General features: G+C 70.8%; 51 protein-coding genes and 2 pseudogenes (1 of these 53 only partly in view). 25 read left to right on the top strand and 28 right to left on the bottom strand.

Annotation, left to right across the window (positions count from 1 at the left end):
- Positions 1-10 precede the first annotated feature (10 nt).
- Both ACFU53_RS10035 and ACFU53_RS10040 read right to left on the bottom strand, forming a co-directional pair.
- The gene (locus ACFU53_RS10035) at positions 11-1963 is read right to left on the bottom strand and encodes a SulP family inorganic anion transporter (protein WP_383988502.1); all 1953 of its coding nucleotides are present in this window, start codon (positions 1961-1963) and stop codon (positions 11-13) included.
- Between the two features lie 65 nt (positions 1964-2028).
- Positions 2029-2703, bottom strand: a complete 675-nt coding sequence (locus tag ACFU53_RS10040) for a carbonic anhydrase (protein ID WP_383988505.1) — start codon at positions 2701-2703, stop codon at positions 2029-2031.
- A gap of 274 nt (positions 2704-2977) precedes the next feature.
- Here ACFU53_RS10040 and ACFU53_RS10045 point away from each other — a divergent pair, with 274 nt between their 5' ends.
- The 3 genes from ACFU53_RS10045 (at position 2978) to ACFU53_RS10055 (ending at position 7826) form a co-directional block, all read left to right on the top strand.
- Entirely contained in the window at positions 2978-4696 is a 1719-nt protein-coding gene (locus ACFU53_RS10045) for a winged helix-turn-helix domain-containing protein (RefSeq protein WP_383988508.1), read from the top strand.
- Positions 4693-6294, top strand: coding sequence for an ATP-binding protein (locus ACFU53_RS10050; protein ID WP_383988511.1), 1602 nt, complete (start codon positions 4693-4695; stop codon positions 6292-6294). Before ACFU53_RS10045 ends, ACFU53_RS10050 begins: the two co-directional genes overlap by 4 nt.
- 374 nt (positions 6295-6668) lie before the next feature.
- Positions 6669-7826 carry an alkaline phosphatase PhoX gene (locus tag ACFU53_RS10055; protein WP_383988514.1) on the top strand — a complete coding sequence of 386 codons (1158 nt, stop codon included), beginning with the start codon at positions 6669-6671 and terminating at the stop codon, positions 7824-7826.
- A 118-nt stretch (positions 7827-7944) separates the two neighbouring features.
- On the opposite strand, the gene ACFU53_RS10060 is transcribed toward ACFU53_RS10055, so the two are convergent.
- The 5 genes from ACFU53_RS10060 to ACFU53_RS10080 form a co-directional block, all read right to left on the bottom strand.
- On the bottom strand, positions 7945-10245 hold the full coding sequence (locus ACFU53_RS10060) for an FtsX-like permease family protein (RefSeq protein ID WP_383988517.1): 2301 nt from the start codon (positions 10243-10245) through the stop codon (positions 7945-7947).
- Positions 10242-10928, bottom strand: coding sequence for an ABC transporter ATP-binding protein (locus ACFU53_RS10065; protein ID WP_383988664.1), 687 nt, complete (start codon positions 10926-10928; stop codon positions 10242-10244). The genes ACFU53_RS10060 and ACFU53_RS10065 overlap by 4 nt, the downstream gene beginning before the upstream one ends.
- A 64-nt stretch (positions 10929-10992) precedes the next feature.
- Complete coding sequence (locus ACFU53_RS10070; protein ID WP_383988520.1) at positions 10993-11412, bottom strand: hypothetical protein; 420 nt, start codon at positions 11410-11412, stop codon at positions 10993-10995.
- Positions 11413-11753: 341 nt separating this feature from the next.
- Complete coding sequence (gene ppdK / locus ACFU53_RS10075; protein WP_383988524.1) at positions 11754-14501, bottom strand: pyruvate, phosphate dikinase; 2748 nt, start codon at positions 14499-14501, stop codon at positions 11754-11756.
- A 448-nt stretch (positions 14502-14949) separates the two neighbouring features.
- Positions 14950-16170 (bottom strand): ROK family protein, encoded by a 1221-nt coding sequence (locus ACFU53_RS10080; RefSeq protein WP_383988527.1) that lies wholly within the window; start codon positions 16168-16170, stop codon positions 14950-14952.
- Positions 16171-16325: 155 nt separating this feature from the next.
- On the opposite strand from ACFU53_RS10080, the gene ACFU53_RS10085 reads away from it, so the two are divergent.
- Complete coding sequence (locus ACFU53_RS10085; protein ID WP_383988530.1) at positions 16326-17870, top strand: hypothetical protein; 1545 nt, start codon at positions 16326-16328, stop codon at positions 17868-17870.
- Positions 17867-19807 carry a glycogen debranching N-terminal domain-containing protein gene (locus ACFU53_RS10090; RefSeq protein WP_383988533.1) on the top strand — a complete coding sequence of 647 codons (1941 nt, stop codon included), beginning with the start codon at positions 17867-17869 and terminating at the stop codon, positions 19805-19807. Before ACFU53_RS10085 ends, ACFU53_RS10090 begins: the two co-directional genes overlap by 4 nt.
- A gap of 478 nt (positions 19808-20285) precedes the next feature.
- Here ACFU53_RS10090 and dusB read toward each other — a convergent pair whose 3' ends face one another.
- Positions 20286-21428: a tRNA dihydrouridine synthase DusB gene (gene dusB, locus ACFU53_RS10095; RefSeq protein WP_383988536.1), complete on the bottom strand. Its 1143-nt coding sequence runs from the start codon at positions 21426-21428 to the stop codon at positions 20286-20288.
- 81 nt (positions 21429-21509) lie between these two features.
- On the opposite strand from dusB, the gene ACFU53_RS10100 reads away from it, so the two are divergent.
- Positions 21510-22976: an MFS transporter gene (locus ACFU53_RS10100; RefSeq protein ID WP_383988539.1), complete on the top strand. Its 1467-nt coding sequence runs from the start codon at positions 21510-21512 to the stop codon at positions 22974-22976.
- Between the two features lie 48 nt (positions 22977-23024).
- Here ACFU53_RS10100 and ACFU53_RS10105 read toward each other — a convergent pair.
- Positions 23025-23198 (bottom strand): annotated as a pseudogene (locus ACFU53_RS10105) (XRE family transcriptional regulator); the annotation flags it as partial.
- A 16-nt stretch (positions 23199-23214) separates the two neighbouring features.
- On the opposite strand from ACFU53_RS10105, the pseudogene ACFU53_RS10110 reads away from it, so the two are divergent.
- Both ACFU53_RS10110 and ACFU53_RS10115 read left to right on the top strand, forming a co-directional pair.
- Positions 23215-23752 (top strand): annotated as a pseudogene (locus ACFU53_RS10110) (MFS transporter); the annotation flags it as partial.
- 109 nt (positions 23753-23861) lie between these two features.
- Entirely contained in the window at positions 23862-24068 is a 207-nt protein-coding gene (locus ACFU53_RS10115; protein WP_200302358.1) for a hypothetical protein, read from the top strand.
- Positions 24069-24080: 12 nt separating this feature from the next.
- Here ACFU53_RS10115 and ACFU53_RS10120 read toward each other — a convergent pair whose 3' ends face one another.
- Both ACFU53_RS10120 and ACFU53_RS10125 read right to left on the bottom strand, forming a co-directional pair.
- On the bottom strand, positions 24081-24485 hold the full coding sequence (locus ACFU53_RS10120) for an SRPBCC domain-containing protein (RefSeq protein ID WP_383988542.1): 405 nt from the start codon (positions 24483-24485) through the stop codon (positions 24081-24083).
- 5 nt (positions 24486-24490) lie between these two features.
- Positions 24491-25195: a CGNR zinc finger domain-containing protein gene (locus tag ACFU53_RS10125; RefSeq protein WP_383988545.1), complete on the bottom strand. Its 705-nt coding sequence runs from the start codon at positions 25193-25195 to the stop codon at positions 24491-24493.
- A 21-nt stretch (positions 25196-25216) separates the two neighbouring features.
- On the opposite strand from ACFU53_RS10125, the gene ACFU53_RS10130 reads away from it, so the two are divergent.
- Positions 25217-25681, top strand: a complete 465-nt coding sequence (locus ACFU53_RS10130) for a VOC family protein (RefSeq protein WP_383988548.1) — start codon at positions 25217-25219, stop codon at positions 25679-25681.
- A gap of 38 nt (positions 25682-25719) precedes the next feature.
- On the opposite strand, the gene ACFU53_RS10135 is transcribed toward ACFU53_RS10130, so the two are convergent.
- The 3 genes from ACFU53_RS10135 to ACFU53_RS10145 form a co-directional block, all read right to left on the bottom strand.
- Positions 25720-26307 carry a nucleotidyltransferase domain-containing protein gene (locus tag ACFU53_RS10135; RefSeq protein WP_383988551.1) on the bottom strand — a complete coding sequence of 196 codons (588 nt, stop codon included), beginning with the start codon at positions 26305-26307 and terminating at the stop codon, positions 25720-25722.
- Positions 26304-26702, bottom strand: coding sequence for a GNAT family N-acetyltransferase (locus tag ACFU53_RS10140; protein ID WP_383988554.1), 399 nt, complete (start codon positions 26700-26702; stop codon positions 26304-26306). Before ACFU53_RS10140 ends, ACFU53_RS10135 begins: the two co-directional genes overlap by 4 nt.
- Before the next feature lie 154 nt (positions 26703-26856).
- The gene (locus tag ACFU53_RS10145; protein ID WP_383988557.1) at positions 26857-27837 is read right to left on the bottom strand and encodes a DUF4394 domain-containing protein; all 981 of its coding nucleotides are present in this window, start codon (positions 27835-27837) and stop codon (positions 26857-26859) included.
- Between the two features lie 219 nt (positions 27838-28056).
- Between ACFU53_RS10145 and ACFU53_RS10150 the strand changes: the two genes are divergently transcribed.
- The gene (locus tag ACFU53_RS10150) at positions 28057-29172 is read left to right on the top strand and encodes an endonuclease/exonuclease/phosphatase family protein (RefSeq protein WP_383988560.1); all 1116 of its coding nucleotides are present in this window, start codon (positions 28057-28059) and stop codon (positions 29170-29172) included.
- 113 nt (positions 29173-29285) lie between these two features.
- Here the strand turns inward: ACFU53_RS10150 and ACFU53_RS10155 are convergent, their stop codons facing one another.
- Positions 29286-30668, bottom strand: a complete 1383-nt coding sequence (locus ACFU53_RS10155; protein WP_383988563.1) for a glycine--tRNA ligase — start codon at positions 30666-30668, stop codon at positions 29286-29288.
- A 217-nt stretch (positions 30669-30885) separates the two neighbouring features.
- Here ACFU53_RS10155 and ACFU53_RS10160 point away from each other — a divergent pair, with 217 nt between their 5' ends.
- The 4 genes from ACFU53_RS10160 to ACFU53_RS10175 all read left to right on the top strand — a co-directional run bounded on the left by ACFU53_RS10160 (position 30886) and on the right by ACFU53_RS10175 (position 34097).
- A complete protein-coding gene (locus tag ACFU53_RS10160) occupies positions 30886-31848 on the top strand; it encodes a metal ABC transporter substrate-binding protein (protein ID WP_383988566.1) in 963 nt (320 codons plus the stop codon).
- Positions 31849-31876: 28 nt separating this feature from the next.
- Positions 31877-32644: a metal ABC transporter ATP-binding protein gene (locus tag ACFU53_RS10165; RefSeq protein WP_383988571.1), complete on the top strand. Its 768-nt coding sequence runs from the start codon at positions 31877-31879 to the stop codon at positions 32642-32644.
- A gap of 13 nt (positions 32645-32657) precedes the next feature.
- Positions 32658-33602 (top strand): metal ABC transporter permease, encoded by a 945-nt coding sequence (locus ACFU53_RS10170; protein ID WP_383988574.1) that lies wholly within the window; start codon positions 32658-32660, stop codon positions 33600-33602.
- An 81-nt stretch (positions 33603-33683) separates the two neighbouring features.
- Entirely contained in the window at positions 33684-34097 is a 414-nt protein-coding gene (locus tag ACFU53_RS10175) for a Fur family transcriptional regulator (protein WP_383988577.1), read from the top strand.
- Positions 34098-34367: 270 nt separating this feature from the next.
- Here the strand turns inward: ACFU53_RS10175 and ACFU53_RS10180 are convergent, their stop codons facing one another.
- The 5 genes from ACFU53_RS10180 to ACFU53_RS10200 all read right to left on the bottom strand — a co-directional run bounded on the left by ACFU53_RS10180 (position 34368) and on the right by ACFU53_RS10200 (position 36967).
- Positions 34368-34922 carry a YcxB family protein gene (locus ACFU53_RS10180; protein WP_383988580.1) on the bottom strand — a complete coding sequence of 185 codons (555 nt, stop codon included), beginning with the start codon at positions 34920-34922 and terminating at the stop codon, positions 34368-34370.
- A 3-nt stretch (positions 34923-34925) separates the two neighbouring features.
- Complete coding sequence (locus ACFU53_RS10185) at positions 34926-35762, bottom strand: isoprenyl transferase (protein WP_383988584.1); 837 nt, start codon at positions 35760-35762, stop codon at positions 34926-34928.
- 67 nt (positions 35763-35829) lie between these two features.
- The gene (gene recO / locus ACFU53_RS10190) at positions 35830-36579 is read right to left on the bottom strand and encodes a DNA repair protein RecO (RefSeq protein ID WP_383988587.1); all 750 of its coding nucleotides are present in this window, start codon (positions 36577-36579) and stop codon (positions 35830-35832) included.
- Entirely contained in the window at positions 36576-36707 is a 132-nt protein-coding gene (locus tag ACFU53_RS10195) for a hypothetical protein (protein WP_383988589.1), read from the bottom strand. Before ACFU53_RS10195 ends, recO begins: the two co-directional genes overlap by 4 nt.
- 29 nt (positions 36708-36736) lie before the next feature.
- Positions 36737-36967, bottom strand: a complete 231-nt coding sequence (locus ACFU53_RS10200; protein WP_383988675.1) for a hypothetical protein — start codon at positions 36965-36967, stop codon at positions 36737-36739.
- Positions 36968-37306: 339 nt separating this feature from the next.
- On the opposite strand from ACFU53_RS10200, the gene ACFU53_RS10205 reads away from it, so the two are divergent.
- From ACFU53_RS10205 to ACFU53_RS10220, 4 genes are read left to right on the top strand one after another with little or no spacing between them, the layout of a single operon-like run.
- A complete protein-coding gene (locus ACFU53_RS10205) occupies positions 37307-38140 on the top strand; it encodes a Scr1 family TA system antitoxin-like transcriptional regulator (protein WP_383988592.1) in 834 nt (277 codons plus the stop codon).
- Positions 38122-38394 (top strand): DUF397 domain-containing protein, encoded by a 273-nt coding sequence (locus ACFU53_RS10210; protein ID WP_383988595.1) that lies wholly within the window; start codon positions 38122-38124, stop codon positions 38392-38394. Before ACFU53_RS10205 ends, ACFU53_RS10210 begins: the two co-directional genes overlap by 19 nt.
- Before the next feature lie 59 nt (positions 38395-38453).
- Positions 38454-39005 (top strand): antibiotic biosynthesis monooxygenase, encoded by a 552-nt coding sequence (locus ACFU53_RS10215; protein WP_383988598.1) that lies wholly within the window; start codon positions 38454-38456, stop codon positions 39003-39005.
- A gap of 20 nt (positions 39006-39025) precedes the next feature.
- A complete protein-coding gene (locus tag ACFU53_RS10220; RefSeq protein WP_383988601.1) occupies positions 39026-39610 on the top strand; it encodes an HD domain-containing protein in 585 nt (194 codons plus the stop codon).
- A 44-nt stretch (positions 39611-39654) separates the two neighbouring features.
- On the opposite strand, the gene ACFU53_RS10225 is transcribed toward ACFU53_RS10220, so the two are convergent.
- Both ACFU53_RS10225 and ACFU53_RS10230 read right to left on the bottom strand, forming a co-directional pair.
- A complete protein-coding gene (locus tag ACFU53_RS10225) occupies positions 39655-39978 on the bottom strand; it encodes a helix-turn-helix domain-containing protein (protein WP_383988604.1) in 324 nt (107 codons plus the stop codon).
- Positions 39975-40355 carry a type II toxin-antitoxin system RelE/ParE family toxin gene (locus ACFU53_RS10230; protein WP_383988607.1) on the bottom strand — a complete coding sequence of 127 codons (381 nt, stop codon included), beginning with the start codon at positions 40353-40355 and terminating at the stop codon, positions 39975-39977. Before ACFU53_RS10230 ends, ACFU53_RS10225 begins: the two co-directional genes overlap by 4 nt.
- A 355-nt stretch (positions 40356-40710) precedes the next feature.
- Between ACFU53_RS10230 and ACFU53_RS10235 the strand changes: the two genes are divergently transcribed.
- Positions 40711-43812: a BTAD domain-containing putative transcriptional regulator gene (locus ACFU53_RS10235; RefSeq protein WP_383988609.1), complete on the top strand. Its 3102-nt coding sequence runs from the start codon at positions 40711-40713 to the stop codon at positions 43810-43812.
- Here the strand turns inward: ACFU53_RS10235 and ACFU53_RS10240 are convergent.
- On the bottom strand, positions 43763-44656 hold the full coding sequence (locus tag ACFU53_RS10240; RefSeq protein WP_383988611.1) for a hypothetical protein: 894 nt from the start codon (positions 44654-44656) through the stop codon (positions 43763-43765). The genes ACFU53_RS10235 and ACFU53_RS10240 overlap by 50 nt on opposite strands.
- Positions 44657-45068: 412 nt before the next feature.
- On the opposite strand from ACFU53_RS10240, the gene ACFU53_RS10245 reads away from it, so the two are divergent.
- Positions 45069-45725, top strand: a complete 657-nt coding sequence (locus ACFU53_RS10245; RefSeq protein WP_383988614.1) for a M15 family metallopeptidase — start codon at positions 45069-45071, stop codon at positions 45723-45725.
- A gap of 436 nt (positions 45726-46161) precedes the next feature.
- On the opposite strand, the gene ACFU53_RS10250 is transcribed toward ACFU53_RS10245, so the two are convergent.
- Entirely contained in the window at positions 46162-46605 is a 444-nt protein-coding gene (locus ACFU53_RS10250; RefSeq protein WP_383988617.1) for a protein phosphatase, read from the bottom strand.
- A gap of 3 nt (positions 46606-46608) precedes the next feature.
- Complete coding sequence (locus ACFU53_RS10255) at positions 46609-47349, bottom strand: FadR/GntR family transcriptional regulator (protein ID WP_383988669.1); 741 nt, start codon at positions 47347-47349, stop codon at positions 46609-46611.
- Positions 47350-47658: 309 nt separating this feature from the next.
- Here ACFU53_RS10255 and ACFU53_RS10260 point away from each other — a divergent pair, with 309 nt between their 5' ends.
- From ACFU53_RS10260 to ACFU53_RS10280, 5 genes are all read left to right on the top strand, one after another.
- Positions 47659-49287 carry an ABC transporter substrate-binding protein gene (locus ACFU53_RS10260; protein ID WP_383988620.1) on the top strand — a complete coding sequence of 543 codons (1629 nt, stop codon included), beginning with the start codon at positions 47659-47661 and terminating at the stop codon, positions 49285-49287.
- Between the two features lie 125 nt (positions 49288-49412).
- On the top strand, positions 49413-50372 hold the full coding sequence (locus tag ACFU53_RS10265; RefSeq protein WP_383988623.1) for an ABC transporter permease: 960 nt from the start codon (positions 49413-49415) through the stop codon (positions 50370-50372).
- Positions 50373-50450: 78 nt separating this feature from the next.
- Complete coding sequence (locus ACFU53_RS10270; protein WP_383988625.1) at positions 50451-52439, top strand: dipeptide/oligopeptide/nickel ABC transporter permease/ATP-binding protein; 1989 nt, start codon at positions 50451-50453, stop codon at positions 52437-52439.
- The gene (locus ACFU53_RS10275; RefSeq protein WP_383988628.1) at positions 52436-53473 is read left to right on the top strand and encodes an oligopeptide/dipeptide ABC transporter ATP-binding protein; all 1038 of its coding nucleotides are present in this window, start codon (positions 52436-52438) and stop codon (positions 53471-53473) included. The genes ACFU53_RS10270 and ACFU53_RS10275 overlap by 4 nt, the downstream gene beginning before the upstream one ends.
- A 16-nt stretch (positions 53474-53489) precedes the next feature.
- Positions 53490-54425 carry a dihydrodipicolinate synthase family protein gene (locus tag ACFU53_RS10280; RefSeq protein ID WP_383988631.1) on the top strand — a complete coding sequence of 312 codons (936 nt, stop codon included), beginning with the start codon at positions 53490-53492 and terminating at the stop codon, positions 54423-54425.
- Positions 54426-54633: 208 nt separating this feature from the next.
- Here ACFU53_RS10280 and ACFU53_RS10285 read toward each other — a convergent pair whose 3' ends face one another.
- The 3 genes from ACFU53_RS10285 to ACFU53_RS10295 all read right to left on the bottom strand — a co-directional run.
- The gene (locus ACFU53_RS10285; protein ID WP_383988634.1) at positions 54634-55860 is read right to left on the bottom strand and encodes an exo-alpha-sialidase; all 1227 of its coding nucleotides are present in this window, start codon (positions 55858-55860) and stop codon (positions 54634-54636) included.
- A gap of 117 nt (positions 55861-55977) precedes the next feature.
- Positions 55978-56658: a response regulator gene (locus ACFU53_RS10290; RefSeq protein ID WP_383988637.1), complete on the bottom strand. Its 681-nt coding sequence runs from the start codon at positions 56656-56658 to the stop codon at positions 55978-55980.
- Positions 56655-57291 carry the 3' end of a sensor histidine kinase gene (locus tag ACFU53_RS10295; protein WP_383988640.1) on the bottom strand. Its footprint extends 743 nt past the window's final position, so only the last 637 of its 1380 coding nucleotides appear in the window; its start codon lies off the right edge, out of view; it ends in the stop codon at positions 56655-56657. The genes ACFU53_RS10290 and ACFU53_RS10295 overlap by 4 nt, the downstream gene beginning before the upstream one ends.

Here is a 57291-nt window from a genome sequence, read left to right on the forward strand (position 1 = left end):
ACCAATCCGGCTACTCCGACCAATCGCGCCCCCGGCGCAACAGCGGCGGCCGGGACTCGGGCACACCCGGCATGGGCCGAGTGTCGAGATAGAACCACTCGGCGGTGGGCCCGGGCCCAGGCCCGGACCCGGACGGCATCTGTCCCATTCCCCCCACCGCCGCCGTACCGACGGTCGCGTAGTCCCACACCTCCGCCGGATCCAGCTCGACATCCGGCACCGATGCCCCCGTGAACGCCGGCTCCTCGTCAAGCCCCACCGGCTTGGCCGCCGCAGGCACCTTGGTGCCCGTGTCCGTCAGATCCGGCATCAGCAGCTCCACCCGCAGCCCGGCCCCCCGCTGCTGCGCCACGAACTCCTCGACCTGGCTGCGGCAGGCATGGTCGAGGTGGGTCACCCCGAGCAGGTCGAGGCGGATGCGCGGCTTGCCGGAGGCGGCCGCGTTCTCCAGCGCGTCGATCAGCTTCGGCAGCCGCAGGAACGTGGCGTTGCCCGCCATCACGACCTTCGCCGTGTCGTCCTCGATGTGCTGCCGGATGACGGTCTGCGACATGCGCAGCGCGGCCAGCACCACACCCGCGGCCAGCCCGAACAGCACCCCTTCGAGCAGCGCGGTCGCCGTGATGACCAACGTCGTCAGCGTCATGACCGCGAACTCGCCCCGGTCCTGCCGCCACATCTTCGGGAACTCGTCCGGCGCGAACAGCTTCCACCCGCTGTGCACGAGGACACCCGCGAGCACCGAGATCGGGATCAGCGCCAGCACCTGCGGCAGGAGCAGCGCGAAGGCGAGCAGCCAGAGGCCGTGCAGCGTACGGGAGAGGCGGGTCTTGGCGCCGGCCTGGACGTTCGCCGAGCTGCGCGCGACGACCGCCGTGATGGGCAGCGCGCCGAGGACACCGGCGATCGTGTTGCCCGCGCCCTGGGCGATGAGCTCGGTGTTGTAGCGGGTGCGCGGGCCGCTGTGCATCCGGTCCACGGCGGCGGCGGTGAACAGGCTCTCCGCCGACGCGATCACGGTGAACGTGAGGATCGCCGTGATGATGCCGGCGTCGGCCAGCCCGGACAGTTGCTCCGGCCCGGGCATGTCCACGGACGCCAGCAGATTGCCGACCTGGAGCGTCTTCACCTCGACGCCCGGCAACGAGGCGACCGCGATTCCGATCCCGACGGCCACGAGCGCGGCCGGGACCTTCTTGACCGGCCCCGGCGCCTTCTTCCACAGAAAGCTCAGCACGATCGTGACGACCCCGAGCCCGGCGGCGATGAGCGCCTGCGGGTTGGTCGCGGTGTCGGCTATCAGCCCGGGGACGCCCGCCATGTTCTCCAAGGGGGTGCCCGGCGCCTTGGAGTCGGACATCGGGTACAGCTGGCTGAACATCAGCGGCAGTCCGATGCCCGCGAGCATGCCCTGGACGACGGCGAGGGAGATCGCCTGGAACATCCGGCCCAGTTTCACCAGGCCCAGCACGATCTGGAGGATGCCGGAGAAGAGGACGATCACGCCGAGCATCGCGACGCCGAACTCCATGACCGTCTCCGCGACGAGCGCCGCGAGGCCGGCCGCCGGTCCGCTGACCTGGAGCGTGCTGCCACGCGCCGCGCCGACCACCAGACCGCCGATCACCCCGGAGATGATGCCCAGCTCGGCCGGCACTCCGGAGGCCACAGCCACGCCGATACAGAGGGGCAGCGCGACCAGGAAGACGACGAGGGACGCGGTGATCTCGGTAGCGAAGTCGATACGGCCGCGTGGGGCTCCGCCGCGAGGGCCCTTGGAACCGGGGGCCGACCGGTCTGGGCCTGAGCCTGGGCCTGGGCCTGGATCCTCGGTCGCGTTCGGGCCCGGCGAACCGCGGCTGTACTCGGGCGTGTTGGGGAAGAACCCGGCGGGCTCGGTGGGGGCGTACCCGGGTGCGTCGGGGGCGTACCCGGCGGGCGCGTCGGGGGCGTACCCGGGCATGCCGGTCTGGCTGTTCCTGGCTGCCCTGCGGGCACCCCCCGCATGTCGTCGTCCGTGTGCGCCGCTCATGAGCCGTGCACCTGGAAGCCCCCGTCCGCGTCCAGTTCGTGAACCTTGCCGGTGTCGATCTCGTAGTACCAGCCGTGCAACCGGAGCCGTCCGGCGTCGAGTTGCCGCCGGGCGACGGGGTAGTCGCCCAGGACGGCGAGCTGGTTGCGGATGTTGAGCTGGACGACCTCGCGCAGGGCGGGGTCCTCGGACGACGACGTGGCGTCACGGCCGGCGCCGCCGCCGTCGGTGCCGCTGTCGACATCGGTACCGCCGCCGTTGTCCCCCAGGACCGGTTCGAGCGCGGGCCGGGCGTAGTCGAGCCACGCGTCCACCCTGGGCAGGCCGGACAGGTCGGCGCCGTACTTCAGCGCGCCCATCGCGCCGCAGTGGGAATGACCACACACCACGATGTCCTGAACGCCGAGCACCTCCAGCGCGTACTCGATGGTGGCGGCCTCACCGGAGGCGGCCCCGTACGCGTCGTGCGGCGGCACGATGTTGCCCGCATTTCGCAGCTCGAATATCTCGCCGGGGCGCGCCCCGGTGATCAGGGCGGGAATCACCCGCGAGTCCGAGCAGGTAATGAACAGCGCCTCGGGAAATTGTCCGACGGCGAGTTTCCGGTATTCATCGCTCTCGAAGTCGACCCGTCGCTTGAACGACCGGGCGCGATCCAGCAACGCCTTCATCCTGCCTCCCTGAAGTGGTTCCGACCAGCTGTTACGACCGTAGGGCGGCGATGACCAGAGGAAGGTTAAGCGAACACTAAAGCGGCACCAGGTTTTCCATAGATTTCGGCCGGACACCCCTTCGCCGCAGGTCGGGCGACCGAATACAAGCGGTTTCTGAGGGTCATTTCACACTGCTTCGGATTCCCTGCACGTTCCTGTTCGGTCTCTTGTAGCGTGGCGCCCCACAGCACGGGTCTCGTGTTGTCCCGACTTCTTGGAGAGACAGGCGGCCATGGGCGTACGAGTGCTGCTCATCGAGGACGACGAGACGATCGCCGAACCGCTCGCCGACGGGCTGCGGCACTTCGGCCTGACGGTCCACCATGTGGCCACCGGCGCCGACGGGTTGAGAGGTCCGCACGGCGATGTCGTCCTGCTGGATCTCGGCCTGCCCGACATGGACGGCATCGACGTCTGCCGCGGGATCCGCCGGACCTCCGACGTCCCCATCATCATCCTCAGCGCGCGCGGCGAGGAGGCCGACCGCGTGCTGGGCCTGGAACTCGGCGCCGACGACTATCTGGCGAAACCATTCAGCATCCGCGAACTGGTCGCCCGGATACGGGCGGTGTCGCGACGTCATCTGCGGCCGGGGGGCGGGGTCGTGCCTGGGGTGGTGGCTGGGGTTGTGGTGGCTGAGGCGGGGGTGGGGAGGGGGACCGTGGCCGACGTCGAGGCCAGGGCCGGTGTCGAGGCCGGTGCTGGGATCGAGACCGGGGCCGGGGCCCGGGCCGGGGCCTGGGCCGGGGCCTGGGCCGGGAGTGAGGCGTTCACCCAACAGGTGCCGTCTGCCCAGGAGTTGGCGGCTCATCGGGAGTCGACCACCGGGGGCGAGGGCGGTGTCGGAGGCCGGTCCGGGATTGGTTTCGGGGCTGGGAGCGACTTCGCGGCCGCGAGCGATTTCGGGTCCGGGAACGATTTCGGGGCCGGGAACCATCTCAGGGCCGGGAACCATCTCGGGGCCGAGGGCTCGAGCCGCGTCGGAGACGAGGGCTCCGGTCGCACCGGCCTCGGGGACGCGGGCCGTGGGACCGGCCTCGGGGACGCGGGCCGTGGGACCGGTGTCGGCGCCGGGGACACGGGCGACCGTAGGGCCGGCTTCGGCGCGGGGGCCGACGGGGCCCAGTACGACTGGTCGGCCGCGTACGAGACGCCGGCCCAGGGAACACCGGCGCACGGGACCCAGGGAGCGTCGACCCGTGGGGCACGGACGCAGGGACCCCCCGCGCAGGGAGCACCGATGCGGGGAACGCCGTTCGACGGCACCCCCGCGCACGGAACCCCGGCCGTCCCCGGCAACCCGGCCTTCGGGAACCCGCTGTTCGGCGGCGCCGCCGCGCAGGGCACTCCCCCGCACGGCTCGCCGATGTACGGGGCCCCGGCGCACGGCACGCCCGCTTTCGGGAGCCCGGCGTACGAAGCCCCCGTCTACGAGCCCCCCATGTACGAACAGGTCCCGCCCGGGCCTCGTGACTCCTCCGGCCCGGCGACGGCCGACGACGGTTCGGCTCCACCGCCGCCCGGCCCGCTGGTCGTGGACCGGCGGACCCGCCAGGTGTGGGTGGGCGAGGTGCCGGTCGCGCTGACGCCGAAGGAGTTCGAACTGCTGGCGCTGCTCACCGAGGACCCCGGCGCGGTCTACTCCCGGCAGCAGATCCTCAACCGCGTCTGGGACGACCACTACCAGGGCCCGACCAAGACACTGGACGTCCATGTCGCCACCCTGCGCCGCAAGCTGGGCGACCCGGCGTGGATCCAGACCCTGCGCGGTGTCGGCTTCCGCCTGGCCGTACGCGCCCCCGGGCAGACGCCGGGACCGGGCCAGGGCCAGGGCCAGGGCCAGGGCCAGGGCCAGCCCCAGAGTCACGGACGGGGACAGGGGCCGGGGCATGGCCGTGGGCGTGGCCCTGGGCCCGGGAGGCATCGCACACCCGAGGCCAGGGCGTCATGACCCGACGCCTGCTGCTGAGTTACCTCAGCCTCGCCGCCCTGGTTCTGCTCGGCCTGGAGATCCCCTTGGGCTTCGTCTACTCGCGGGCCGAACGCGAGCGGATCGTCAACTCGGCCAACGACGAGGCCGAGTCGGTGGCCGCGTACGCCGCGTTGTCCCTCGCCGCCAGCCGCCAGGACGAACTCGTCGAACGGGCCAGGCACTGCGCCGAACGCATCGGCGGAAAGGTCGTCATCGTCGACGCGGACGGCAAACTGCTGGCCTCCTCGCACTCTCTGTCCGACGACGAGGAACAGACCCTCCCGTCCCAACCCGAGATCTCCGCCGCGCTCCGAGGCCGCGCCACCAACGACGTACGTACGACGACGACGGGCGGCGTTCACTACCTGTCCGTGGCGGCTCCGGTCGGCCACGCGACGGCGGCTACCGGCACCGACTCGGGCGCGGGCACCGACTCGATCACCAGCACAAGCGCAGCCGCAGCCGCAGGGACGGCAACGGGGACAGCAACGGGGACGGGCTCAGACTCGGGTGCACTGACGCAGGGCGCCGTACGCATCACGCTCCCGACGACCATGGTGCACGCCCGGGTGTTCGCGGTCTGGCTGGTGCTGGCGCTGGCCGGACTCGCGGTGCTCACCGGGGTGGCCGCGGTGGCGTTCGCGTTCGCGCGCTGGACGGGCCGACCCATCCGGCAGTTGGAGGAGGCCACGCACCGGCTGGCCGAGGGCGGTGCGGCCACCAGTGTGGTGGTCACCTCGGGCCCGCCGGAGGTACGGAGTCTCGCGGCGGCCTTCAACACGACCGCCGCCCGCCTCGAACATCTGTTGGCCTCCCAGCGGGCCTTCGCCGGTGAGGCCTCGCACCAGCTGAAGACCCCGTTGGCGGCGCTGCGGCTACGGCTGGAGAACCTGGAGCCGGACATCGCCCGGCGCGCCCGGCCAAGTCTCGACGCGGCCGTCACCGAGACGGACCGGCTGGCCCGGATGGTCGAGGGTCTGCTGGCGATGGCCCGTCTGGAGGAGGCGGCGGCCATCCCGGCCCAGGTCGACCTGGGCGCGATCTGCGTGGAACGGCACCGTACCTGGGGGCCGTTGTTCGAACGCGAGGGGGTCTCACTGGTCCTCTTCGCCGGCGTGGTCGGCCCGGTGACGGCCGTCCCCGGAGCGGTGGAGCAGATCCTCGACAACCTCCTCTCCAACGCGCTGCGCGCCTCCTCCGCCCACAGCACGGTCACCATGGAGCTACGGCTCCTCGTCCCCGCCCGCCGGGCGCTGCGCGACGCCCGGCCCAGCTGGGTCGACCTCCACGTCACCGATGAAGGCCCCGGTATGACGCCCGACCAACGCGCCCGCGCCTTCGACCGCTTCTGGCGCGCACCCGGCGCCCCCAAGGGCGGCACCGGCCTCGGACTCTCCCTCGTCCAGCGCCTCGCCCACGCCAGCGGCGGCGAGGTGGCGCTCCGCGAGGCCGCCACGGGTGGGTTGGACGCCGTGGTCCGCCTTCCGTCGGCGGAACCGCCGGTACACCCACACGGTCACGGCTTCGGAGGGCGCCCGGGTCAGCGCCGCCGCGAGGCTCCACGGCTGCCGGCTTGAGCGGACAGCCGCGTGTGGCTCCGCATGAGCACGCCGCCGCCGCCAATGACTGGGGGCGATACGTCGTACGGCGACTGCGGGTAGGTAGTGCGTGGCTGATGTAGTACATGGCTGTTGTAGTACATGGCTGTTGTAGTACGTGGCTGTTGTAGTACGTGGCTGTTGTAGTACGTGGCTGATCGCGCAGTTTTGCGCGGCCCTTTCGGGCCTTCGGCCCGCCCATCCCTGTGCGCCACCCATGTGTCATCCGTGAACGCCGCCGTAGAGTCATGGGCTGTCCATGCCCCGTCAATCACGCTCCCCTAAGTTCCATCAGCGCGCGACCCCGCCGCCGACCGGCAGGCGGGCCGGTCAAGGCACTTCTTGGAGCGACAGTGGAACGTCGTACTCTCCTGCGCGCGGCCGTACTCGGCGGCACATCGACCGCCTTCGGCGGAACCCTGTGGCGCGGCGCCGCATACGCCGCGCCCGCTCAGCCCGGCGCCGGCCCGTACGGGGCACTCGGCTCGCCGAACGCCAACGGCATCAGGCTCCCGAGCGGCTTCACCAGCCGGGTGATCGCCCGCTCCGGCCAGACGGTCACCGGGACTTCGTACACCTGGCACAACGCCCCCGACGGCGGCGCCTGTTACGCGGACGGCACCGGCTGGATCTATGTCTCCAACTCGGAGATCAATCCGTCCGGCGGCGCGAGCGCGGTGCGGTTCTCGTCGACGGGCGCGGTCACGTCCGCGTACCGCATCCTGTCCGGCACCCGCCAGAACTGCGCCGGCGGCAAGACCCCGTGGAACACCTGGCTGTCCTGCGAGGAGGTGGACCGAGGCTACGTCTACGAGACCGACCCGTGGGGCGCGAAGGCGGCGGTCCGCCGGGACGCGATGGGCCGTTTCAAGCACGAGGCGGCGGCGGCCGACCCCACCCGGGGTGTCATCTACATGACGGAGGACGTCACCGACGGCTGCTTCTACCGCTTCCGGCCGACGACCTGGGGCGACCTGTCCTCGGGCACCCTCGAGGTCCTGGTGGCCGGCACCGCCACCAGCGGCCCGGTGACCTGGTCCCGGGTCCCGGACCCGACCGGCGCCACCGCCACCCGCAACCAGGTCTCCGGCGCCAAGCGCTTCAACGGCGGCGAGGGCTGCTACTACGCCGACAACACCTGCTGGTTCACGACGAAGGGCGACAACCGCGTCTGGCAGTACAACGCGGCAGCCCAGACCATCGAACTCGCCTACGACGACTCCCTGGTCACCGGCGGCACGGCCCCCCTCACCGGCGTCGACAACGTCACGGGCACCTCCTCCGGCGACCTCTTCGTCGCGGAGGACGGCGGCAACATGGAGATCTGCCTCATCACCCCGAACGACACCATCGCCCCCTTCCTCCGCATCGACGGCCAGTCCTCCTCCGAGATCACCGGCCCCGCCTTCTCCCCCGACGGCCGCCGCCTCTACTTCTCCAGCCAACGCGGCACGAGCGGCAGTTCATCGGGCGGCATCACCTACGAGGTGACGGGCCCGTTCCGAAGCTGACGGCCGTGGAGCCGGACGGGGCGCTCTCCTCGCGCGAGCGCCCCGCCACCCGGCAGAAACGATGGACACATCGAATACCCGGCCCACTCCGCCCTCTCGCATCTCCCACCGCCATCGCTCAGTCCCGCCGGATCAACTCCGGATCGATCCGCCGCCCGACGAGTGGCAGCGCACCGACCGCGGCCACAGCCACCGCACCGACCGCGCAGGCCAGCAGGAGTGGAACCCCGGCGCCGTCCCAGTAGATGGCGCCGCCCCCGGTCACGAGGTAGCTGGACTCGGCCAACTTGCCCGTCACCACGGCCAGGGCGAGACCTACGGCCAACGGTACGACCACCTGGGCGACCTGCACGGTCCGCAGGGTGCGGGGGCGGGCGCCGAGCAGGGACAGGGCGGTGACCTGGGGCTTCCGCTCCACGGCACGGTCCGTGGCGGCCACCAGGTAGGAGGCCACGCCGATGATCAACCCCAGGACCATGCCGATGCCCAGGAGACTCTTCACCACGGTGATCTGCTGGAGGGAGGTGACGACCACGCCCGGTGTGTCGACCTCCGTGGTGGGGTCCACACCGCCGATGCCGTCGAGAACCGCCCGGACGGTTTCGGGGGCCGAACTGCTGAGGAGGGTGAGGGTGGCGTCGTCGGGGCGATGCTCAGCGGGGACCGCCGAGGGAGGAAGCAGTACGGCGCCGCTGTGGAAGACCGGGAGTTCGATGTCGTCGCTGTACCGAAGAACTTCTCCAGGCACCTTCACCTGCATGACACGCCGATGCCCTTCGTGCCACAGGTCGAAGGGGAAGCGTGCCCCTGGCTTGTCGGCCTCTTCCTGCACCTGGTCCGGATCCCACAGCCTCATGGGGCGGCCGTCCACGCATCCGTCGGCCATCGTCACCATCCTGCGCAGTTGATCGCATGTGGCGACCACCGCTTCGAGACTCGGAGCCCATCGGCCGACGCCGGAATTCGACCGTGACTTCATGATGACCGCATGCCCGCGGACACCTTCCACCTCCTCCCATGCCCGCTGCCGGTCTGCCGTGGTCCCCGAGAGGGAGATGTTGTACGTCTGGACAGGGGACGTGTTCTTGGAGACCTGATCCAGTTCGATCAGCACGCCCTGCACCAACGACGCCGCGAAGACCAGAATCACCAGCCCGGTCGCCACCCGCAGCGCGCCTCCGGGTTCGGTCTCGTTGCGTCGCATGGCGAGGCTGATGGAGACCGAGCGGGTGGAGCGGGCGACCCTCTGTGCCAGGGTCCGGGAACAGACCGGCAGCAGCATCACGAGCCCGACACCGACCAGCACCACGGCGAGCGGCATCAGGACCGACGACAGTGCGGTGTCCCTGGGTGGGTGGCCTGTCGCACCTGCCACGCAGTACCCGGCCACGATGCCCATTCCCGGGACGAGTGGCAGCAGCCCCCACTTGCCCGGTGGCTTCTCCACGGCGCTGCGCCGCACGGCCAGCGGATTCGCCGCGGCTTTCCCGGCACTGGCGCGGCCCACGAACCACGCGAGTGCCGGGCAGCCGACGCCGCAGACCAGAACCGTGGACAGGGTCAGCTCCCCGTCGGGGGGATACCACCTGAAGCCGGGCAGGCCGATCCGCGAGACGAGCTGGTTGGCGATCCAGTAGAAGCCCAGTCCGAGCACGGCACCGAACAACGCGGCCGCGACGGTCTCGGCGGCGTTGACTCGCTGGGTGCCCTTCCTGCTCAGGCCCAACAGACGCAGCGCGGCCAGTCGTCGGGCGCGGGCGGCCGCGGAGAGCCTGGCGCACACGGAGAGGAACACTGCCAGGGGGAGCAGTACGACGCCGGCGAGAGTGAAGCGGACGATGTCGAGCGTTGAGGGTTCCAGGGTGGGATCGTCGGTGTAGCTCTTGCCGAAGGTCGTCACACGGTCGCCGCCGCCTTCGAGTTCGTCCCGGCCGACACCCACGTACGCGTACAACTCGTCGGGATGAGCCAGCCCCTGGGCGCCGATGGTCCCCTTGTCCTCACCTGGCAGAAGCTGGACCAGGGCGGGTTCCCGCTGGAGCGCCTTGCGCAACCGGGGGGAGACGAACAACTCGCCCGGGGCAGGTAGTTGCCTCAAGCCCGGTGGAGGCTCGATACGCCTGCTGCCCCGGGCCAGAAAGACCCGGGTGAGCGGTTCCGAGCCGTAGGGGTCCGTTCTGGTCAGTTCGTAGGGGTCACCTTCGGACGCGACGCAATTCACCCCGTTCATCTCCCGGATGCAGTCCGGGACACGTGCCGCCTTGCGCCCGTCCTGTGCATCCAGAATCCCGGGAATCGCGAGGACAACAGCCAAGCAGCACACACCGATCGCGCTGCCCGCGACCATGAGCAGGAAGCGCACACGGCTCCCGCGTCCGGCACCCAGCAACAGCCGGAGCCCCAGGAGGAGTTCCTTCACGACACCTTCCGTACCTCGGCCGAGAGGATGCCGTCGCACATCGTGAAGCGGCTGTCCGCGCGGGCCGCCACCTGGGAGTCGTGCGTCACCAGCACCACGGCCGTCCCCTGGGAGCGGGCGAGGGTCAGGAACTCCTCCAGTACGGCCGTCGCGTTGGAGCTGTCGAGCGATCCGGTCGGCTCGTCGGCAAAGACGACCGCAGGCCGGTGCACCAACGCACGAGCCACCGCGACACGTTGGCTCTGACCGCCGGACACCTGTGAGGGGCGTCGCTCACACAAGTCCGCGAGACCGAGCCGCCCCAGCACCTCTCCGGCTGCCGCGAGCGCCTCCTTCTTCCGTTGCCCGGCGAGCCGCAGCGGAAGCGCGGTGTTCTCCTCCACCGTCAACTCGGGCAGGAGTTCTCCGTACTGGAAGACGAACCCGAACCGTTCTCTGCGCAGCTCGCTGAGTTCCTCGTCGTCGAGTTCCGCGAGCCGCCGTCCTTCGAAGCGGACTTCACCGCGAGCCACCGGCAGTACCCCGGCCAGGCAGTACAGCAGGGACGACTTCCCGGAACCACTCTGCCCGGTGATCGCCACGACCTCGCCCCGGCGCAGGGCGATCTCCGCGTTCCTGACCGCGGGAGTCTCGCCGTAGAGAAGGTCGACCCCCCTGGCGGAAAGGACTTCTGATGTATTGATCTCGTTCCCCTAGGAAGAGCACGAGCCCAGGCGAGACCGCCTGGGCTGTGGATGCGGGAAGGGCTCAGTCGCGGCGGTACGCGAAGCTCTGGGCCGGCGAGCAGTTGTCCGGGCGCAGAGAACCACGGTCACGGCACACTCGGATGCTCGCGTCGTCCGTATACCGCTGCGCTCCGCTCCAGTCGGAGTGGTGCACGCGCACCGCCCTCCGCTGCTTCCCGTAATACCGCGCCCAACCATGCCCCTCGACCCTGACCTGCACATACACGTTGTGACCGTCACCGGCGTTGACGTCCCGGAGCAACCCGGACCACTCGAAGGACCCGTGGTTGGTCCCCGGAGGGTTGAACTTGTAGTGCCCGTCCGTGAATTCGACGCCCCTTGTTTCGAGCTTCGGGATGCTCCCCTGCTGTACCGCGAGCGCGGCTCCCGCACCCGTAAGGACCAGCCCGGCAGCCACGATCCCGATCGTCGCCCTCTTCATACGCACCTCCGCATCGACCGGCAGCCCCAACAACCACCGGGAATTACGGACTGTAATGGCGCAAGCACGCAAAGAAACGATCGGTCAGCCCAATCACCACCGAATCGGGTGATCCTGAAGCACGGGAGGCACAGGAGGCACGAGAGACGCGAGAGGCACGAGAGACCCAAACCCACCCAAAGCCGTGAGGGCGGCACCCCCCGCACGGGGTGCCGCCCTCTCTTCGTGATCCGGAACCGCCGCCCATCGGTGAGGGTCGGTCGGGGACAAGCGGCGATTCCGGGGTTCGGGTCGCGAGGCGGAGCCTCGCGATGGCCCGTGTGGTTCAGCGGTTCAGCAGTTCAGCGGTGGTCGCTTCCCGTCGACTGGGAGGCCGCGCGGCCCGCCTCCAGGCGGGCGACCGGGATGCGGAACGGAGAGCAGGAGACGTAGTCGAGGCCCACCTCGTGGAAGAAGTGGACGGACTCCGGGTCGCCGCCGTGTTCGCCGCAGACGCCGAGCTTGAGGTCGGGGCGGGTGGCGCGGCCGGCCTCCGCGGCCAGCTTCACCAGCGAACCCACGCCGTCCCTGTCGATCGTCTCGAAGGGGGAGACTCCGAAGATGCCCTTCTCCAGGTAGGCCGTGAAGAAGGAGGCCTCGACGTCGTCGCGGCTGAAGCCCCAAACCGTCTGGGTCAGGTCGTTCGTGCCGAAGGAGAAGAACTCCGCCGCCTCCGCGATCTGGCCGGCGGTCAGCGCGGCCCGCGGCAGCTCGATCATCGTGCCGATCGACAGCTTCAGCGCCACCCCCGTCGCCGCCTCGACCTCCGCGATGACCTGGTCGGCCTCCTCCCGGACGATCTCCAGCTCCTGGACCGTGCCGACGAGCGGGATCATGATCTCGGCGCGCGGGTCGCCCTTGGCGTTCTTCCGCTCGGCCGCCGCCTCGGCGATCGCCCGTACCTGCATCGTGAAGAGACCGGGGATCACCAGGCCCAACCGCACACCCCGCAGGCCCAGCATCGGGTTCTGCTCGTGGAGGCGGTGGACTGCCTGGAGGAGGCGGAGTTCGTTCTCGTGGGGCTCCTGACGGGACTCCGCGAGGGCCACTCGGACCGACAGTTCCGTGATGTCCGGGAGGAACTCGTGCAGCGGCGGGTCGAGGAGACGGACCGTCACCGGGAGGCCGTCCATCGCCGAGAACAGCTCCACGAAGTCCTGCTTCTGGAGGGGGAGCAGGGCCTTCAGGGAATCCTCGCGCTCGGCCCCCGTGTCGGCCAGGATGAGCCGCTCGACCAGCTCGCGGCGGTCGCCGAGGAACATGTGCTCCGTACGGCACAGGCCGATGCCCTGGGCGCCGAAGCGGCGGGCGCGCAGCGCGTCCTCGGCATTGTCCGCGTTGGCGCGGACACGGAGACGGCGCTTGCGGTCCGCGAAGGCCATGATCCGGTGGACCGCCTCGACCAGTTCGTCGGCGTCGTTGGCGCCCGCGTGCATCCGGCCCTCGAAGTACTCCACGACGGGGGACGGGACCACCGGGACCTCGCCCAGGTAGACCTTGCCGCTCGACCCGTCGATGGAGATCAGGTCGCCTTCCTCCACCACGTGGCCGCCGGGGACCGTCATGCGGCGGCGCTTGGTGTCGACTTCCAGTTCCTCCGCGCCGCACACGCACGTCTTGCCCATGCCGCGCGCCACGACGGCCGCGTGCGACGTCTTGCCGCCGCGCGAGGTCAGGATGCCCTCGGCCGCGATCATGCCGTCGAGGTCGTCGGGGTTCGTCTCCCGGCGGACCAGGATGACCTTCTCGCCCGAGCGCGACCACTTCACGGCTGTGTACGAGTCGAAGACCGCCTTGCCGACCGCCGCGCCCGGTGAGGCGGCGATGCCGCGGCCGACCTGCGCGACCTTCGCGTCCTCGTCGAAACGGGGGAACATGAGCTGCGCGAGCTGGGCGCCCGTCACCCGCTGGAGGGCTTCCGCCTCGTCGATCAGGCCCTGGTCCACCAGCTGCGTCGCGATGCGGAAGGCCGCGCCCGCGGTGCGCTTGCCGACGCGGGTCTGGAGCATCCACAGCTGGCCGCGCTCGATGGTGAACTCGATGTCGCAGAGATCCTTGTAGTGGTTCTCCAGGGTCTCCATGATCTGCATCAGCTGGTCGTACGACTTCTTGTCGATCGACTCCAGCTCCGCGAGGGGGACGGTGTTGCGGATGCCCGCGACGACGTCCTCGCCCTGCGCGTTCTGGAGGTAGTCGCCGTACACACCCTGGTGGCCGGAGGCGGGGTCGCGGGTGAACGCGACGCCGGTGCCGGAGTCGGGGCCCAGGTTGCCGAAGACCATCGAACAGACGTTGACGGCCGTACCGAGGTCGCCTGGGATGCGCTCCTGGCGGCGGTAGAGCTTGGCGCGGTCGGTGTTCCAGGAGTCGAAGACCGCGTGGATGGCGAGGTCCATCTGCTCGCGCGGATCCTGCGGGAAGTCCCGGCCGGCCTCGGTCTTGACGATCTTCTTGAACTTGGTGACGAGCTTCTTGAGGTCGGCGGCCTCCAGCTCGGTGTCGACGACGACCTTCTTGGCCGTCTTCGCCGCCTCCAGCGCCTCCTCGAAGAGGTCGCCGTCGACGCCGAGGACCGTCTTGCCGAACATCTGGATGAGCCGACGGTAGGAGTCCCAGGCGAAGCGGTCGTCGCCGGCCTGCTTGGCGAGGCCCTGCACCGACTTGTCCGACAGGCCGATGTTCAGAACGGTGTCCATCATGCCCGGCATCGAGAACTTCGCGCCGGAGCGGACCGAGACGAGGAGCGGGTCGTCGGCCTGGCCGAGCTTCTTGCCCATCTTCTCTTCGAGGGCCGCGAGGTGGGCGGTGACCTCGTCACGGAGTGCCGCGGGCTCGTCGCCGCTGTCGAGGTAGACCTTGCAGGCCTCGGTGGTGATGGTGAAGCCGGGTGGCACGGGGAGACCGAGGTTGGTCATCTCGGCGAGGTTCGCCCCCTTGCCGCCGAGGAGGTCCTTGAGGTCCTTGTTGCCTTCGGTGAAGTCATAAACAAACTTCACGCCCTCAACGCTCTGAGCTACGTGGCCTACGTGGGGATCTTTGTTTTCCGACACAGGTCCCAACTCCTTGAGGACGCGGTGGCTGCCCTGACGGCGAGGAACATACCCAGATCGAAGGCACCTGGGTACGTCCACTTGCGCGTCATGCGCCTGTAACCACCCGTCCGCCAGTAGATCGAAAGTCAAGGCTTGGCAAGGAACAGCCCCGGGATATGTTCACTTCTTGAACACGTCCACCTCGACCAGGGTGCCATAACGCTCACATGAGCGGCAATCGGCACGCCTGAGTTCGCCCGATGAACGATCAAAGGGTGGCACCGAGTGCCACCCCTTGAAGTCACGGAACCGCCCACGATTCGCTCATGTGAGCGCAACCCTTATCAAGGGTGGCGAGAATCACGCATTTACAGGGGGCCGGATTTCACCATGCGGACCGGTGTCCGGGACGGAAACACGCCCGTCATCCGCCCGGACCGAGCAGCCGGGACCCGTACGACCGGGCTCACACCCCCAGCGCCGCCAACCGCTTCTCGGCCCGCTCCGGCGCGTACAGGTACTCGACGACCAGCGCACCCGCCCCGACCAGGCCCGCGCGCTCCCCCAGCCGGGACGTCACCACGTCCAGATGGGCCGTGGAGCGGGACAGGGCCCGCTGGTAGAGCAGCTCGCGCACGCCCGTGAGGAAGGGGGTTCCGGCCAAATCGCCGGCGATCATCAGGACGCCGGGGTTCAGCAGGGTCACGACCGTCGCCAGGACGTCCCCGACGACCCGGCCCGCCTCCCGCGCGAGCGCCGTCGCCCCGGGATGCCCGGCGGTCAGCAGATCCCGCACATCCGATCCGGAAGCCGCCGGAATCCCCGCCTCTGCCAGCCGCCGCGCCACGGCGCCGCCGCTCGCGACCGCCGCCAGACAGCCGTACGAGCCGCACTTGCACAGCGCGTCCGCGCCCTGCGGGACCCGGATGTGGCCGATGTCGCCGGCGCCGCCGTCGATGCCCCGGTATATCGAGCCCCCGACCACCACCCCCGCGCCGATGCCCGTGGACACCTTGACCAGCGCGAACGCCGAGCAGTCGGCGTATCCGGTGCGCTGTTCGCCATACGCCATGAGGTTGGCGTCGTTGTCGACGAGGACCGGGACGCCGGCCGGGCCGGACGCGTGTTCGGCGAAGGCGCGGGCCAGGCGGCCTCTTATGTCGTAGCCGTCCCAGCCGGGCATGATCGGCGGCTGGATGACGCGGCCGGTGTCGGTGTCCACCGGGCCGGGCACGGCGAGGCCGATGCCGCAGACCGCGTCGGCCGGGTGGCCCGCCTTCTCCAGCAACTCGGCGAACCAGCGCCCGAGTTCGTCCAGTACGGCGTCGGGGCCCTCTTCGATGACCAGGGTGCCGGTGTGCTCGGCCTGGATCTCGCCGGTGAGGGAGAGGACAGCGGCACGGGCGTGGCGGGTGTCGAGGTCGGCGGCGAGGACGAGTGCGTGTTCGTCGTCGAACTCGAGGGTGATGGAGGGGCGGCCGCCGAGCGGGGAGTCGACGGGCCCGCCTGCGCCCTCGCGGAGCCAGCCCGCCCGGAAGAGGCGGTCCAGGCGCTGGCCGACCGTGGCCCGGGACAGGCCCGTGGCCTGCTGGAGCGCGCCACGCGTGGTGGCCCGGCCGCTGCGGACCAACTCCAGGAGATCTCCGGCACCGGCATGACTGCCCACCTTCACGGCCCTTCTGCTCATGCCGCCATTGTCGCGGCCCTTCGGGAATCCACTCCCGCGCACCCCCTTGCGCTTACCAACTCTGCATTACATATTGAGTTTTGCGTGTTAAGTAGACGTAACCCTACGGTAGCTACTGCCGAACCGGTCGGCACCTTGTCCTCAGGGAGCCCTGCGTGGACCGCACAACCCAGCTCACCGCCCGTCGCCCGGACAGGGGCGCGCACGTCGGAGGCGATGTATACGATCCGGCCGCGCCGACCGCGCCGACCGCATCGTCCGGTTCGCTGCACCGCGCGGCGGCGGAGGTGCTGGCGGACAACTGGACGGGCCGGTCCACGGTGCCGTCGCGCAAGCTGTACCCGCACCAGTGGTCGTGGGACTCGGCGTTCATCGCGATCGGGCTGCGTCATCTGTCGCCGCTGCGGGCGCAGACCGAGTTGGAGACGCTGCTCGCCGCACAGTGGGGCGACGGACGGATTCCGCACATCGTCTTCAACCCCTCCGTGCCGCTCGACGCGTACTTCCCGAGCCCCGACTTCTGGCGCTCCTCGACCGCAGGTCGGGGCGCGGGCGCCCCGCGCACCACGCAGACCTCGGGCATCGTGCAGCCGCCGGTGCACGCGCTGGCGGCGTGGCTGGTGCACCGGGCGGACCCCGGGCTGTCCCGGGCGCGCGGCTTCCTGTCCCGGGTGTACCCGCGGCTGGCGGCCTGGCACCGCTATCTGCTGCACCGCCGCGACCTGGGCGGGGGCGGGCTGGCGTCCGTCGTCCACCCCTGGGAGCAGGGCATGGACAACAGCCCCACCTGGGACGCGCCCCTCGCCCGGATCACCCCCGCCCCGGCCCGCTCCTTCCGCCGCGCCGACCTCGACCACGGCGCGGCCGAGGACCGGCCGACGGATCTGGACTACGGGCGGTACGTGCGGCTGGCGGTGGACTACCGGGACGCCGGGTATGCCGACGGACAGGGCGAGTTCGCAGTCGAGGATCCGGCCTTCAACGCCCTCCTCATCGCCTCCGAGCACGCCCTCGCCCGCATCGCGAAGGAGTTGGGCGCACCGGGGACGGCCCGGCAGGCGCGCGCGGAACGCCTGACGGCGGCACTGGTGGAGCGGCTGTGGGATCCGGCGGAGGGGATGTTCTTCTGCCGGGACGCCACCACCGACGCCCTCGTCCCCGAGCGCAGCGTCTCCGGCCTCCTCCCCCTCCTGCTTCCCGGTCTCCCCCGCGATGTCGTCGCCGCCCTCGTGCGCACGGTCCACGGCCCGCACTTCGGGCTCGGCGACGCCACCCGGCTCGTGCCCTCGTACGACCTGACCGGTGAGGCCTTCGATCCGCACCGGTACTGGCGTGGGCCCGCGTGGTTCAACACGAACTGGATGCTGGAGCGGGGGCTCAGGCTGCACGGGGAGTCGGGGCGTGCCGACGCGCTGCGGGCGGCCTTGCTGGAGACCGCGGGGGCGTCCGGGTTCGCCGAGTACGTGGACCCGTACACCGGTGAGGCCTGCGGAGCACTCGCCTTCAGCTGGACCGCCGCTCTCACCCTCGACCTGCTGCACCAGGACGACCAGGACCACGGCCACGATCACGGGCCGGGGCACGGCCGGCACCACGACGGCCATGAGCAGCACCACGGTCCGCACGAGGGACGACACCACGGACACCACGACAACGAGGTCGTGTTCGGCATGAGTGACCAGGGAGGGGACCGGGGATGACGGACCGGCATCACCTGCTCGTGCGCGGCGGGACGTTCGCCGCCGTGAGCGACGGCGGCGACATCAGCGGGGTGCGGGGCGGCAGTGCCCCGGACGGGCTGTTCGTACGGGACGCCCGGCATCTGAGCCGGTGGCAGCTGACCGTCGACGGCGCGGTTCCCGAGACGCTCACACCGGTCGCGGACGGCGACACCGCGCGCTGCGTGCTCGTCCCCCGGGGCGGGCGCCGGGAGCCGCCCGCGTACACGCTCTTCCGTGAACAGGCAGTCTCCGACAGTGCGTTCGTGGAGACGCTGCGCGTCACGAGCAACCGCCCGGTGGCGACGACGGTCCGGATCGCGATCACCGCGGACGTTGACTTCACCGACCAGTTCGAGCTGCGCTCCGACTTCCGTACCTACGCCAAGAGCGGTGTCGTCAGAGGGCGCGAAGTCCTCGACGACGGTGTGGAGTTCAGCTATCGGCGTGGCGAGTGGCGGTCGTGTACGACGGTGACGGCCGAGCCCACGCCGGACGGTGTGGAGGAGACCGGGACGGGGGCGCGGCGGCTCGTCTGGGCCCTCGATCTGGAACCGCACGGCTCGGTGGAGCTGACCTGCCGGGTGATGGCGCGGACGCACGGCGACCGGCGGGCCCTGCGGGTGCCGCGCTCACCGGCCGCCGTGCACGAGCAACTCCGCACGACGGAGGACGAGTTCGTGGAGGGCGTGGCCTTCCCCACCGGCTGGCCGGAGCTGGCCGCGGCCTGCGCACGCGGCCTCGCCGACCTCGCGGCGCTCCAGGTCCCGGCGACCGGCCCGGACGGCGAGACGCTACGGGTGCCCGCCGCCGGAGCGCCCTGGTTCCTGACCCTCCTCGGCCGTGACGCCCTGCTGACCTCCCTCTTCACTCTCCCCTACCGGCCGGAGCCGGCCGCCGCCACGCTGCTCGCGCTCGCCGCGGCGCAGGCGACCGAGGTGGGCGTCGACTCGGTGGCCCAGCCCGGCAAGATCGTGCACGAGGTGCGGCACGGCGAACTGGCGCACTTCGGGCAGGTGCCGTACGGGCGTTACTACGGCTCGGTGGACGCGACCCCGCTGTTCCTCGTCGTCCTCGGCGCGTACGTCGAGCAGACCGGGGACGTCACCCTGGCCCGCCGTCTCCAACCCCACGCGCGGGCCGCGATCGGCTGGATGCTCGACCACGGTGGCCTCACCTCGCGCGGCTACCTCGTCTACCGCGCCGACCAGGGCGGTCTCGCCAACCAGAACTGGAAGGACTCCCCCGGCTCGATCTGCTCCGCCGACGGCAGCCGGCCCGCCGCCGGGCCGGTGATGGCGGCGGGCGCGCAGGGCTACGCGTACGACGCGCTGCGCCGCACCGCCGTCCTGGCCCGCACGGTCTGGGAGGACGAGGTGTACGCGGCGCTCCTGGAACAGGTCGCGGGTGACCTCCGCGACCGTTTCCAGCGGGACTTCTGGATGCCCGAACACGGCTTCCCCGCGCTGGCGTTGGACGGCGAGGGCAGGCAGGTCGACGCTCTCGCCTCGGACGCGGGGCATCTGCTGTGGTCGGGGCTCCTGGACAAGGAGTACGGGAAGGTGGTGGGCCGGCGGCTCCTCGAACCCGACTTCTTCTCCGGGTGGGGTGTGCGGACGCTGGCCGCCGGGCAGCCCGCGTATCACCCGCTGTCGTACCACCGGGGTTCGGTCTGGCCGCATGACAACGCGCTGATCACGTTGGGGCTGGCGCGGTACGGGCTGCACGACGAGGCCCGGGCGGTGGCCTCCGGCATGGTCGACGCGGCCACGGCCGCCGGGCATCGGCTGCCGGAAGTTCTTGCCGGGTACGGGCGGGACACCCATCCGGAGCCGGTGCCGTATCCGCATGCGTGTGTGCGGGAGTCGCGGTCCGCGGCGGCTCCACTGGCGCTGCTCACTGCCGTGGGCGGAGCGTAGGCGCCGTAGGGGTGCGGGTTGTTTGCGGGCTGCACGTGCGTGTGGTTGCTCGCGCAGTTCCCCGCGCCCCTTACGGGGCGCTCAGCCCCGCCAGCAGCCTTCCCGCCGTCTGCCTCGCCTCCGCCTCCGCCTCCGTCCACGCCCATGCGGTGGTCGGCGTGCGGTGGGCCGTCCAGGTGTCCCAGTAGCGGCGGACCTTGCCGTAGCGGTCGGCGACGAGGACGTGGGGGAGGCCCAGGAGGAGGCCGGGACGGTTCGCTCTGCCGCGTCGGCGGCTTCCGAAACGGCCTTGTGGAGGGCGTCTTCGCGGTCGCCTTCGATGATGTCCCCGTCGGCTTCTTCGGTGTCTCACTCGCTCCGCACACCAAAACGCGCTACCCGGACATTTCCTCACTCATTCCAAGATGACGGAAACCGGCCGCACAACGACCGGAACACCAGCAGAACAGGGCAACCAGCCCCGCAGGTACGCCAGTTGCTAACCCCCGGACGTGTCCAGTTCGGCTTCCTCGCCCACGCCCGCGCAGTCGTACGGGTCCTTGAGCCAGCCGTCCGGGAGGACGACGCGGTTGTTGCCGGAGGTGCGGCCGCGCGGGCCGTCGGCGCCGGCCGGCCAGGGCTGGTCGAGGTCCAACTCGTCCAGCCCGGCGCGCAGTTCGGCGAGGGAGGAGGTGATGGCGAGCCTCTTGCGCATCTCGGAGCCGACCGCGAAGCCCTTGAGGTACCAGGCCACGTGCTTGCGGAAGTCGACGACACCCTTCGACTCGTCGCCGATCCACTCGCCGAGCAGGCCGGCGTGCCGGACCATGATGTCCGCGACCTCGCGCAAGGTCGGCTGCATGATGTCGCCCTCGCGGCCCTCGAACGCCGCCACCAGGTCCGCGAACAGCCACGGCCGACCGAGGCAGCCGCGTCCCACGACCACGCCGTCGCAGCCCGTCTCGCGGACCATCCGCAGCGCGTCCCGCGCGGACCAGATGTCGCCGTTGCCGAGGACCGGGATCTCGGGGACGTGCTCCTTGAGGCGGGCGATGGCGTCCCAGTCGGCCGTGCCGCCGTAGTGCTGGGCGGCCGTGCGGCCGTGCAGGGCGATCGCCGTGACGCCCTCCTCGACGGCGATGCGGCCGGCGTCGAGGTAGGTGATGTGGTCGTCGTCGATGCCCTTGCGCATCTTCATGGTGACCGGGAGGTTCCCGGCGCCGCTCACGGCCTCGCGGAGGATCGCGCGCAGCAGGTGCCGCTTGTACGGGAGGGCCGAGCCGCCGCCCTTGCGGGTCACCTTGGGGACCGGGCAGCCGAAGTTCAGGTCGATGTGGTCGGCGAGGCCCTCCTCCGCGATCATGCGGACGGCCTTGCCGACGGTCGCCGGGTCCACGCCGTACAGCTGGATCGAGCGCGGCTTCTCGGTCGCGTCGAAGTGGATCAGGTGCATGGTCTTCTCGTTGCGCTCGACCAGCGCCCGCGTGGTGATCATCTCGCTGACGAACAGGCCCTTGCCACCACTGAACTCCCGGCACAGGGTGCGGAAGGGCGCGTTCGTGATGCCGGCCATGGGGGCCAGGACGACGGGCGGCGAGACGGTGTGCGGACCGATCTGCAGGGGCGAGGCGGGCGTGGACATTCCCCCATTGTCACGCACACGGACGCATGCTCGCCATTCATTAGTTAGGCGCACTATCGAGTTGGGCGTACGATGGAGCGCATGCCCGAGCTCAGCCGCCGCCACCGTCTGCTCGTGCTCGCGATCTGCTGCACCAGCCTCCTGATCGTGAGCCTGGACAACACCGTCCTGAACGTCGCCCTGCCCTCGATGCAGCGCGACCTGAACGCGAGCCTCGCGGGCCTGCAGTGGACCATCGACGCCTACACCCTGGTCCTGGCGGGCCTGCTGATGCTGGCCGGCTCCACCGCGGACCGGATCGGCCGCAAGCGGGTCTTCATGGCGGGCCTGGTCGTCTTCACGCTCGGCTCGCTGCTGTGTTCCCTCGCCCCGAACCTCGAATCGCTGGTCGCCTTCCGCATGGTGCAGGCGGTCGGCGGCTCGATGCTCAACCCGGTCGCGATGTCGATCATCACCAACACGTTCACGGATCCGCGCGAGCGGGCCCGGGCCATCGGCGCGTGGGGCGCGGTGGTGGGCATCTCCCTGGCCGCCGGGCCGATCATCGGCGGTGTCCTCGTGGAGTCGGTCGGCTGGCGCTCGATCTTCTGGCTCAACCTCCCGGTCGGCCTGGCCGCCCTGCTGCTGACCTGGCGGTACGTCCCCGAGTCCCGCGCCCCTAAGGCCCGCCGCCCCGACCCCGTCGGACAGCTCCTCGTCATCACGCTGCTCGGCTCCCTCACCTACGCGATCATCGAGGCGCCGAACGCGCCCGTCGCCGAAACCCTCGCCCTCGGCGGCGTCGCCCTCGCCTCGCTCCTCGGCCTTCTGTGGTACGAGCCCCGCCGCGACGAACCCCTCATCGACCTGCGCTTCTTCCGCTCGGCACCCTTCAGCGGGGCCACGGTGATAGCGGTCAGCGCGTTCGCGGCGCTCGCCGGCTTCCTGTTCCTGTCGACGCTGTACCTGCAGAACGTACGCGGCCTCGACGCCCTCCACGCCGGCCTGTGGATGCTCCCGATGGCCATCCTGTGCTTCGTCTGCGCACCGGTCGCCGGACGGCTGGTCGGCAGCCGTGGGCCGCGCCTGCCGCTCCTCGTCGCCGGGGTGTCGATGACCGCGAGCGGAGTGCTCTTCGCCGCCTTCGAGGCCGAGACGGAGAACCTCACCCTCGTCATCGGCTACGTCCTGTTCGGCCTCGGCTTCGGCTTCGTCAACGCGCCCATCACCAACACGGCCGTCTCCGGCATGCCCCGCACCCAGGCCGGCGTCGCCGCCGCCGTCGCCTCCACCAGCCGCCAGATCGGGCAGACGCTGGGCGTCGCGGTGATCGGGGCGGTGCTCGCCACGGGGATCGGCTCGTCGTCGTACGCGAGCGCGTTCGTGGCGGCGGCCCGGCCCGCGTGGTGGATCGTCGCGGCGTGCGGGTTCGCCGTCCTGGTGCTCGGGGCGCTGACGACGGGGGCGTGGGCCCGGCGCACCGCCGACCGGACGGCGGAGCGGCTGCAGTCGGCGGAGGTGCGGGACGCGGCGGGGGCCGGCGTGAAGGGCCCCAGGGCCGACGCGTAAGCGCCCGGACGGCGAGTGCGCCCACCCGAAGTCCTCGGAGTCCGGCGCTCACTGGGCCTCCCGCTCCAACGCCATCGCATGCAGCCTCTCCAGCCTCCTCCGCGTCTCCTCGTCGGCCGGTACGTACGTCACCATGCGGGGGCCGGGGCGGGGGCCGAGCCAGAGGTCGGTGTGGTCGACGTCGAGGAGGCCGACGTGGGCGTTGCGGTACTGCTTGCGCTTGTTGAAGGTCTCGACGTTCAGCGGGTTCATGTTCGTCATCGCGGTGGCGCTGCAGGAGGGCGCGGCTCGGCCCGACGGCGGCGGGGCTCGCCCTCTCCCCCATGGCGGTCGTGTTCTTCGTCGTCTCGCTGGCCGGGCCGCGCCTGGTCAACCGTTACGGCACCCGCGTGGTGACCATGGGAGGCCTGGTCCAGGGCGTGGGCGTCGCCCTCATCGCGCTCGCCGTCTGGCGCTCCTGGCCCGAGCCGGGCTGGCCGCTGCTGCTCACGGGCGCGGCGGTCGCGGGCGGCGGCCAGGCCCTCCAACTCCCCATCGTCTTCCGCATCGTCCTCTCCGAGGTCCCGTCCGCGCGGGCCGGCGTCGGCAGCGGCGTGATGATCACCACCCAGCAGTCGGCGCTGGCGCTGGGCGTGGCGACGCTCGGGTCGCTGTTCCTGGGGCTGGTACCGGGGATGGGGATGCGCGAGGCGCTGGTGACGACCCTGCTGGTTCAACTGGCCGGGGTGGGGCTGACGGTGGGGCTGAGTCTGCGGTTGCCGCGTGTGGTGGGATGACTCACCGTTCAATCTCTCCCAATCGATATCCCATCGATGTCCCATTGACGTTGGTCTTGCCGCAGACTCCTCACCGACAGGGAACCGCGAAGCCTCGACTGGGGACCTCATGCTGGAGATCAACACGAGCAAGGTGAGCCGCTGGGACCAGCACGGGCGGGAGCACACCGTGCGGGTCCAGCGCTCGGGAGTACAACGCACGATCAGATGCGACACCTGCGGCTGGCGCAAGGGCGCGCAGTTCCTGCCGTGGCTGAAGGCCGAGGAGCACCTGGCCGAGGCCCACCAGGCGACGGTGGACCCGACGGACTCCTGACCCTCCTGGTCGTCAGGCCAGGTCGTCGAGTGCCTCGGCAACCTGGTCCATCACCCGCTGCCAGTACGCCCGTTGGTGCTCACGCTCCTCGGCGCTGGCCATCCGTTCCTGATGGAAGACGAGCACGGACCTGCCTCCGCCGGCCACCGAGACGCCGACCTGGACGGTCGTATCGCCGTAGGTGACGCGGATACGGTCACCGGGACGGTAGCCGCGCACCTCGCCGGTGACGCCCGCGTCGGTTTCGTACGGGGCACCGGGCTCCGGAGTGAGGCGCGCCCCGGCGCCGAGCCACAGCTCCAGTCCGCGCGGTCCGCTGATGAACTCCCATACGGCGGCGGGTGACTGGGACAGGGTTCGGGAGACGCCGACTTCCCATCCGGCGTCCTTGGTGAGTCCGGTGGATCGAGTGGACATGAGGATCACCCCTTCTTCTCGACCGGCTCTTCCTGACTGAGTGCGAGCGGCCCTCCCACGGAGCGGCGCACGCGGTGGGCGCGGACCTTGCTGCGGTTGCCGCAGTGCTCCATCGAGCACCAGCGGCGGCGGCCGGGCCGGGAGGTGTCGACGTAGACGAGGTAGCACCGCTCGCCGGCGCACATGCGGATTCGTTCCGCGTACGGCCCGGTGAGGAGGTCGACGGCGTCGCGGGCGACGGTGGAAACGAGCTGCGCGCCGGTCGCCGGGCCGGCGGCCCAGCCCCGGGTGCCGTCCGCGCCGATGGCGGGGGCGAGCGGCGGCCGGGCGGCGGCTTCGTTGATGACATCGAGGTCGGCGGTGTCCGCCGTGGCTATGCCCAGCTCGGGGAGCCCGCCGACGACGACGCGCGAGACGACCGTACGGCTCAGCGCGTCGCGCAGTCGCCGGGCGTACGCCACGTCGTCCGCCGTGATGTGGAGTGCCGGGGGCGTGGGGGTGAGCCGGGACCGGTCGGCCCAGGTGACCAGGTCATTGGGGGTGTGCAGCACCTCGTAGCGGGCCAGGGCGCCGGGGCCGCCGGTGATGAGCAGCTCCAGACAGAGGGCGCCCGGATCGAACCGGTAGACGTTCCCGGAGTAGGACCGCAGCAGGATGCCCGACACTCCCGACACCCCCTTCGGAGTCGATGCCCTGGACGACGAAGCCATGTAACCAATATAACCGGTTACATGACTACGACCACCGCGCTGAACTGGAAACTGGTCATCGACACCCGGGACGCCCAGCCCCTGGCCGACTTCTGGGCCGCGGCGCTGGGCTACGAGGTGGAGGACCCGAGCGCCCTCATCACCCATCTCCTCTCCACGGGCGGTCTCCCCGAGGCCGCCGTCGCCGAGCACAACGGCCACCACGTCTTCCGCGGCTACGCCGCCGTCCGCCACCCCGACGACCTCTACGACCCCTTCACCGGCATCGGCAAGGGCCGCCGCCTGCTCTTCCAGGACGTCCCCGAGCCCAAGACCGTCAAGAACCGCCTCCACATCGACATCCACGCCGAATCCGACGGCCTGGACGCCCTCGTCGCCCGCCTGGAGACCCTGGGCGCCACCCGCGTCGAGGAGTTCGACAAGGGCCCGGCGGGGCACTGGTGGATGATGCGGGACCCGGAGGGGAACGAGTTCTGTGTGGCGTAGGCCACGTAGGATCGCCGGCCGAGCCACTCGGGACCGGCTCACGCCCGCAGGCGCTCGGCCCAGGGGTGAGGCCCGTACGTCTCGGCGATCGCGTCGATGAGCCACTGCCGCTGCCGGTCCGCAAGCACGGGGAGCACCGCGTCGAAGTCCTCTTCGTCCTTGGGGCGCGGCGCCCCGGCCTTGTAGTAGAGCTGCACGTCCGGGGCAAGAAACGGAGTCCCGTCGGCCGAGGTCATGCCCAGCGTGCCGATCGGCCGGCGCACGCGGTGGTCGCGTCGTGACACCCACTCCCGACCGCGGGACTCGTCGAGCATGACCTGGATGCGCCAGGGATCATCCGGTCCCGGCCGGCACCAGATGTCGTGGACATCTTCAGGCAAGATTTCCTCCGCCGCCCACGGGCGCAGGCTGCCCGGCGGGTCGGCCGCCCACCACTCCCAGTCGGCCAGAGCCTGCTGGACCGCGAGCTGGTCACGGCGCAGCAGCAGGACGTCGATGTCGCCATGGCTCCGGATGCGATGCCCCACCGCGAGCTCTATCGCCATGCCTCCAGCGACCCACCAAGGGCATTCCAGGCCCGAGAACCTCGCGACGACCTCGGCCAACGGAGCGGGGTCCCACGTCACAGGGCGATCAGACCGGCTGCCGTCTCCTTGAAGCCGCAGGCATCGAAATAGAACGACCGCAGGTGCTCCTCGAAGTCGACGTGGAGCCATTCGCACTGTGCGGCACGGGCTTCGTGGGCTGCGGTGGCGACCAGCGCGGCGCCGACACCCTTCGCCCGGCGATGCTGTGCGACCACCGTGTCCAGGACGAAGGCATGGACTCCACCGTCCCAGGCGACGTTGACGAAGCCGATCAGAGAGCCGTCGTCCTCCCGCGCGCAGACCCAGCCGAGGCTGTGGCGCTCAAGTCGTTCTCGCCAGTCGGACCGAGCAACCGGGTGGCCGAAGCCGTCAGCGTGCAGTGCGTTGAGAGCCGTGTTGTCGAAGTCGCCCCGCCACTCGTACGTGATCGTCACCCCTCGATCGTAATGTCCGTGCCAGGTCCGGTGAGGTTCACCGCCTCGCGCAGCGCCTCCTTCGTTCGGAAGCGGCGGTAGGCGCTCCCATGGCACATGACAGCTGACAGATTTCAATATCCGTCAGCTGTCATGTGCCGGTCCTCGGCTGCCGTCACCCCTGCCGCAGCGGAATCGCCAAGTCCACCACCTGCCGCCCCTTCCCGAACTTCCCGGTCGGAGTCGCCTTCCCCGTCAGCAGGTCGACGCTGAACACCCGCGCCCCCGTCACCGCGTACCCGGCGTTCACCCCGCTCCTCGTCGAGCTGTAGATGTCGAAGCCCGAGTTCAGCGGGGCGTCGACGCCGAGGTTGCCGGTGGGCGCGAGATTGCCCGCGTTGGCCGGCGACTGGACCGAGACCCGGTCCAGGGCGGTGTCGAGGTCGAAGAGGGTGGTCGCCGTCGTGGCGTCGAGGTCGTTGTTCGTGTACGCCGCTCCGGTGACCCCCTGGGCGGTGGTACCGGCCGTGGCGGGCGGGACCGGCGGGTTGGTGAGGGTGCCGTCGACGGCCGTGGTGCCGGCGGCCGGGGCGCCCTGCGGGTCGTCGAGGTTGTGGCGGAGGTTCTGGCCGGTGTCGCTGATCACGCGGAGACGGTTGGCGGCGGGGTTGAAGTCCACGCCGTACGCCTTGCCCTGGAGGGCGACCGTGAGCTGGGAGACCTTGGTGGCCTTGGCTCCCACCTCGCGGATGGTGTAGATGCCGCCCTTGTCGCCGACGCCGTACAGCTTGTTGTTCTGGACGCGGTAGTCGATGCCGACGAGCTTCGTGTCGCCCTTGAGGCCGCCGACCCTGCCGAGCGGCAGCGCGGCGCCGGGCTTGTCGACGCGGAAGGCGACGAGCCGCTGGTCGGCGGTGAGGCCGATGGCCTTCAGCCCGCTGGGAACCTGCGCCCCGCCGCCCAGGCCACCGCCCTTGGACTCGACACCGGTTCCGGTGCCGGAGGAGTCACTTCCCGACGACCCGGACCCGGACCCGGAGCCCGCCCCGGACCCTGACGCCGCGGACGATCCGCCCAGCGCCCCCGCCCCGACCGCGCCGACCGTCCCGATCGCCACCGCCATCGTGAGTACGCCGATGATCGCTTGCTTGCGCATATACGCCCCCGTGAAGATGCGCGGCCCGCCCCCTGCGGGCCGTATGCCTCTCCTTCGGAACCGGGACAGGTCCGGATTGGTGGGTCGTACGAGATTTTTTCCGGGAACTACGGAAGTTTCCGTGGCGTTCCGTTGGACACCATTCATCCGCTCTCGGACAATTCGAGGTGTCTGTCAGCCTGTCAGCGCGTCACCGGCCGCGCGGCCCCAGGAGGGCGCATGACCATCCGTATCGCCACCTTCAACGCGGAGAACCTCTTCCGTCGGCCGACGGTGTTCGGCCTCGATGACGACGAGCGGCGCAAGCAGATCCTGGACGACTTCAACGAGCTGGTCGGTCTCCTCGACAAGGAGATCTACCAGGAGGCGGACAAGGAGCGGATCGCCGAGCTGATCGTGAAGCACGACGCGCACGACTCGGGCGCGGGCAGCCGCCGGCCGTTCTTCGTCAACCAGCCCCGTGGCGGCGCCAAGCTCTACACGGTGTCCCCGACGGGAGGTCCCGTCGTCAAGATCGTCGCCAAGGGGCGGCCGAAGTGGTCCGGTTGGGCCGAGCTGGTGCGGGGCGACATCAGCTGGGACGCGGTGGAGAACACCGGCCGGGTGATAGCCGAGGTGAACGCGGACATCCTGCTCACCGTCGAGGTCGAGGACCGGCTCACCCTGGACCGCTTCAACACCCAGGTGCTGGGCGGCGCGCTGGGGCACGACCCGTACCCGTTCAACCTGCTCGTCGACGGCAACGACAGCCGTGGCATCGACGTCGGCATCCTCAGCCGGTTCCCGGTCACGTCCGTGCGGTCGCACATCTTCGATCCCGGCGAGAACGGGAACCCGGTGTTCAGCCGGGACTGCCCCGAGTTCGAGGTGGAGGTCGACGGCGCACCCCTGTGGGTCCTCGGCAACCACTTCAAGAGCAAGGGCTTCGGCAGGGCCTCCGAGAACGACAAGCGCCGCAAGGCCCAGGCCAAGCGGGTCAGGGAGATCTACGAAGCCGCCCTCGCACGCTCCTCGCGGGTCGTGGTGGCCGGCGACCTCAACGACTCCCTCGCCAGTCCCCCCATCGAGCTGCTCCTCGACGCCGGCCTGCGCGAGGCCATGACCCACGAGAGCTACGGCACCAACCCCCCGGGCACCCACGGCACCGGCAAACGCGACGAGCAGAAGCTCGACTACCTCATGTTCTCCCCGGAGTTGTGGGACCTCGTGACGAACGTGGGCGTGGAGCGCCGGGGCATCTGGGCCCCGAGGACCTTCCAGTCCTTCGCCACGGTCACCTCGAAACTCGACCAGGCCTCGGACCACGCGGCCCTGTTCGCCGACCTGGACCTGTGAACACGCAGTTCCCCGGCCCACTCAAGGGGCGCGGGGAACTGCGCGACCAGCCACGAACAACCCGCAGCCGGCCAATCACCCAGGCCAGGCAGACGCGAACCCGGCAACCACCATCATGCGCCGACAAGCCGCCCAGCGAGGTAACCCTCGATCTGGTCCAACGAAACCCGCTCCTGCTTCATCGAGTCACGCTCACGAACGGTCACGGCGTTGTCGTCGAGCGTGTCGAAGTCGACCGTCACGCAGTACGGCGTACCGATCTCGTCCTGGCGCCGGTACCGGCGACCGATCGCACCCGCGTCGTCGAACTCGATGTTCCAGTTCTGCCGCAGCGCCGTCGCGAGCCCCTTCGCCTTCGGGGACAACTCGGAGTTGCGGGACAGCGGAAGCACCGCCGCCTTCACCGGCGCGATGCGGTGGTCGAGCCGCAGCACCGTCCGCTTCTCCAGCTTGCCCTTGGCGTTGGGCGCCTCGTCCTCGGTGTACGCGTCGAGGAGGAACGCCAGCATCGTGCGGCCGACACCGGCCGCCGGCTCGATGACGTACGGCGTGTACCGCTCGCTCGCGTCCTGGTCGTAGTACGCCAGGTCCTGGCCGGAGGCCTTGGAGTGGGCGGTGAGGTCGTAGTCGGTGCGGTTGGCGACGCCCTCCAGCTCACCCCACTCGTTGCCGCCGAACCGGAAGCGGTACTCGATGTCGGCGGTGCGCTTGGAGTAGTGGGAGAGCTTCTCGGCCGGGTGGTCGTACCAGCGCATGTTCTCCTCGCGCATGCCCAGGCCGGTGTACCAGTTCCACCGCTCCTGCATCCAGTACTCCTGCCACGTCTCGTCCTCGCCCGGCTTGACGAAGAACTCCATCTCCATCTGCTCGAACTCGCGGGTGCGGAAGATGAAGTTGCCGGGCGTGATCTCGTTGCGGAAGGACTTGCCCATCTGGGCGATGCCGAACGGGGGCTTCTTGCGCGAGGTGACCTGCACCTGGGCGAAGTTGGTGAAGATGCCCTGGGCGGTCTCGGGGCGCAGGTAGGCGACGGAGCCGGTGTCCTGGGTGGGGCCGAGGTGGGTGGAGAGCAGACCCGAGAACTGCTTGGGCTCGGTGAACTGGCCCTTGGTGCCACAGTTGGGGCAGTTGACGTCCGCGAGGCCGTTCTCCGGCAGGCGGCCCTTCTTCGCCTCGAACGCCTCCTCCAGATGGTCCGCGCGGAACCGCTTGTGGCAGGAGGTGCACTCGGTGAGCGGGTCGGAGAAGGTGGCGACGTGGCCGGAGGCGACCCAGACCTCGGGGGCCAGGATGACGGACGAGTCGAGACCGACCACGTCCTCGCGCGACGTCACCATGTAGCGCCACCACTGACGCTTGATGTTCTCCTTGAGCTCGACACCCAGCGGTCCGTAGTCCCAGGCGGCCTTCTGGCCGCCGTAGATCTCGCTGCAGGGGAATACGAAGCCTCGGCGCTTGCTCAGGCTGACGATGGTGTCGATCTTGTCGGCGGCCACGGTGCTCTCTTCATTACGACGACGGGCGACGAAGCGCTGCGCTCCTGGAGGGAAGCGGACGCGCTTCAGAGCGAATGCCTCAGGTTACCGGCGGGGCCTCCCCTCCGATCAAATCGGTTCGGAGACAGAGACGGCCGAGAGCCGGACAAAGGCCTTACCAAGGGCTTACCACCAGGCTTGTTGACAATCGTTTCCAGAAAAGATGAAAATGACTGTCATGAACGTAGTACGACGACGAATCCTGATACCCGCGGCGGCGACCGCGGCCGCCGCCCTGAGCCTCACCACTCTCTCGGCCTGCTCCACCGACAGTGCCGCCGCAGGCAACACGGACAAGTTCGACGTCGTCGCGTCGTTCTACCCGATGGCCTTCCTCGCCGAGCAGATCGGCGGGAAGTACGTGAACGTCACCAGTCTGACCGAGCCCGGCCAGGAGCCGCACGACCTGGAGATCAGCGCCAAGCAGACCGCGGCGCTCCAGGAGTCGGACGCCGCGCTCTACCTCAAGGGCCTGCAGCCCTCCGTCGACGACGCGGTCGCGCAGTCCGAGGTCAAGACGAAGATCGACGCTGCCACGCTGACCGCCCTGGAGGAGCACGGCAACGAGGTCGGCGGCCACGCGGCCGAGCACGACGACCACGAGCACGAGGAACTGGAGGGCAAGGACCCCCACGTCTGGCTCGACCCCGTGAAGTACGCGGAGATCGCCAAGGGTGTCGGCGCCGCCTTCGAGAAGGCCGACCCGGACCACGCGGACACCTACAAGACCAACACCGAGGCCCTGGTCGAGAAGCTGGGCGCGCTGAGCGACCAGTTCGAGAACGGTCTGAAGAACACCGACACCAAGGTCTTCATCACCACCCACGCCGCCTTCGGCTACCTCGCCGAGCGCTACGGCCTCACCGAGGAGGCCATCTCCGGCCTGGACCCCGAGTCCGAGCCGAGTGCCGCGCGGGTCAAGGCACTTGAGAAGATGGCGAAGGCCGACGGTGTGACCACCGTGTTCTACGAGACACTCGTCAGCGACAAGACCGCGAAGACCATCGCCGCCGACGCGAACCTCAGGACCGACGTCCTCGACCCGATCGAGGGCATCACCGAGAAGTCGCGCGGCAAGGACTACTTCTCGGTCCAGGAAGCCAACCTGAAGGCTCTCCGGACAGCCCTGGGAGCCAAGTGACCTTGTTGATCATCCGGAGGCAGCAGGCATGACCGAGCCCGTCATCTCGTTGCGCGGTGTGCGCGCCGAACTGGGCTCGCGCACGGTCCTGCGCGGCATCGACCTCACCGTGCACCGCGGTGAGGTCGTCGCGCTGCTCGGCGCCAACGGCTCCGGCAAGTCCACCGCCGTACGCACGGTGATCGGTCAGGTACCGCTCAGTGACGGCGAGATCGAACTGTTCGGCACCCCGCGGCGCCGCTTCCGCGACTGGCGGCGCCTCGGGTACGTGCCGCAGCGCACGACGGCGGCGGGCGGTGTCCCGGCGACGGTGACGGAGATCGTGGCCTCGGGCCGGCTCTCCCGCACCCGCCTCGGCATCCTCCGCAGGGCCGACCACGAGGCGATCCGGCATGCCCTGGACATGGTCGGCATGGCGGACCGCGCCAAGGACTCGGTGAACGCCCTCTCCGGCGGCCAGCACCAGCGCGTCCTCATCGCCCGCGCCCTCGCCTCCGAACCGGAGCTGCTGATCATGGACGAGCCGATGGCGGGCGTCGACCTGGCCAGCCAGGAGGTGCTGGCCGCGACCCTGCGCGAGCAGGTCGCGAAGGGCACGACGGTGCTGCTGGTCCTCCACGAACTGGGCCCGCTGGAGCCGCTGATCGACCGTGCGGTGGTCCTCCGCGACGGCTGCGTCACCCACGACGGCCCGCCCCCGAAGGCGGTCGGCCAGCACGCGCTGCCCGGCCACGACCACGTACACCCGCACGCGGCACCGGGCACCGAGCCCGTCCGTACGGGTCTGCTGAGCTGAGAAGGCACTCGCGATGGAAATCCTCAACTACGCCTTCATGCAGCGGGCCCTGCTCGCCGCCGTCCTCGTCGGCATCACCGCCCCCGCGATCGGCATCTACCTCGTCCAGCGCCGCCAGGCCCTCATGGGCGACGGCATCGGCCATGTCGCGATGACGGGCGTCGGCCTCGGCTTCATGCTGTCGTGGTCGCCGGTCTGGATGGCGACGCTCGTGGCCGTGGTCGGCGCCGTGCTGATGGAGCTGATCCGCTGGTACGGCAGAACGCGCGGCGACATCGCCCTCGCCATGCTCTTCTACGGCGGCATGGCGGGCGGTGTGATGCTCATCAACCTCGCGCCCGGCGGCACCAACGCCAACCTGATGTCGTTCCTCTTCGGCTCGCTGTCGACCGTGTCACAGGAGGACATCACCGCGATCTGCGTCCTGGCCGCGTTCGTGATCGTGATGACGCTGGCGCTGCGGCGGCAGCTGTTCGCGGTCAGCCAGGACGAGGAGTTCGCCCGGGTCACCGGCCTGCCCGTGCGGGCGCTGAACCTGCTGACGGCGGTCACGGCGGCGGTGACCGTGACGGTCGCCATGCGCGTCGTCGGCCTGCTGCTGGTGTCCGCGCTGATGGTCGTCCCCGTCGCCGCCGCGCAGCAGCTCACCCGCAGTTTCGCGGCGACCTTCGCGGTCGCCGTCGCCATCGGGGTCTCCGTGACGATCGGCGGCACGGTCACCTCGTACTACCAGGACGTACCGCCCGGCGCGACGATCGTGCTGCTCGCCATCGCCGCGTTCATGGTGCTCACCGCGCTGGCGACACCGCTGGCCAGGCGACGTGCGAAGGCCCTGGAAGCGGCCGCCGGCGACCCGGCGGAGTGCGTGATCCCGAAGGACGGCGGGGCCGCCGGGGCGGGGGTGGTCAGGGATACGGTTCCGGCCAGCCGGGGCTCCGTCGAGGGGTCCGCCGGCTGACCGGCGTCCGCCCGGCAACCCACCGGGCCTGCGCGGGCTGGCACAATGGCCCCCGCAAGACCGCTACGCGAGGAGGCAACGGTGACGACCGCTGGACCTGTACGAGGTCGTTCCACCCGGCAGCGGGCGGCCGTGGCTGCGGCACTCGACGAGGTCGACGAGTTCCGCAGCGCGCAGGAACTCCACGACATGCTCAAGCACAAGGGCGACTCGGTCGGGCTCACCACCGTGTACCGCACGCTGCAGACCCTCGCCGACGCGGGCGAGGTCGACGTCCTGCGCACCTCCGACGGCGAGTCCGTGTACCGCCGCTGCTCGACCGGCGAGCACCACCACCACCTCGTCTGCCGCGCCTGTGGCAAGGCCGTGGAGGTGGAGGGCCCGGCGGTCGAGAAGTGGGCCGACGCGATCGCCGCGGAACACGGCTTCGTGAACGTCGCCCACACGGTGGAGATCTTCGGCACCTGCGCGGAGTGCGCGGCGAAGACCTCGTAGGGGCTCCTGGACCTCGTAGGGGCTCCTGAGCGCTCCAGGCGCTATAGGCGCTATAGGCGCTATAGGCGCTATAGGCGCTATAGGTGCTCTTGGGCGCTCCAGGCGCTACTGGGCCTTGCGGCCGAGGCAGCGCTCCGGCTCGTTCTCGGAGCCTTGGCGATCTGCTGGAACAGCCCCGGCAGCCGCTTCTCCAGCCGCGTGGCCGTGTCGCGCATCTCCTGCTTGGCGCGCCCTCTGCTACGAGCGGGCGTTCTGCTGCGGCCCCGAGCGCTACACCCGGGTCAGACCTTCGCGGTCGAGGACGGCACGGAGCCGGTCGGCGTCGGCGGGGCTCGTGAGGCCCCGCTTCGGTAGCACGGTGAGGCGGGGCGTGTGGACGCCGCCGCTCAGCAGGACGAAGGTGCGCGGGGTCTCCGCGTACCGGGACACCTGCGACCAGCGGGCCGCCCGTTCGGTGCCCCGGTCGTGCTCGACCGTGACGCCCCACAGGTCCAGCACGGTGTGGTGGGTGCCGAGCAGCGCCGCCCGGCGATGGAGTTGGCGGGCCTGGAGGCGCGGGAGGACCAGCAGACCGAGTACCGGCGCGGCCGTCATCACGAGGACCTTGGGATCGGGCGCGACGCCGAGCAGCAGGGGGACCACCGCCAGGATCAGCCCCAGCCCGCCGGAGAAGAGCAGCAGCCCCCTCCCCCACCGCGCGACGGCCGAGGCCCGCGTCGACGCCCGTAGCGCCTCGCGGAACTCCCCGGCCGTCGCCCGGTACACCAGCTCGACCGGGTCGGCATGCCCGGCCCGGCCGGCCTGTTCCTCCCCGGCCTCCGCCAACGCTCAGCCCTCCGTCCGGCCCTCCATCGCGAGCAGCTCCTCGTTCGGGATGGCGCCGCCGAAGCGGCGGTCGCGGGAGGCGAACTCCACGCACGCCCGCCACAGGTCACGGCGGTCGAAGTCCGGCCACAGCACGTCCTGGAACACCATCTCGGCGTAGGCGCTCTGCCAGAGCAGGTAGTTGGAGGTGCGCTGCTCGCCGCTGGGGCGCAGGAAGAGGTCGACGTCCGGCATGTCCGGGTAGTAGAGGTACTTCGCGAAGGTCTTCTCGGTGACCTTGGAGGGGTCCAGCCGGCCCGCGCGGATGTCCTCGGCGAGGGCCTGGGCCGCGTCGGCGATCTCGGCACGGCCGCCGTAGTTCATGCAGAAGTACAGGGTCAGCAGGTCGTTGTCCTTGGTCTGCTCCTGGGCGACCTGGAGCTCCTTGGCGACCGACTTCCACAGCTTGGGCATCCGGCCCACCCAGCGGACCCGGATGCCGAGCTCGTCGAGCTGGTCACGGGTCTTGCGGATGAAGTCGCGGTTGAAGTTCATGAGGAAGCGGACCTCGTCGGGCGAGCGCTTCCAGTTCTCGGTGGAGAAGGCGTAGAGCGAGATGTTCCGGACGCCGATCTCGACCGAGCCCTGGAGGACGTCGAGCACCCGCTCGGCGCCGACCTTGTGGCCCTCGGTGCGCGGCAGCCCGCGCTCCTTGGCCCAGCGGCCGTTGCCGTCCATGACGATCGCCACATGCTTGGGGACCAGCTCGCCGGGGAGCTTGGGCGCGCGGGCGCCGGACGGGTGCGGCGTCGGTGCCTTGTGCTCGCGGCGCTGACGCCCGAGGAACCCGCGTACCACCATGTGCTTCTCGTCTCCTCTGTGGTGCTGACGACTGTGTGCTGACGACTGTGTGCTTACGACTGTGTGCTTACGACTTTTCCACGTACCGAAGTGAGCGCAGGCCGCGCTCCAGATGCCAGTGCAGATAGGCGGACACCAGCCCGCTGCCCTCCCGGACGTGCCGCGGCTCGCTCGCGTCCGCGGTCTCCCAGTCCCCCGTCAGCAGCGCGCCGAGGAGTTCCAGGGCCTGTGCCGAGGGTACGACGCTGCCGGGCACCCGGCAGTCCACGCAGACGGAGCCGCCGGCCGCGACGGAGAAGAAGCGATTCGGTCCGGGCAGCCCGCACTTCGCGCAGTCGCCGAAGCTGGGGGCGTAGCCGTTGATGGCGAGCGAGCGCAGCAGGAAGGCGTCGAGGACGAGGTGCGGCGCGTGCTCGCCGCGGGCGAGGGTGCGCAGCCCGCCGACGAGCAGCAGATACTGCTGCACGGCGGGCTCGCCCTCGTGGTCCGTGAACCGCTCGGCCGTCTCCAGCATGGCCGTCCCGGCGGTGTAGCGGGCGTAGTCGCTCACGATGCCGCCGCCGTACGGTGCGATGGTCTCACTCTGGGTGCACAGGGGCAGCCCGCGTCCGATCAGCTCACTGCCCCGCGCGAAGAACTGCACGTCCACATGCGAGAAGGGTTCGAGCCGTGCCCCGAACTTCGACTTCGTCCGCCGTACGCCCCTGGCCACGGCCCGCACCCGCCCGTGACCGCGGGTGAGCAAGGTGATGATGCGGTCCGCTTCACCCAGCTTCTGCGTGCGCAGGACGATGCCGTCGTCCCGAAAGAGACTCATCGCGCACCCCCGGGGGGTTCCTGCTGGGGGTACGGGGGTCGTCCCCCGGGAGAACACAGCATGGTCCGGTCCGCCTCACCCAGCTTCTGGGTGCGCAGCACGATGCCGTCGTCGCGGAACAGGCTCATGCCGCCCATTCTCGCCTACGGCCACCCCTTCAAGGGACCTCACCTCGGCTGCGGGCGTTCTCGTACGCCGTCGCCGCGCGCAGCCGCTCCGTGGTCGTCGCCGCCCGTACGGTCTCGGGAGCGCAGTCCCACTCCCTTCCTCCTCCTACGGGTCTCAGCTGGATGTACGGTCCCTCGTGCCCCATCACCAGGCCGACCATTCCGGTACGGGTGTCGACCGCGTACGTGCCGACCGGGGGCTCCTTCCCGTGCGCACTCACCGCAGAGCCGCCGCCAGGCGGGCCGCGACATCCACGGAACAGCCGCCCAACACCACCAGCGGACAAGGTGTCTCTCGCGCAAGACTCGCCGGGTCGATCCCCAATGACGGCAAAACAATTCCGGCCTTCGCGAGTACCCGCCGCAATTCCTCCACCATTTCCTCCGCCTCTTCGACGCACCGCGCCGAGTGTCGTCCCACGGGTCCTTCGCCCACTGCCTTCACGGTGCTCCCCTGACTGGCCCAGTTTCACTCTTCGCATCTCCATGGTGACCTTCTGTGCCTAGACTCGACAGGAGTCTGTGCTCTACAAGTACGCGGCAGTACAAAGGGGTTGGCCATGGCCAATGGTTCACGTCAGGCGGCGTGGGAGTTCTTCGGTACGGAGCTCAAGCGGCACCGGGAGAACGCGGCGCTGACCCAGGTGGAGTTGGGGTCGCGGGTTTTCGTCTCCGGTGGCTATATCGGCCAGTTCGAACAGGCCATTCGCCGACCTCAGTTGGATGTGGCGCAGCGGATTGACGAGGAGCTGCAGACCGAGGGCTTTTTCGAGCGCACGTGGCGAAAGCTGATCGACGACAAGCGGTACGCGGATTACTTCGCGGCGGTTGTGGAGTTGGAGCGGACGGCGACGAAGATCTGTGAGTTCGCGCCGACGTTGGTTCCGGGGCTGTTGCAGACGGCGGAGTACGCACGGGCGGTGACGCTGGCGGCCAACCCCTTCGTCACGGATGAGTACGTGGAGGAGAAGGTGACCGCGCGACTAGAGCGAGCACACATCCTCAAGGACGCTACAAGGCCCGAGTATTGGGCGATCCTGCACGAGACCACGCTTCGGGTTCCCGTCGGCGGTCCGGCGGCCATGGCAAGGCAGTTGGATCACATCGCCGCACTGGGGCGCGCGCGGAGATTGCTGGCAATGGTGCTCCAGTATTCGGGAGGAGCGTGTGCCTCCATGGCGGGGATGATGCAACTGATGGAGTTCGAGGACGCGCCGCCAACCCTCTATACAGAGACCTCGTTTTCGGGCGACCTACTGGACAGCCCGACGGTGGTGAAGCGCGCACAGCGCGCATACGATCTGATCAGGGGCGCCGCGCTGTCGCCGGAGGCGTCTCTCGCCCTGATCGAATCGGCGGCTGAGGACTTCAGACAATGCGCGAGTACGACCTGAGCAACGCCCGCTGGCGCAAGAGCAGCTACAGCAACGGCGAAGGCGGCAGCTGCGTAGAAGTCGCGTACGACTTCTCTGGCGCCGCCCGCTGGCGCAAGAGCAGCCACAGCGACGACAACGGCGGCAGCTGCGTCGAGGTAGCCGACGGAGTCCCCGGCCTCGTCCCCGTCCGCGACAGCAAGGTGCCCGGCGGCCCCGTCCTGGTGGTCGGCGCCGCCGCCTGGGCCCGCTTCGTCGGTGCCGTGACGGGGTGACCGCTCAGCACGGCCATGCATGAGCGGCGGCGAACGTGGCACACGTCCTCATGCACACCATGCGAGTTCAGTGCCGCGAGCCCATCACCACGGTGTTCACCTGGCAGGTGCGGCCCGGCAAGGAGGACGTCTTCGAGGAGTGGACGCTGGGCGTGACGCGCAGCGCCTCGCGGTTCGTCGGCAACGAAGGGGTCTCCTGGCTCCGGCCGGAGGAGGGGCACCGGTACCACGCGGTGCTGCGCTTCTCCGATCCGGAGCGGCTCGGCGCCTGGCTGACCTCCGAGGAGCGGGCACGCTGGCACGAGCGCATCGACGGCGTCGCCACGGAGGTGAGCAGTGAGCGGCAGTCCACCACCGGCATGGAGACCTGGTTCGACCTGCCCGGCACGACCGTGCAGGCCCCGCCGCGCTGGAAGATGGCCCTGACGACGTTCCTCGGCGCCTACCCGTTCACCCTGCTCATCCAGTGGCTGGTGACCCCGCACACCGGCACCTGGCCGCTGCCGCTGCGCGCGGCGGTCTTTCCCCTCATCCTCCTCCCCACTCTGACCTTCGTGGTCATGCCACTCCTCAGCAGGCTGCTCCGGCGATGGCTGTATGCGAAGCGGTGACGGAGGGCAGACTGGGCCGCGTGACCACCACCGACCCACTGGCCGATGCCGTCGAACCGCCGCTGCGCCCGCTGCCGGAGCGAGCCGCGACCCTGCTGCGCAGCCTCGACGCTCCGCCCCGGCTCACGGCGCACCTCCGGCTCGTGCACGATGTGGCGTACGAACTGGCCGACTGGGTGGAACGGCGGTACCCGGAGCTGTCGTTCGACCGTACGGCCGTGCTGTTCGGGGCGGCCACGCACGACATCGGCAAGACGGCGTACGTCGGTGAGTTGTCCGGGCCCGGTTCCGCGCACGAGGAGGCCGGGCGCCGACTCCTGCTGGACCATGGCGTCGAGCCGGAACTGGCCAGGTTCGCCAGAACCCATGCCGCCTGGTCGGAGCCGGAGGCAGGAATCGAAGACCTGCTGGTCAGCGTGGCCGACAAGGTGTGGAAGAACAAACGGGTGTCCGAACTCGAAGACCTCGTGGTCGCGCGGCTGGCCGAGGCGACCGGCAGACCGGCATGGGAGGAGTTCCTGGCCCTCGACGACCTGCTCGGCTCACTCGGCACCGACGCCGACCGGCGACTGGCCTTCCAGGCGGCGTATCCCGTACACCGGTAAGCAGGCGGCGTATGCCTCTACACCGGTAAGACCGTGACCCGCGGTCAGCCGACCTTGCGCAACTCCCCGTCGTCGAAGACGGCGACCATGACCAGGCTGCCGCCCAGCGCCTCGACGTACCTGGCCACGACATCCGTGCCGGAGACCTGTCCGCTCTCGATCTGCGACACCCGGCCCTTGCTCACGCCCATGCGCTCGGCCACCTGGGCCTGGGTGTAGCCCCGCTCCCGTCGCATGTCGACCAGCCGCCAGGCGCGGGCCTCGGCGAGCATGCGCTGGGCCCCCTCCAGGAAGGCGTCCCTGCCACCGGCCCGCTCTTCGGCCCGCTCACGGTGTCCGGCGGCCGACCACCTGATCTCTCCGTTCACAGCTCCGACTCCTTCTTCCGATCAGCCACGTATTCCGCGTACAAGCGCTCGGCCAATGGGATCGCCTCGTCGTACCAGGCGCTCCAGTTCCCCGACTTGTCTCCGGCCACGAGCAGGATCGCGGAACGCCAGGGATCGAAGACGAAGAGGACACGCATCTCACTCCGTCCCGCCGAACCCGGACGCAGCTCCTTGAGATTGTGCAAGACCGACCCGTTGATCCTGTCGACCAGCGGCCGCCCCTCGGCCGGCCCGTGACAGGCGAGGATCCAGATCGCCTGGTTGACGAGCACGTACGAAGCCGGGTCGGTCTTCTCAAGGTCGTTCAGCCACTGATCCACCTCGCCGGTCAGGTAGACGTCCCACTGCTCTTCCAACTTCCAGCCTCTCCTAGAGTTTAGCATTCACTAAACTCGCCGAAAGGGCGCGGGCACGCTGAGTCACCAGAAATTCACCCGTCCGGGGGCCCGGGTGCCGAACGTGAGGCACGCCGCCCCGGGCCGCCAGGCACCCGGGCGGCGCCACGGCTCTCCCACGGCATCACCACAGGTGGTCCTCACATACGTGGGGAATCTCCGCGTTGTCCACCTAAGATTCCCTCTGGTTCCCCCGTTTTCCGACAACTCTCTGGCGCATCATGCGTCATGGGAAACCACTCGGCGTACATGAGCGTCGAACGTTGCGTGAGCAACCGCTGTCCCGGCGGTCCGACAGCACGGAAGATGGGGACCCGTGGAGCTGGAATTCCGACTGCTCGGCCCGGTCGAGGCGTGGCACGGTGACAGGCCCCTGCGGCTGGGCGGGCCGAAACCGCGGGCGCTGCTGGCCGTGCTGCTGCTGCGGGCCGGGCAGGTGGTGCCCGCGGACGCGCTGGTGGACGTGATCTGGGGGGACGAGCCCCCGGGCACCGCGCGGGCGCTGGTGCAGACGTATGTGTCGGCGCTGCGGCGGGCGTTGCCCGCCGAGGCGGCGGAGGCGATCGAGACCCGGCCGCCGGGGTATGTGATGCGGCCCGGGGTCGGACGGGTCGATCTGGCGGGGTTCGAGACGCGCACGGCAGAGGGCCGACGGGCCGCCGCCGACGGGGACCACGCGGAGGCCGCCCGGCTGCTGCGGGAGGCACTGGAGCTGTGGCACGGGCCGGCGCTCGGCGGGGTCGGGGAGGCGCTGCGGGGTGAGGCCGGGCGGCTGGAGGAGGCCCGGCAGGCGGCCCTGGAGGAACGCATCGCCGCCGAGCTGGAGGCCGGCGGGCACGAGGCGGAGCTGGTCACCGAGCTGACCGCGCTGGTCGAGGCCCGCCCGACCCGGGAGCGGCCGCGGGGGCAGCTGATGCTGGGCCTGTACCGACTGGGCCGGCAGGCCGACGCGCTGGCCGTCTACGCGGAGGGGCGGGCCGTCCTCGCCGAGGAGCTGGGGCTCGACCCGGGCCCGGAGCTGAAGCGGCTGTACGAGGCCATCCTGCGGGCCGACCCGACCCTGCTCGCCTCCACGGCAGCCACCGCCGCTCCGCAGCCCGCCGCCGCCACGCCCCGGCCCGTATCCCTCCTGCCGCCCGCCATCGGGGACTTCACCGGGCGGGAGGAGGAACTGGCACAGGTCGTCGAGGTGTTGACCGGCGAGCGGGAGGCGATGCCCGTCGTCGTGGTGTCGGGGGCCGCCGGGGTGGGGAAGTCCGCGCTCGCCGTGCAGGCCGCGCACCGGGTGGCCGGCGACTATCCCGACGGGCAGCTCTACGCCGAACTGCACGGCTTCAGCGAGCCCGTGCCGCCCGCCGAGGTCCTGGGCCGGCTGCTGCGGGCGCTCGGCGCGGACCCGCCGGAGGACACGGCCGAGCGCGGCGACCTGTTCCGCAGCCTCGTCGCCGGGCGGCGGATCCTGCTGGTCCTGGACGACGCGAACGGCGAGGCCCAGATACGGCCGCTGCTGCCGGGCAGCGCCACCTGCGGGGTCCTGGTGACCTCACGGGCCCGGCTCGGCGGGCTCGTCGGGGCCCTGCGTACCGACCTCGACGTCCTGGACGACGCACGCGGCCTCGAACTGCTGACCAGGGTCACCGGCCCGGAACGCACCCCGGACGACCCGCGCGAACGGGCCGCGGCGCGGCGCATCGTCGAGCTGTGCGGGGGGCTGCCGCTGGCCCTGCGGATCGCGGGCGCGCGCCTGGCGACGCGGCGGCACTGGACACCCAGCGTGCTCGCCGAGCGCCTCGCCGACGAACACCGCCGCCTCGACGAGTTGTCCGTGGGCGACCTGGAGGTACGGGCCGGCCTCGGCCTCAGCTATCAGGCACTGGACGAGTGCGCCCGCCGCGTACTGCGCCGCATCGCCACGCTGGGCTCGGCGGACGTCGCCGTGTGGACGGTGGCCGCGCTCTCCGGCACCCCGGAGGACGAGGCCGAGGAGATCCTGGAACGCCTCCTGGACGCCCAGCTGATCAACTGCCCCGGCACCGACCAGGTCGGCCAGCCCCGCTACCGCCTGCACGACCTGGTCCGCGTCTACGCCGCCGAACGCGCGGAGGCCGAGGACCCCGTCGGCGACCGCACGGCGGCGGTGGGGCGGGCGTTGACCGCCGGTCTGTGGCTGATGGACCGGGTGACGGAGGCGGCGCCCTCGGGTGCTGTGATCTTGAGGCAGGGTTTCAGACGAGCGCCCCTGAAGGGGCGCGGGGAACTGCGCGAGCAACCACGGACAACCGGCAGCCGCGAAGCAACCGAGCACACCTCCCCTGTGGGCGAACAGACCGCCCGCCGAGCCCTGGAAGACCCCTTCGCCTGGTTCGACGCGGAGGCCGACACCCTCACCAACGCGGTGGAGCGGGCGGCAGCCATGGGCCTGCACACCCTCGCCTGTGAAGCGGCGGCCGCCCTGTGCTCCTCCTCCTTCGCCATCAGCAACCGCTTCGACGCCTGGTGGCGCAGCCACGACGCCGCACTCGCGGCGGCCCGCCGCGCCGAGGACCGCTCGGGCGAGGCCCTGCTGATCATCGGCCTGGGGCAACTCCGCTACGAACAGGACCGCATCGCCGAGTCCCAGGAGTACTTCCGCACGGCCGAGCGCATCTGCACGGAACTCGGCGACGTACGCGGCCGTTCCGCCGCCCTCGCCGGCCTCGGCAGCGCCTGCCGCGAGGTGGGCGAACTGCGTGACGCGGAGCGGGCCCTGACCGACGCGGCCGACGGCTTCCGCCGGGTCGGCGACGACACCGGGGTCGGTGTCGCCTGCCGGTACGGCGGTTCCGTACGCCTCGAACTCGGCGACCAGGAGGGCGCGTTCCCGCTGCTCGACGAGTCGCTGCGGGCGTACCGGCGGCTCGGCAGCCGACGCGGCGAGGCCCTGGCGCTGCGCACGCTCAGCCTGGTGCACCGCTCGCTCGGCGCGTACGAGGAGGCCGCGCGCGTGGCCGAGCAGGCGCTGGAGATCCTGCGCGCCCTCCGCGACCCGCACATGGCGGCGTACGCCCTGCGGGCCCGGGCCAAGGCCCGGCTGCGGCTGGGACACACCCGGGAGGCGGAGGCGGAACTGCACGAGATCCTGGAGGTCTGCCGGGTCCACGAGGACCGCTTCGGCGAGGCCCTGACGCTGCGCACGCTCGGCGAGTGCGCGCTGGCCGACGGCCGGCTGACGGACGCGGAGGGGCTGCTGGCCGCGTCCGCCGACCTCTGGGGCGTCCTCGCCCTGCCCCTCCCCCGGGCCCGCGCCCTGCGCAACCTGTCCGTCGTGCGGGCCGCGCTCGGCGATCAGGCCGGCGCCGACGCGCTGCGGGCCGAGGCCATGGAGGTGTTCAACGCCTGCGAGGCCCGCGAACGGCACGAGCCATGGCCGTGGGTGTGACCCGTGTGATCCGCGACCACAGGGCCGGGGCCGTGCCGGTGGCCGGGCGGCGGGCCCGGAGCTGTCGCCAGGTCGGCTTCGGGCAGCGGCCCTTGGGCCGGGCGTTGGTGAACTTCTCGTAGGGGACCAGCCGTGGGGGCAGGCCGATCTCGACCCAGTGGGCCTTGCCGGAGGAGAGGTCCCAGCCGTCGTTGGGGATGCGGAGGTGATCGGCGCGGTGGTCCTTGTCCTGGCTGGTGATCTGGAGGACCTCGACATGGCGGAGGCGGGGCCGCATGACCACGCAGTAGTGGGGCCGTTCGCCGGTGGCCTCGCGGAACGGCACCAGGGCGTGCCAGATCTCGCCGGGGGCGGGGCGGCGCCGGCCGCCGTTGAGCCCGCCGTCGTCCCACCAGCGGACCGCCCGGTGGCAGAGGAACGCGGCGAGCCCGGCCGCCCCGCTCTGCGCCAGGGTCCGGGAGCTCCACACCGCCGAGTCGAACCGGGTCTCCGCCCAGAGCACCGCCGCCCGGCTCGCCCCGAGCACGACCGCCGCGTGGCAGAGGTAGGCCCACCAAGGGCTGGGCCGGGACCACCTGGTGAACGCGGCCACACCCAGCGCGACCGCGACGGGCACGCCGTACACGACCGCGTCCTGCCCGGCCGTGAGCGGTGGCAGCGGAGGGTCCTGTGCGGCCATCAGATCCGGTACGGCGACCGGCAGCGCCAGCGCGTAGCCGACGGCGTTCCACACGGTCAGCAGCAGATAGACCTTGACGGCCATGCCCAGGCACGACGTGTTGGTGCGACGGGCCACCGGATCCTCCTTCTCCCTGCGGAAGATCATCATCCGCGCGAGGAACACGGCGCGGGATCCGTGGAATTGCGTACGCGGCTACGTAATGGGACCGCGTTTCCTGGCGCCGGCCGGCAGTCGGTCGCCGGTCGGCCAGGCCGAAACCCGCTTGCGGCGGACTTGCAGAGAACTTGCAGCGGAGTGCGCCATTCTCGTTGTTCTCGGGGGAACAACGGATCGGCCGGGCGACCACCGCCCGGCCGGTCGGCCCACCGGAGCGCACAGGGGACGGACCGGTGGGAACGTGACAACAGTGGGTTCGGAACAGCAGGACGGGCTGGGGGAAAGCCCGGCGCCAGGCCGCAGACCACCACTCAAGGGGGGAAGCCCCCGGGGAGGGACATCAGGGGATCAGGTCCCTCCCCGGGGTGCTGCCAAGCACCCCACCGCCTCACACCTCCCGCCCGGTGGAAGACGACGCATGCCTTCGATCATCCTCATGAGCGACCCCGAGGTCGCCGGTGTCCCGGTCCAGGAGTGCGGTGAGCCCCTCGTCGACCTGAGGGAGCTGCCCTTCGTGGTGGTCGACTCCCGCCAGGCCGACCCCGAGGGGTCGTACGCGCACCTCCGCGAGGGCGTCGCCTGGCGCCTCGCCCGAGCCGCCCGGCTGCTCCCCGACGGGCTGCGGCTGCTGGTCACCGAGGGGTACCGGCCGCTCGCCCTGCAGATCCAGTACTTCGAGGCGTACGCCGCCGAACTGCGCCTCGCCAACCCCGACTGGACCGAGGAGCACCTCCACGTCCAGACCAGCCGTTCCCTCTCCCCGCCGGAGATCGGGCCGCATGTCGCAGGCGCCGCGGTCGACCTCACCCTGTGCACCGCCGCCGGGGAGGAACTCGACATGGGCACCCGCCTCGACGCCAGCCCCGAGGAGAGCGACGACGCCTGCTACACCGACGCGCCCGGCATCTCCGACACCGCCCGCCGCAACCGCCGCACCCTGAGCGCGGCGCTCACCACGGCCGGGCTGGTCAACTACCCCACCGAGTGGTGGCACTGGTCGTACGGGGACAGGTACTGGGCGCTGATGACGGGCGCGCCGAACGCGCTGTACGGGCCCGCGAGGACCGGTCCCTAGCCCGGCGTACGCCCAAGGCCTTGCGTCCCCGCCGTCCCTACCCGTCCCATCCCCGAGGGCTGCACCCCGTCCTCCGTGTCGCCTCGGCGGCAAACCCCGTAGCGGGGGTCAGGGGCAGCACCCTGTGGATGGGACGGGCAGGGGTGGCGGGGGCGGAGTCATGTGCGGGGTGCATCGCCCGTGCCGGTGGTCACGGCCGCTCGGCGACGCACGGGAAAGTACTGGCGCGGTGTCACCCCGACGATCCGGTGGAACGCCGCGACGAAGGAGCCGGACGAGGCGTAGCCGACACGGTGGGTCCGGACTCGATGGGGAGGCCCTCGGCGAGGAGGGGCATCGCAGACGGACATCTCCGTGGCCGTGCACGAGCAGGGCGGCAGCCTCCGCTTCCGCGCGCGTCGGCCGTGACCGGCCGTCACCTCGAACTCCTCGGCGGTCAGGCCCCGAACCTTCTCACGTACCGCCGCTGCCAAGGGGTCTCCACCGCGTGCCGGTCGTAGTGCCGGCGTACGTACGCCACGGCCTCCTCCGGCGGTACGCCGTCCAGCACCGCCAGACAGGCCAGCGCGGTGCCCGTACGGCCCCGGCCGCCGCCGCACGCGAACTCGACACGATCGACGGCCGCCCGTTCCCAGGCGTCCCGCAGCACCTCCGCCGCCTCCCCCCGGTCTCCGGGCAGCCGGAAGTCGGGCCAGCGCAACCAGCGGGACGCCCAGGGGACCTCGGGCGGCTCCTTGCCGAGGCAGTGCACGGCGTAGGTGGGGATCCTGCCGTCCGGGAGCGGGCGGCGAAGCCCCCGGCCGCGCACCGACCGCCCGGAGGGCAGCCGCAGTACACCGGGGTCGGCCGGATCCCAGGGCTCGGTGGCCACCTCCCCCATGGCCTAACCCACCCCCCGCGACGCCTGCGCGGCCCTCGTCTCGATGCCCCTGAAGTGATCGGACATCGCCTGTTGCGCGCCCTCGACGTCGTGGGCGCGGAGGGCGGCCACGATGTCGCGGTGGCGGCGGATGGTCAGCTCGGGGGTGGGGTCGTCGGTCCAGCCGCGGGCGCCGGCGACACGAAGGAAGACGGTCCAGAAGGCGCCGAGAAGCTGGGGGATGAGCGCGTTGCCGAGGGAGGCGTAGAGGAGTTCGTGGAAGTCGCGGTCGAGTTCGGCGACGGATTCGCCCGCCTTTCCGGCGGCCTCCATCCGGTCGACGACGGCCGCGAGACCGTCCAGCTCGTCCTCGGTGAGGGTGCCCGCGACCCGTCGTACGAGGCCGTCCTCCAGGACCTCGCGGACCTGGAGGATCTCGGCGAGCGCGGCGGTGTCGCCGTCGGGCCGGGCGAGGGTGCGGAAGGTGAGGCCGTCGACGAGGGGCGTGAGGGAGGCCTCGCCGACGTACGTGCCGTAGCCGTGCCGGATGTCGACTATGTCGAGGGCCTGCAGGGCTTTGAGTGCCTCTCGGACGGAGTTGCGGCTGACGCCGAGGTCCTCCATCAGCTCCGTCTCGGTGGGCAGCGGCGCGCCCGCCTGGAGCTTGCGGTCGAGGATGAGCTGCATGACCTCGTGCTGGATCTGGCTGCTCACCCGTCGCTCGGGCCGGCGCCGGCTCCCGCTCTCCTGAGACATGCGCCGCATCGTACGCTCGCCGGACATCCGACGTCCCACCTCCGGACGGAAACCGCGTGAACCGACCAGGGGAACGCCGGGTGAACGCACGGTGATCACCCCGGGAAATTGTGCCCTAACGGACCGTCAACTGTCCTTATTTCACACTGCCATTGGTCGCACCTTTGGCAGGTACGCCATTCGTGTGCGACCTCTTGACCGCCCCCACCGGCGCTTTTAAGGTCACGCTGCTCCCTGTAGGACGTAGGACGTCGTATCTCCTGTCAGAGATCTCCCCCCCCCACCGCTTCGCTCCCTCGCTGCCTCGCTGGAGGAACCGTGCGCGACGTGACCCATGACGCCCCGGCGACGCCTCGCCGGTCGTTCCTGAAGTACTCCGGCGCACTGGGCGCGGCCGCCGCCGTCTCCTCGTCGCTGGCCGCCTGTTCGGCCGGGCCGGAGTCCACCAACGACACCGGCGGCGGGAGCGGGAAGAACGGCACCCTGACCGCGGTCATCGGCTACGGCAACGACGGCAGCTGGGACCCCACCCAGACCGCGTCCGCCTTCTGCATGGCCGCCAACAACCACATCTACGAGGGGCTCCTCGACACGGACCCCATCTCGCGCGAGCCGTACGCGGCGCTCGCGACGGCCGTGCCGAGCGATGTCGGCGGCACGTCGTGGAAGTTCGAGCTGCGGCCCGGCGCCACCTTTCACGACGGCAAGCCGGTGACCGCCGACGACGTCGTCTTCGTGTACGAGCGCATCCTCGACCCCGCCACGCAGACCCTCGCCAAGGGCTTCTTCGCCAGCTGGCTGAAGGAGGTCAGGAAGATCGACGCGCGGAATGTCGAACTGGTGCTCAGGTTCCCCTTCCCCGACGGCATTTCCCGGCTGACGCTGGCGAAGATCATGCCGAAGCACGTGTACTCCCAGCCGGGTGCCTGGGAGGACGCCATCAAGGGCAAGGCGATCGGTTCGGGGCCGTACCGGCAGACCGCGCACCACCCGAAGTCCAACACCACGTTCGAGGCGTACGCCGACTACAACGGCCCCCGTCCCGCCGCCTTCCAGAAGATGAACTGGATGACCATCGTGGACGCGGCCCCGCGCGTCGCGAAGATCTCCGGCGCGAGTGCCGGCGCGCAGATCGCCGACAACATCCCTTACGCCAATATCGGGCAGCTGGAGAAGGGCGGCATGTCCGTCCAGGGCGGCTCCGGGATGAACAACCTCTTCCTCATGTTCAACACCAAGCGCAAACCCTTCGACGACGTACGCGTACGGCAGGCACTGCATTACGCGATCGACCGGGACAAGATGATCGAGGTCGCGCTGAAGGGGCACGGGAATCCGGCGAGTTCCTTTCTGAACGAGCAGAATCCGAGTTATCGGCCGGCGAAGAGCGTGTACGCGTACGACCCCGACAAGGCGAAGGCGTTGCTGGCGGAGGCCGGGGTGAAGGGCCTGAAGATCGAGATCCTGTCGGTGAACGTCAGCTGGATCGTCGACTGTCTGCCGACGATCAAGGCGTCCTGGGACGCGATCGGGGTCGAGACGACCCTCTCGCCGCAGGAGACCACGGCCGTCTTCACGAAGATGGACCAGAAGCAGGACTACCAGGTGGTCGCCGCGGCCTCCAATCCCAATCAGTTCGGGCTCGACGCGGATCTGATCATGCATTACAACTACGGGCCGCAGAACCTGTGGATGCAGTACGCGCGGTGGGCCGATAATTCCGTGGCCAAGGGACTTTTCAAGGACATGGACCGGGCGACGCAGGAATCGGACGCCGACAAGAAGAAGACGATGGTCCAGGACTACATCGACATCGTCGCCGAACAGGCCGTGCTCTATCCGGTGGTCCACAACGAGCTGATGACGGCGTGGGACGCGCAGCGGCTTACGGGGATAAGGGCACAGCCATATCCCGGGATCAACCTCCTTCAGGCGAAGTGGGTTTAGCGCCGTTGGGGGTGCGGTGGGTTGCCGACTGCGGGTTGATTGTGGCTGATCGCGCCCACGCGGCGGAGCCGCAAATCGGCACAGCCCCGCGCCCCTTAAGTTTTCTCAGTGATCCGGAGTCATACGTGGTCGCTCTTCTTCGTATCCTGATTCGGCGGATCGTGCTGCTCGTTCCGCTGATGCTCGGGATCATCCTGTTCGTGTTCATCGTCATGCGGTTCTCGGACGTCGATCCGGCGTCCGCGTTCTTCCAGGGGGCCAATCCGACGCCGGAGCAGCTGCACGAGTTCCGGGAGGAGAACGGCCTGCTGGACCCCCTGCCCGTCCGCTACGTCGGCTTCATCGGCGATGTGCTGCACGGGGACATGGGGATCAGCGCGCTCACCCGGGCCCCCGTCGTCGACCAGGTCATGACCGCGCTGCCGCTCACCCTCCAGCTGACCTTCCTGGGGCTGGGCATCGCGGTCGTGCTGTCGCTGCTCGGCGGGGTCACCGCGGCCATCTACCGGGACCGGCTGCCGGACCAGATCATCCGGGTGGTGTCGCTGACCGGGGTCGCGGCGCCCGGGTTCTGGCTGGCGCTGCTGATGATCCAGTACCTGGCGGTGGACCTGGGCTGGTTCCCGACCGGCGGATACGTCAATCCGGCGGACTCCTTCACCGGGTGGCTGAAGACGATGACGCTGCCGGCGTTCGCGCTGTCCCTGCCGGTCGCGGCGCAGCTCACGCGGATCGTGCGGACGGCGATGGTCGAGGAGCTCGACAAGGACTACGTGCGGACGGCGATCGGGAGCGGGCTGCCGCCGCGGGTCGTGGTGGGCCGGAACGTGCTGCGGAACGCGCTGATCAATCCGCTGACCGTGCTGGGGCTGCGCGTCGGCTATCTGCTCGGCGGCGCGGTCGTCATCGAGACGATCTTCTCGCTGCCGGGGATGGGCAAGCTGATGATCGACGCCGTGAAGAACGGCGATCCGGCGGTCGTCCAGGGTGTCGTCCTGACCACGGCCGCGGGCTTCGTGGTCGTGAACCTCGTCATCGATGTCCTCTACCTGCTGGTGAACCCGCGACTCAGGGAAGCACGTTGACGACGACCGAGGGATGCGAGCTGATGCCCTGATGTGCGAGATGTGCGGCCTGGAGCTGATGCCCTGATGTTCGGCCTGATGGTGACCACGCGCAAACGCCTGACGGAGGCCCTGTCCCGGCCCGGTGTCCGGCTGCGCTCCTGGCGCCGGCTGCCGCTGCTCTCCCGGATCGCGGTCTGCTTCCTCGCGGTCGTGGTGCTCACGGCGTTCCTCGCCCCATGGCTCGCCCCGCACGACCCGCTCGACCAGCAGGCCCTGGTCGGCGGCACCGGCGCGCCCTCCGCCGACCACTGGATGGGCCAGGACAGCCTCGGCCGGGACATCCTGAGCCGACTGATGTACGGGGCGCGCTGGTCGCTGGCGATCGGGCTCGGCGCCACCGGGCTGGCCCTGGTCGTGGGGGCGGTCGTCGGGGCCGTCGCCGCGACCTCGCGCAAGGCGGTCGACGAGACGCTGATGCGCTGTCTGGACGTCGTCATGGCGTTCCCCGGCATCGCGCTGGCCGCCGTCCTCGTGGCCGTCTTCGGCGGCGGGATCACCGTCCTGATCTGCGCGATCGCGTTCCTGTTCACCCCGCCGGTCGCCAGGGTCGTCCGGGCCAACGTCCTCGACCAGTACGGCGAGGACTATGTGACCGCCGAGCGGGTGATAGGAGCCCGCACCCCGCACATCGTGATCCGGCACGTGGCGATCAACTGCGCCGCCCCGGTGCTCGTGTTCTGCACGGTCCAGGTCGCCGAGGCCATCGTCTTCGAGGCGTCGCTGTCCTTCATCGGCGCGGGCGTACGGCCGCCGGACCCGTCCTGGGGCAGTGTCATCGCGGACGGCAAGAACATGGTGCTGACCGGGGGCTGGTGGGCGACCGTGTTCCCCGGCCTGCTGATGCTGATCACGGTCCTCTCCCTGAACATCCTCTCCGAGGGCGTGTCCGACGCGTGGGCCGCGCCGGCCGCGCGGGATGTGGAGCCACGGGCGGAGGAGGACCGGTTGGAGACCCCCGAACCGGGCGGCGGCGAGGTCACGGAGCTGCCCGGACTGACCGAGGCGGCCGTAAGACTGCGCTCCCGGGCCCGCCCCCTCCCCGAGGGCCAACCGGTGCTGTCCGTCGAGAACTTGGCGATCGGCTTCGACCAACGCCACCGGGGCGTGGACATCGTCGACGGCATCAGCTTCGAGGTCCGCCCCGGTGAAGTCCTGGGCCTGGTCGGCGAGTCGGGCTGCGGCAAGTCGCTGACCGCGCTGACGGTGATGGGCCTGGAACCGAAGGGCGCCCGCGTACGCGGTCAGGTCCGGTTCGACCAGCGGCAGTTGGTGGGCGAGCCGATGCGCGTACGGCGCCGGCTGCTCGGCCACGAGATGGCGATGATCTACCAGGACGCCCTTTCCTCCCTGAACCCGGCGATGACGATCCGCGCCCAGCTGAAGCAGGTCGTGCGCCGGGGCGGCAAACGCTCCGCGCCCGAGTTGCTGCGCATGGTCGGCCTCGACCCCGACCGCACCCTCCGCAGCTACCCGCACGAACTCTCCGGCGGCCAGCGCCAGCGCGTCCTCATCGCGATGGCCCTGTCCCGCACCCCCCGGCTGATCGTGGCCGACGAGCCGACGACCGCGCTCGACGTGACGGTCCAGGCGCAGATCATCGAGCTGCTGCTGCGGCTGCGCGAGGAGCTGGGCTTCGCCCTGATCCTCGTCTCGCACGACCTGGCCCTGATCGCGGACGTCACCGACCGGGTGGTGGTGATGTACGGCGGGCAGATCGTCGAGACGGGCGTGACGGCGGACCTGGTGGAACTGCCCTCCCACCACTACACGCGTGGCCTGCTGGGCAGCGTCCTGTCCCTGGAGTCGGCGGCCGAGCGGATGACCCAGATCAAGGGCGTCGTCCCCTCCCCCGCCGACTTCCCGGCGGGCTGCCGCTTCGCCGACCGCTGCCCCCGGGCGGGCGAGGTCTGCCGTACGACGGCCCCGGCCCTGCTGGGCACCCGTACGCACACGGCGGCCTGCCACCACCCGGCGGTGGACCTGACGGAACATTCCGAGAACTCGGGAAGCGAGGTGGCCCGGTGAGCGCGCTCGTGGAGGTCTCGGACGCGCATGTCGTCCACAGGGCGCGCAGCGGCGGGGTGTTCACCCGGGACCGGGTGTACGCGCTGACCGGCGCCGATCTGGTGATCGCGCCCGGCGAGACGGTGGGCGTGGTGGGCGAGTCGGGGTGCGGCAAGTCGACGCTGGCGAAGGTGCTGGTGGGCGTGGACCGGCCGACGGCCGGAACGGTCTCGTTCCGGGGGCGGGACCTGTGGTCCATGTCGCCGGCCGAGCGCCGGGTGGCCGTCGGCAGCGGCACGGGCATGATCTTCCAGGACCCGTCGACGGCCCTGAACCGCCGTCTGTCGATCCGTCAGATCCTGCGCGACCCGCTCGATGTGCACCGGCGCGGCACACCGGCCGAACGGGAGGACCGTGTACGGGAGTTGATGTCCCTGGTCGGACTGCCCCCGGCCCTCGCGGACGGTCTCCCCGGCCAGCTCTCCGGCGGCCAGCGCCAACGGGTGGCGATCGCACGGGCGTTGGCGCTCGACCCCGAGCTGGTGGTGGCGGACGAACCGACGAGCGCGCTGGACGTCTCGGTCCGCGCCCAGATCCTCAACCTCCTGCTGGATCTGAAGGAGCGCCTCGGCCTGGCGCTGGTCTTCGTCTCGCACGACATCCAGACGGTACGCCGGATGAGCGACCGCGTGATCACCATGTATCTGGGCCGGATCGTGGAGGAGACCCCGGCGGCCCTGGTCACCGACCGCGCCCGGCACCCGTACACCCGCGCGCTGTTCTCGGCGACGCCCGGCCTGCTGGACCCGATCGACCCGATCCCGCTGGTGGGCCCGGTCCCGTCGGCGACCCGGCCGCCGAGCGGCTGCCCGTTCCGTACGCGCTGCTGGAAGGCGGACGACGTCTGCGCGGAGATCATGCCGGACTTCACGGCCGCGTCGGCCCCCGGACACCGCTTCCGCTGCCACCATCCTGTGCAGGAGACGGAGTCGACGCGTGACCTGGTCGCCCAGGCGGTGGCCACGCCCGTGTCGGATTCCGTACGCGATACCTAGCACCAAGGGAGCCACCATGACCGTCCCCGCCCCGCTGACCGGTGTCATCCCGCCCGTCTGCACGCCCCTGACACCGGACCGCGAGCTGGATGTCCCCTCACTCGTCCGGCTGGTCGACCATCTCGTGGCGGGCGGTGTGGACGCGCTGTTCGTGCTCGGCTCGACGTCGGAGGCGGCGTATCTGACGGACGCGCAGCGGCGGCGGGTCGTGGAGACGGTGGCCGGTCACGTCGGCGGCCAACTCCCCGTCCTCGCCGGGGTGATCGACATGACGACGCCCCGCGTCCTGGACCACGTCCGCGCCGTGACCGCCGCCGGCGCCGAGGCCGTCGTGGCGACCGCCCCCTTCTACACCCGCACCCACCCGGCGGAGATCTCCCGCCACTACCGGCTGCTCGCCGCCGGCTCCCCCGTCCCGGTCTTCGCCTACGACATCCCGGCCGCCGTCCATTCCAAGCTCCCCGCGGACGTGATCCTCGACCTGGCGGCGGACGGGGTCATCGCCGGTCTGAAGGACTCCAGCGGCGACCTGGCCGCGTTCCGCACAGTCGTCACGGGCGCCCGCACCGACTCCGCCCTCACCGGCTTCAGCGCCCTCACCGGCTCCGAACTCGTCGTCGACTCCGCGCTCGCCCTGGGCGCCGACGGGGCGGTGCCGGGGCTGGCGAACGTCGACCCCGTCGGCTACGTCCGCCTCGACCGCCTCTGCCGCGCCGGCGACTGGGACCGGGCCCGCGCCGAGCAGGAGCGGCTGTGCGCCCTCTTCGGCATGATCGGCGTCGGCGACCCGGCCCGCATGGGCGGCAGCTCCTCCGCCCTCGGCGCCTTCAAGGCGGCCCTGCACCTGCGCGGAGTCATCGACTGTGCCGCCACGGCCGAACCGCAGGTGCCGCTGTCGGAGGCGGAGGTCGAGCAGGTGGGCAAGTACCTGGCGGCGGCGGGCCTGCTGTAGGCGGGCTCCCCCTGTGGACAGACTCCGCGAACACGGCCTCGGGCAGCACCGCGCACCCCTGGTGCACCCGACCCGCAATGGAGGATCGCGGCGCCTCCGACACGCCCCCGCTGCTGCTGATCATGGGCGCGCAGGCGTCGGGCCTGGGATGGCCGGACGAATTCGACGCCATCCTGAACCACACGGCAGGAGCCCCGCGGACGACCTCTCACCCGGCCGGCCGGCCGAGCAGGCCCGACAGCGGCAGGCGGCGGAACTCGATCGTCTCGTACGGGCCCGCCGAGCCCGTCTCGTAGAGGACGCCCACGTGGGTGCGGCCCAGGGGGACGAGGTCGGAGTAGGCGGCGGGGCGCTGCGAGAGGGTCGTGGACCTGGTGAAGGTGGTGCCCGCGTCGCCGCTGCGCCAGACGGACATCGACTGGCGGGCGGTGGGGACGGAGGGGCCGGAGAAGAGGAGCGGGCCGCCGGAGGGGAGCTGGAGGACCGAACCCTGGACCACGGGGACGTCGGAGAGGGTGGGCTGGACGGTGTAGGGGCGGTCGAGGGACTCGGCGCCGTCGCCGGAGTAGGTGTCCAGGCGGTGGCCGACGCTCGTACCGTGCTGGTCCCGCGCGCTGAAGTACAGGCGCCCGTCCGGCAGTTCGGCCGCGCTGTTCTCGTTGGCGTTGTCGAGACCGTCGTACGAGTCGTCGACGAAGCCGAGCCGCCAGGTGGTGCCCCCGTCGTCGGAGTAGATCGCGTGGGCGCCGTAGTACCTGGGCTCCTGCCCCGTGTCCGCCGAGTCGGCGGGCGGGGCGGCCGAGTGGTTCGAGGGGACGACCAGGCGGCCCGCGTGCGGCCCCCGGGTGAGGGCGACCGCGTGGCCGGGGCCGGTCGCGTACCAGCGCCAGTCCGGGAGTTTCACGTCCGCCGTGATGTCGCGAGGGGCGGTGAAGCGGCGGCCGTCGTCCTTGCTGGTCTGCACGAAGACGCGGCGGCTCTGCTCGGCCGTCACCTCGCCCCGCATGATCTGCCCCTCGGTCACCGTGCCGCTGTTGTACGACGTGACGAGCACGACCCGGCCGGTCCGCGGGTCGACCACCGGCGCCGGGTTGCCCCGCGTGTCCCCCTTCCCCGCGGCCACCACCTTCAGCGGACCCCAGGTGCAGCCGCCGTCGCCCGACCGTCTGAGGACGACGTCGATGTTGCCCGTGTCGCCGGCCCCGTTGCGCCTGCCCTCCGCGAAGGCCAGCACGGTGCCCGCGCCGGTGGTGACCGTGGCGGGGATGCGGTAGGTGTCGTAGCCGCCCTGGCCCGACACGTACGGCACGGAGGAGGTGCAGCCCCGGGTGGGGTGTTTGGTGGCCGCGACCGCCGGGACCGCGACGGCGGTGGCGGCGGCGAGCAGTCCTGTGGCCGCTGCCAGCACGGCGGCCGTACGGCTTGTGGTGGGCATGATCGGCACGGCGGCGGCTCCCCGGACATGGGACGTGGGACGTCGGATGTCCGGTGAACCTAATGGGCCCCCTGGTGTCCGGCAACAGGACTGAGCCGATCGAGTCCTGACGTGCCGTCAGACCGTCCCCGGGGTCACCATCCCCGACTCGTACGCCACGATCACCAGCTGGGCGCGGTCCCGGGCGCCCAGCTTGCCCATGATGCGGCTGACGTGGGTCTTGGCGGTCAGCGGGCTGAGGCCCAGGGTGTCGGCGATCTCGGTGTTGTTGAGGCCGCGCGCCACGAGGGTGAGGACCTCCTTCTCCCGGTCGGAAAGGCACTCGGGGCCGCCGTCGGGCAGGGCGGCCGGCGCGGTGGGGCCGCGCAGCAGCCGGGCGATGAGGCGGGCCGTGGGGCCCGGGGAGAGGAGGGCCTCGCCGGCGGCGACCGTGCGGATGGCGTCGAGGAGTTCCGCCGGCCGCATGTCCTTGACGAGGAAGCCGGAGGCGCCGGCCCGCAGGGCCTCCACCACGTGCTCGTCGGTGTCGTACGTGGTGAGGACCAGGACCCGTACGCCCGCGAGGTCCTCGTCCGCCGCGATGAGCCGGGTCGCCTCGATGCCGTCCAGGTCGGGCATGCGCAGGTCCATGACGACCAGGTCGGCCCGCGCGGTACGCGCCAGCTCCACCGCCTCCCGGCCCGTCCCCGCCTGCCCCACCACCTCCATGTCCTTCGCCGACTCCACGAGCATGGCGAAGGCGGCGCGGACGAGGGTCTGGTCGTCGGCGAGGAGTACGCGGATGGTGCGGTCGGTCATCGGGCCGCCTTCCGCTCGGCGGCGGAGGTGACGGCGACGGCGACTTCGAGTTGGGCTTCAGCACCAGCACCAGCACCAGCACCAGCACCGGCACCGGCACCGGCACCGACGGCGACCACGTACCGCTCCCCCACCCCGCCCAGCGGCAGCACCGCCTCCACCGCGAAGCCGCCGCCCGTCCGTGGCCCGGCGTCCAACGTGCCGCCGACGCTGCGGGCCCGCTCGCGCATGCCGAGGATCCCGAAACCGGAGTCTCGGAAACCGGCGTCCGCCAAACCGGCGTCTCCAGAACCGGAGCCCCCTGAAGGCGCCCCGGCACCTCCCCCCACCCCGTCGTCCGTCACCCGCACCCGGAGCGCCCCTCCCCCGGCCCGCAGCTCCACCCGTATCGTCAAGTCCGCTCCCCCGTGCCGTACTGCGTTGGTCAGTGCCTCCTGCACGATCCGGTAGGCGGCGGCGCCCACCCCGGGCGGCACCCCGTCCGCCGCGACCGTGACCTCCACGCGGGCCCCCGCCGTGTGGGCCGCGTCGGCGAGGCCGGCGAGGCCGTCGAGGCCCGGCAGCGGGCCTCGGTCGCCGGCACCGGCGTACCCGGACTCGCGTAACACCTCCAGCGTGCCGCGCAGTTCACCG

The organism is Streptomyces sp. NPDC057474 (assembly GCF_042802555.1).
Lineage (GTDB): Bacteria > Actinomycetota > Actinomycetes > Streptomycetales > Streptomycetaceae > Streptomyces.

Excerpts from the sequence above, each read along its gene's own strand:
- ACFU53_RS10035 (WP_383988502.1), bottom strand. The coding sequence starts at position 1,963 with ATGCCCGGGTACGCCCCCGACGCGCCCGCCGGGTACGCCCCCGACGCA.
- ACFU53_RS10040 (WP_383988505.1), bottom strand. The coding sequence starts at position 2,703 with ATGAAGGCGTTGCTGGATCGCGCCCGGTCGTTCAAGCGACGGGTCGAC.
- ACFU53_RS10045 (WP_383988508.1), top strand. The coding sequence starts at position 2,978 with ATGGGCGTACGAGTGCTGCTCATCGAGGACGACGAGACGATCGCCGAA.
- ACFU53_RS10050 (WP_383988511.1), top strand. The coding sequence starts at position 4,693 with ATGACCCGACGCCTGCTGCTGAGTTACCTCAGCCTCGCCGCCCTGGTT.
- ACFU53_RS10070 (WP_383988520.1), bottom strand. The coding sequence starts at position 11,412 with ATGAAGAGGGCGACGATCGGGATCGTGGCTGCCGGGCTGGTCCTTACG.
- ACFU53_RS10080 (WP_383988527.1), bottom strand. The coding sequence starts at position 16,170 with ATGAGCAGAAGGGCCGTGAAGGTGGGCAGTCATGCCGGTGCCGGAGAT.
- ACFU53_RS10090 (WP_383988533.1), top strand. The coding sequence starts at position 17,867 with ATGACGGACCGGCATCACCTGCTCGTGCGCGGCGGGACGTTCGCCGCC.
- dusB (WP_383988536.1), bottom strand. The coding sequence starts at position 21,428 with ATGTCCACGCCCGCCTCGCCCCTGCAGATCGGTCCGCACACCGTCTCG.
- ACFU53_RS10100 (WP_383988539.1), top strand. The coding sequence starts at position 21,510 with ATGCCCGAGCTCAGCCGCCGCCACCGTCTGCTCGTGCTCGCGATCTGC.
- ACFU53_RS10115 (WP_200302358.1), top strand. The coding sequence starts at position 23,862 with ATGCTGGAGATCAACACGAGCAAGGTGAGCCGCTGGGACCAGCACGGG.
- ACFU53_RS10120 (WP_383988542.1), bottom strand. The coding sequence starts at position 24,485 with ATGTCCACTCGATCCACCGGACTCACCAAGGACGCCGGATGGGAAGTC.
- ACFU53_RS10125 (WP_383988545.1), bottom strand. The coding sequence starts at position 25,195 with ATGGCTTCGTCGTCCAGGGCATCGACTCCGAAGGGGGTGTCGGGAGTG.
- ACFU53_RS10130 (WP_383988548.1), top strand. The coding sequence starts at position 25,217 with ATGACTACGACCACCGCGCTGAACTGGAAACTGGTCATCGACACCCGG.
- ACFU53_RS10145 (WP_383988557.1), bottom strand. The coding sequence starts at position 27,837 with ATGCGCAAGCAAGCGATCATCGGCGTACTCACGATGGCGGTGGCGATC.
- ACFU53_RS10150 (WP_383988560.1), top strand. The coding sequence starts at position 28,057 with ATGACCATCCGTATCGCCACCTTCAACGCGGAGAACCTCTTCCGTCGG.
- ACFU53_RS10160 (WP_383988566.1), top strand. The coding sequence starts at position 30,886 with ATGAACGTAGTACGACGACGAATCCTGATACCCGCGGCGGCGACCGCG.
- ACFU53_RS10165 (WP_383988571.1), top strand. The coding sequence starts at position 31,877 with ATGACCGAGCCCGTCATCTCGTTGCGCGGTGTGCGCGCCGAACTGGGC.
- ACFU53_RS10170 (WP_383988574.1), top strand. The coding sequence starts at position 32,658 with ATGGAAATCCTCAACTACGCCTTCATGCAGCGGGCCCTGCTCGCCGCC.
- ACFU53_RS10185 (WP_383988584.1), bottom strand. The coding sequence starts at position 35,762 with ATGGTGGTACGCGGGTTCCTCGGGCGTCAGCGCCGCGAGCACAAGGCA.
- recO (WP_383988587.1), bottom strand. The coding sequence starts at position 36,579 with ATGAGTCTCTTTCGGGACGACGGCATCGTCCTGCGCACGCAGAAGCTG.
- ACFU53_RS10195 (WP_383988589.1), bottom strand. The coding sequence starts at position 36,707 with ATGAGCCTGTTCCGCGACGACGGCATCGTGCTGCGCACCCAGAAGCTG.
- ACFU53_RS10205 (WP_383988592.1), top strand. The coding sequence starts at position 37,307 with ATGGCCAATGGTTCACGTCAGGCGGCGTGGGAGTTCTTCGGTACGGAG.
- ACFU53_RS10210 (WP_383988595.1), top strand. The coding sequence starts at position 38,122 with ATGCGCGAGTACGACCTGAGCAACGCCCGCTGGCGCAAGAGCAGCTAC.
- ACFU53_RS10215 (WP_383988598.1), top strand. The coding sequence starts at position 38,454 with ATGCGAGTTCAGTGCCGCGAGCCCATCACCACGGTGTTCACCTGGCAG.
- ACFU53_RS10245 (WP_383988614.1), top strand. The coding sequence starts at position 45,069 with ATGCCTTCGATCATCCTCATGAGCGACCCCGAGGTCGCCGGTGTCCCG.
- ACFU53_RS10250 (WP_383988617.1), bottom strand. The coding sequence starts at position 46,605 with ATGGGGGAGGTGGCCACCGAGCCCTGGGATCCGGCCGACCCCGGTGTA.
- ACFU53_RS10255 (WP_383988669.1), bottom strand. The coding sequence starts at position 47,349 with ATGCGGCGCATGTCTCAGGAGAGCGGGAGCCGGCGCCGGCCCGAGCGA.
- ACFU53_RS10270 (WP_383988625.1), top strand. The coding sequence starts at position 50,451 with ATGGTGACCACGCGCAAACGCCTGACGGAGGCCCTGTCCCGGCCCGGT.
- ACFU53_RS10280 (WP_383988631.1), top strand. The coding sequence starts at position 53,490 with ATGACCGTCCCCGCCCCGCTGACCGGTGTCATCCCGCCCGTCTGCACG.
- ACFU53_RS10285 (WP_383988634.1), bottom strand. The coding sequence starts at position 55,860 with ATGCCCACCACAAGCCGTACGGCCGCCGTGCTGGCAGCGGCCACAGGA.
- ACFU53_RS10290 (WP_383988637.1), bottom strand. The coding sequence starts at position 56,658 with ATGACCGACCGCACCATCCGCGTACTCCTCGCCGACGACCAGACCCTC.